50 protein-coding genes (1 of these 50 cut by a window edge) are annotated in these 48,932 nt (G+C 73.7%); 24 read left to right on the forward strand and 26 right to left on the reverse strand.

Features of this window, described 5'->3' with window-relative positions:
• The 3 genes from ABT299_RS11095 to ABT299_RS11105 form a co-directional block, all read right to left on the reverse strand.
• Positions 1-508, reverse strand: the start of a protein-coding gene (locus ABT299_RS11095) for a CU044_5270 family protein (RefSeq protein WP_500250553.1). It extends 674 nt beyond the left edge of the window; 508 of the gene's 1,182 nt are visible here — the first part of the coding sequence; its start codon is at positions 506-508; its stop codon lies beyond the left edge, outside the window.
• On the reverse strand, positions 501-1,112 hold the full coding sequence (locus ABT299_RS11100) for an RNA polymerase sigma factor (protein ID WP_500250554.1): 612 nt from the start codon (positions 1,110-1,112) through the stop codon (positions 501-503). The genes ABT299_RS11095 and ABT299_RS11100 overlap by 8 nt, the downstream gene beginning before the upstream one ends.
• Positions 1,113-1,214: 102 nt before the next feature.
• Positions 1,215-4,664 carry a S8 family serine peptidase gene (locus ABT299_RS11105; RefSeq protein WP_500250555.1) on the reverse strand — a complete coding sequence of 1,150 codons (3,450 nt, stop codon included), beginning with the start codon at positions 4,662-4,664 and terminating at the stop codon, positions 1,215-1,217.
• Between the two features lie 302 nt (positions 4,665-4,966).
• Between ABT299_RS11105 and dnaK the strand changes: the two genes are divergently transcribed.
• The 6 genes from dnaK to ABT299_RS11135 all read left to right on the forward strand — a co-directional run bounded on the left by dnaK (position 4,967) and on the right by ABT299_RS11135 (position 14,488).
• Positions 4,967-6,826 (forward strand): molecular chaperone DnaK, encoded by a 1,860-nt coding sequence (dnaK, locus tag ABT299_RS11110; RefSeq protein WP_500250556.1) that lies wholly within the window; start codon positions 4,967-4,969, stop codon positions 6,824-6,826.
• Complete coding sequence (gene grpE, locus ABT299_RS11115; RefSeq protein WP_500250557.1) at positions 6,823-7,443, forward strand: nucleotide exchange factor GrpE; 621 nt, start codon at positions 6,823-6,825, stop codon at positions 7,441-7,443. Before dnaK ends, grpE begins: the two co-directional genes overlap by 4 nt.
• 95 nt (positions 7,444-7,538) lie before the next feature.
• A complete protein-coding gene (gene dnaJ, locus ABT299_RS11120) occupies positions 7,539-8,708 on the forward strand; it encodes a molecular chaperone DnaJ (protein ID WP_190850731.1) in 1,170 nt (389 codons plus the stop codon).
• A gap of 4 nt (positions 8,709-8,712) precedes the next feature.
• Positions 8,713-9,159 (forward strand): heat shock protein transcriptional repressor HspR, encoded by a 447-nt coding sequence (locus ABT299_RS11125; protein ID WP_151546116.1) that lies wholly within the window; start codon positions 8,713-8,715, stop codon positions 9,157-9,159.
• Positions 9,160-9,180: 21 nt separating this feature from the next.
• Positions 9,181-11,778 (forward strand): ATP-dependent chaperone ClpB, encoded by a 2,598-nt coding sequence (clpB, locus tag ABT299_RS11130; RefSeq protein ID WP_190850733.1) that lies wholly within the window; start codon positions 9,181-9,183, stop codon positions 11,776-11,778.
• A gap of 73 nt (positions 11,779-11,851) precedes the next feature.
• Positions 11,852-14,488, forward strand: a complete 2,637-nt coding sequence (locus ABT299_RS11135) for a protein kinase domain-containing protein (RefSeq protein WP_500250558.1) — start codon at positions 11,852-11,854, stop codon at positions 14,486-14,488.
• 47 nt (positions 14,489-14,535) lie between these two features.
• On the opposite strand, the gene ABT299_RS11140 is transcribed toward ABT299_RS11135, so the two are convergent.
• From ABT299_RS11140 to ABT299_RS11170, 7 genes are all read right to left on the reverse strand, one after another.
• Complete coding sequence (locus ABT299_RS11140; RefSeq protein ID WP_387024519.1) at positions 14,536-14,907, reverse strand: hypothetical protein; 372 nt, start codon at positions 14,905-14,907, stop codon at positions 14,536-14,538.
• Positions 14,908-14,956: 49 nt separating this feature from the next.
• Positions 14,957-15,340: a roadblock/LC7 domain-containing protein gene (locus ABT299_RS11145; protein WP_387024521.1), complete on the reverse strand. Its 384-nt coding sequence runs from the start codon at positions 15,338-15,340 to the stop codon at positions 14,957-14,959.
• Positions 15,341-15,404: 64 nt separating this feature from the next.
• Complete coding sequence (locus ABT299_RS11150; protein ID WP_500250559.1) at positions 15,405-16,196, reverse strand: hypothetical protein; 792 nt, start codon at positions 16,194-16,196, stop codon at positions 15,405-15,407.
• A gap of 1 nt (position 16,197) precedes the next feature.
• Entirely contained in the window at positions 16,198-16,578 is a 381-nt protein-coding gene (locus ABT299_RS11155; RefSeq protein WP_190850743.1) for a hypothetical protein, read from the reverse strand.
• A gap of 215 nt (positions 16,579-16,793) precedes the next feature.
• Positions 16,794-18,041, reverse strand: a complete 1,248-nt coding sequence (locus tag ABT299_RS11160; protein WP_500250560.1) for an RNA polymerase sigma factor — start codon at positions 18,039-18,041, stop codon at positions 16,794-16,796.
• A complete protein-coding gene (locus tag ABT299_RS11165; RefSeq protein WP_190850746.1) occupies positions 18,020-18,373 on the reverse strand; it encodes a YciI family protein in 354 nt (117 codons plus the stop codon). Before ABT299_RS11165 ends, ABT299_RS11160 begins: the two co-directional genes overlap by 22 nt.
• Positions 18,374-18,384: 11 nt before the next feature.
• A complete protein-coding gene (locus tag ABT299_RS11170; protein ID WP_500250561.1) occupies positions 18,385-19,797 on the reverse strand; it encodes an MFS transporter in 1,413 nt (470 codons plus the stop codon).
• Between the two features lie 171 nt (positions 19,798-19,968).
• On the opposite strand from ABT299_RS11170, the gene ABT299_RS11175 reads away from it, so the two are divergent.
• On the forward strand, positions 19,969-20,814 hold the full coding sequence (locus ABT299_RS11175) for an amidohydrolase family protein (RefSeq protein ID WP_500250562.1): 846 nt from the start codon (positions 19,969-19,971) through the stop codon (positions 20,812-20,814).
• Between the two features lie 15 nt (positions 20,815-20,829).
• On the opposite strand, the gene ABT299_RS11180 is transcribed toward ABT299_RS11175, so the two are convergent.
• The 3 genes from ABT299_RS11180 to ABT299_RS11190 form a co-directional block, all read right to left on the reverse strand.
• Positions 20,830-21,192 carry a DoxX family protein gene (locus tag ABT299_RS11180; protein WP_500250563.1) on the reverse strand — a complete coding sequence of 121 codons (363 nt, stop codon included), beginning with the start codon at positions 21,190-21,192 and terminating at the stop codon, positions 20,830-20,832.
• Between the two features lie 100 nt (positions 21,193-21,292).
• Positions 21,293-21,754 carry a hypothetical protein gene (locus tag ABT299_RS11185; RefSeq protein ID WP_500250564.1) on the reverse strand — a complete coding sequence of 154 codons (462 nt, stop codon included), beginning with the start codon at positions 21,752-21,754 and terminating at the stop codon, positions 21,293-21,295.
• 2 nt (positions 21,755-21,756) lie between these two features.
• Positions 21,757-22,446, reverse strand: a complete 690-nt coding sequence (locus ABT299_RS11190) for a DJ-1/PfpI family protein (RefSeq protein ID WP_500250565.1) — start codon at positions 22,444-22,446, stop codon at positions 21,757-21,759.
• Between the two features lie 196 nt (positions 22,447-22,642).
• Here ABT299_RS11190 and ABT299_RS11195 point away from each other — a divergent pair, with 196 nt between their 5' ends.
• Entirely contained in the window at positions 22,643-23,581 is a 939-nt protein-coding gene (locus ABT299_RS11195; RefSeq protein ID WP_190850758.1) for a GlxA family transcriptional regulator, read from the forward strand.
• A gap of 415 nt (positions 23,582-23,996) precedes the next feature.
• On the forward strand, positions 23,997-25,334 hold the full coding sequence (locus ABT299_RS11200; protein ID WP_500250566.1) for an SEL1-like repeat protein: 1,338 nt from the start codon (positions 23,997-23,999) through the stop codon (positions 25,332-25,334).
• A 61-nt stretch (positions 25,335-25,395) separates the two neighbouring features.
• Here the strand turns inward: ABT299_RS11200 and ABT299_RS11205 are convergent, their stop codons facing one another.
• The 4 genes from ABT299_RS11205 to ABT299_RS11220 form a co-directional block, all read right to left on the reverse strand.
• Positions 25,396-26,217 carry a YncE family protein gene (locus tag ABT299_RS11205; RefSeq protein WP_387024542.1) on the reverse strand — a complete coding sequence of 274 codons (822 nt, stop codon included), beginning with the start codon at positions 26,215-26,217 and terminating at the stop codon, positions 25,396-25,398.
• Positions 26,218-26,316: 99 nt separating this feature from the next.
• Positions 26,317-27,186, reverse strand: coding sequence for a TIGR03619 family F420-dependent LLM class oxidoreductase (locus ABT299_RS11210; protein WP_500250567.1), 870 nt, complete (start codon positions 27,184-27,186; stop codon positions 26,317-26,319).
• Positions 27,183-27,713 carry a nuclear transport factor 2 family protein gene (locus ABT299_RS11215; protein ID WP_190850766.1) on the reverse strand — a complete coding sequence of 177 codons (531 nt, stop codon included), beginning with the start codon at positions 27,711-27,713 and terminating at the stop codon, positions 27,183-27,185. Before ABT299_RS11215 ends, ABT299_RS11210 begins: the two co-directional genes overlap by 4 nt.
• A gap of 77 nt (positions 27,714-27,790) precedes the next feature.
• Positions 27,791-28,231, reverse strand: a complete 441-nt coding sequence (locus ABT299_RS11220; RefSeq protein WP_500250568.1) for a VOC family protein — start codon at positions 28,229-28,231, stop codon at positions 27,791-27,793.
• Positions 28,232-28,492: 261 nt separating this feature from the next.
• On the opposite strand from ABT299_RS11220, the gene ABT299_RS11225 reads away from it, so the two are divergent.
• Positions 28,493-28,759 carry a hypothetical protein gene (locus ABT299_RS11225; protein ID WP_500250569.1) on the forward strand — a complete coding sequence of 89 codons (267 nt, stop codon included), beginning with the start codon at positions 28,493-28,495 and terminating at the stop codon, positions 28,757-28,759.
• Positions 28,760-28,771: 12 nt separating this feature from the next.
• On the opposite strand, the gene ABT299_RS11230 is transcribed toward ABT299_RS11225, so the two are convergent.
• Genes ABT299_RS11230 through ABT299_RS11240 form a run of 3 tightly spaced genes read right to left on the reverse strand, consistent with a single transcriptional unit; the run spans position 28,772 to position 30,030 of the window.
• Positions 28,772-28,969: a DUF397 domain-containing protein gene (locus ABT299_RS11230; protein WP_500250570.1), complete on the reverse strand. Its 198-nt coding sequence runs from the start codon at positions 28,967-28,969 to the stop codon at positions 28,772-28,774.
• 54 nt (positions 28,970-29,023) lie between these two features.
• Positions 29,024-29,221 carry a DUF397 domain-containing protein gene (locus ABT299_RS11235; protein WP_500250571.1) on the reverse strand — a complete coding sequence of 66 codons (198 nt, stop codon included), beginning with the start codon at positions 29,219-29,221 and terminating at the stop codon, positions 29,024-29,026.
• Positions 29,218-30,030, reverse strand: coding sequence for a helix-turn-helix domain-containing protein (locus tag ABT299_RS11240; protein WP_500250572.1), 813 nt, complete (start codon positions 30,028-30,030; stop codon positions 29,218-29,220). Before ABT299_RS11240 ends, ABT299_RS11235 begins: the two co-directional genes overlap by 4 nt.
• Before the next feature lie 119 nt (positions 30,031-30,149).
• Here ABT299_RS11240 and ABT299_RS11245 point away from each other — a divergent pair, with 119 nt between their 5' ends.
• Positions 30,150-30,551 carry an ATP-binding protein gene (locus tag ABT299_RS11245; RefSeq protein WP_190850780.1) on the forward strand — a complete coding sequence of 134 codons (402 nt, stop codon included), beginning with the start codon at positions 30,150-30,152 and terminating at the stop codon, positions 30,549-30,551.
• A complete protein-coding gene (locus ABT299_RS11250; protein WP_500250573.1) occupies positions 30,548-30,700 on the forward strand; it encodes a hypothetical protein in 153 nt (50 codons plus the stop codon). Before ABT299_RS11245 ends, ABT299_RS11250 begins: the two co-directional genes overlap by 4 nt.
• 191 nt (positions 30,701-30,891) lie before the next feature.
• Here ABT299_RS11250 and ABT299_RS11255 read toward each other — a convergent pair whose 3' ends face one another.
• A complete protein-coding gene (locus tag ABT299_RS11255; RefSeq protein WP_500250574.1) occupies positions 30,892-31,584 on the reverse strand; it encodes an SDR family oxidoreductase in 693 nt (230 codons plus the stop codon).
• A 48-nt stretch (positions 31,585-31,632) separates the two neighbouring features.
• Here ABT299_RS11255 and ABT299_RS11260 point away from each other — a divergent pair, with 48 nt between their 5' ends.
• Positions 31,633-32,070 (forward strand): MerR family transcriptional regulator, encoded by a 438-nt coding sequence (locus ABT299_RS11260; RefSeq protein WP_500250575.1) that lies wholly within the window; start codon positions 31,633-31,635, stop codon positions 32,068-32,070.
• On the opposite strand, the gene ABT299_RS11265 is transcribed toward ABT299_RS11260, so the two are convergent.
• Together ABT299_RS11265 and ABT299_RS11270 are read right to left on the reverse strand one after the other, a co-directional pair.
• Entirely contained in the window at positions 32,060-32,752 is a 693-nt protein-coding gene (locus ABT299_RS11265; RefSeq protein WP_500250576.1) for a hypothetical protein, read from the reverse strand. The genes ABT299_RS11260 and ABT299_RS11265 overlap by 11 nt on opposite strands.
• A gap of 19 nt (positions 32,753-32,771) precedes the next feature.
• The gene (locus tag ABT299_RS11270; protein ID WP_500250577.1) at positions 32,772-33,557 is read right to left on the reverse strand and encodes an SDR family NAD(P)-dependent oxidoreductase; all 786 of its coding nucleotides are present in this window, start codon (positions 33,555-33,557) and stop codon (positions 32,772-32,774) included.
• Positions 33,558-33,661: 104 nt separating this feature from the next.
• On the opposite strand from ABT299_RS11270, the gene ABT299_RS11275 reads away from it, so the two are divergent.
• The 9 genes from ABT299_RS11275 to ABT299_RS11315 all read left to right on the forward strand — a co-directional run bounded on the left by ABT299_RS11275 (position 33,662) and on the right by ABT299_RS11315 (position 45,309).
• A complete protein-coding gene (locus ABT299_RS11275) occupies positions 33,662-34,237 on the forward strand; it encodes a TetR/AcrR family transcriptional regulator (RefSeq protein WP_500250578.1) in 576 nt (191 codons plus the stop codon).
• Positions 34,238-34,295: 58 nt separating this feature from the next.
• Positions 34,296-35,288 (forward strand): SDR family oxidoreductase, encoded by a 993-nt coding sequence (locus ABT299_RS11280; protein ID WP_500250579.1) that lies wholly within the window; start codon positions 34,296-34,298, stop codon positions 35,286-35,288.
• Positions 35,289-35,395: 107 nt separating this feature from the next.
• Entirely contained in the window at positions 35,396-37,024 is a 1,629-nt protein-coding gene (locus ABT299_RS11285; protein WP_500250580.1) for an alkaline phosphatase D family protein, read from the forward strand.
• 302 nt (positions 37,025-37,326) lie between these two features.
• On the forward strand, positions 37,327-38,802 hold the full coding sequence (locus tag ABT299_RS11290; RefSeq protein WP_500250581.1) for a sigma-70 family RNA polymerase sigma factor: 1,476 nt from the start codon (positions 37,327-37,329) through the stop codon (positions 38,800-38,802).
• A gap of 242 nt (positions 38,803-39,044) precedes the next feature.
• Positions 39,045-40,505 carry an NYN domain-containing protein gene (locus ABT299_RS11295; RefSeq protein WP_500250582.1) on the forward strand — a complete coding sequence of 487 codons (1,461 nt, stop codon included), beginning with the start codon at positions 39,045-39,047 and terminating at the stop codon, positions 40,503-40,505.
• A 92-nt stretch (positions 40,506-40,597) separates the two neighbouring features.
• Entirely contained in the window at positions 40,598-41,239 is a 642-nt protein-coding gene (locus ABT299_RS11300; protein ID WP_347256479.1) for a tetratricopeptide repeat protein, read from the forward strand.
• 52 nt (positions 41,240-41,291) lie between these two features.
• The gene (locus ABT299_RS11305; RefSeq protein WP_433145539.1) at positions 41,292-42,149 is read left to right on the forward strand and encodes a PaaX family transcriptional regulator; all 858 of its coding nucleotides are present in this window, start codon (positions 41,292-41,294) and stop codon (positions 42,147-42,149) included.
• Positions 42,150-42,271: 122 nt separating this feature from the next.
• Entirely contained in the window at positions 42,272-43,645 is a 1,374-nt protein-coding gene (locus tag ABT299_RS11310; protein WP_500250583.1) for an alpha/beta fold hydrolase, read from the forward strand.
• A 71-nt stretch (positions 43,646-43,716) separates the two neighbouring features.
• Entirely contained in the window at positions 43,717-45,309 is a 1,593-nt protein-coding gene (locus ABT299_RS11315; RefSeq protein ID WP_500250584.1) for an MFS transporter, read from the forward strand.
• A 16-nt stretch (positions 45,310-45,325) separates the two neighbouring features.
• On the opposite strand, the gene ABT299_RS11320 is transcribed toward ABT299_RS11315, so the two are convergent.
• A complete protein-coding gene (locus tag ABT299_RS11320; RefSeq protein ID WP_500250585.1) occupies positions 45,326-45,844 on the reverse strand; it encodes a lipase family protein in 519 nt (172 codons plus the stop codon).
• A gap of 71 nt (positions 45,845-45,915) precedes the next feature.
• Here ABT299_RS11320 and pyrE point away from each other — a divergent pair, with 71 nt between their 5' ends.
• Positions 45,916-46,452 (forward strand): orotate phosphoribosyltransferase, encoded by a 537-nt coding sequence (gene pyrE / locus ABT299_RS11325; RefSeq protein ID WP_387024582.1) that lies wholly within the window; start codon positions 45,916-45,918, stop codon positions 46,450-46,452.
• Here the strand turns inward: pyrE and ABT299_RS11330 are convergent.
• Positions 46,449-46,871, reverse strand: coding sequence for a hypothetical protein (locus ABT299_RS11330; RefSeq protein ID WP_387024584.1), 423 nt, complete (start codon positions 46,869-46,871; stop codon positions 46,449-46,451). The two genes, pyrE and ABT299_RS11330, sit on opposite strands and share 4 nt — an antisense overlap.
• Positions 46,872-46,922: 51 nt before the next feature.
• Complete coding sequence (locus tag ABT299_RS11335) at positions 46,923-47,648, reverse strand: VTT domain-containing protein (protein WP_190850820.1); 726 nt, start codon at positions 47,646-47,648, stop codon at positions 46,923-46,925.
• Positions 47,649-47,836: 188 nt separating this feature from the next.
• On the opposite strand from ABT299_RS11335, the gene fbaA reads away from it, so the two are divergent.
• Positions 47,837-48,859 carry a class II fructose-bisphosphate aldolase gene (gene fbaA / locus ABT299_RS11340; protein ID WP_433145521.1) on the forward strand — a complete coding sequence of 341 codons (1,023 nt, stop codon included), beginning with the start codon at positions 47,837-47,839 and terminating at the stop codon, positions 48,857-48,859.
• Positions 48,860-48,932: the final 73 nt, after the last annotated feature.

The raw sequence follows: 48,932 nt of genomic DNA on the forward strand, positions 1-48,932 counted from the left end.
TCGACGGCGAACCGTCCGCGCGCCACACCGCCGCGTCCTGCTCGGTCAGCGGGCGAGCCGGGAGGTCGCGGTCGTAGTACATCGTGCCCATGCCGGGCTTCACACCGTCCCAGCCGAACATCTCCGAGGCCGCCGCGGAGATCGCGTACGGGGTGCCGGACTTCGACCGGACGATGTAGGACTGGCCAGACACCTGGTCGGTGTACCAGTACTTCCCGGTGGGCGCCTGCTCCGCCTTGGTGGCGGCGGCGAGCACCGCCTGCCTGCCCAGGTCCACGTTCGCAGGAGGCCGGGGTGCGCCGGGCGAACCGGACGTGCCGGCCGTCGCGATCCCCACCGCGGCGGCGGCGACGGCGGCGACGGCGCCGACGCCGATCCTGAACGGCCACCCGAGCCGGGACCTGCGCGGCGGCTTCTCCTCCCACAGCGCGCGCGCCTGCGCGATCTCCGTCATGGTCGGTGGCGCGGTGTCCCCGTACGCCTCCCGGACGGTCCGCAGTTCATCCATGGTCGTCCTCCCCATCGCGCATCGGGTTGGTCCCGCCGAGTGCTTCGCGCACCTTCTTCCGGGCCCGGCTGAGCCGGGAGCCGACCGTCCCGTACGGGACGTCCAGCGCCGCCGCGACCTCCTCGTGGCTGAGCTCGGCGAGCGCGACGAGCAGCAGCACGTCGCGCTCCCCGGCGGACAGCGCCGCGATCGCCCCGGCCAGCCGTCCGCGCAGGCCCTGCGCGCTGACGCGGGCGTCCACCGCGTCCGCGTGGCCCTCGCCGCCCGTGTCGCCGGGGCCGAGCCGTTCGCGGGCGCGCAGCGCGCGCACCTCGCTGCGCCGGTGCTTGGCGATCAGGTTCGTCGCGATGCCGTACAGCCAGGTGCGGACGGCCGCACGGGAGGGGTCGTAGCGGTCGCGGCGGCGGAACGCCTCCAGGAACGTCTGGGAGGCGACGTCGGCCGCGGCGTCCGGGCCGAGGCGCTTGGCCGCGTAGCCGTGGATCTCGGCGAAGTGCGCGTCGAAGACCTCCCCGAACCGTTCGGGGTCGTGCAGGGACGCCCGCGGCACGGGCGGGCCGGCGGTGGCCCGGGGCGGTGCCGCGGCGAGGGGTTCCCCTGTCATGTGCTGCCTTTCCGTCGCACGGATGGCGGTCACAGACGTATCACCCGGAACCCCTCGCCGCTTTCGCGCCGCGACGACTCCCGCCGGACGCCTACCGGACGGCTACCGGACGCGGTAGGCGCGGATGATGCGCTGGTCGACGCCGCTGCCGCCCGCGTCCTGCGCGGTGACCCGCAGCGACACGGCCTGCCCCTTGGCCGGGGCCGGGAGCGGGGCGCTGAACCGGCCGCCGCCGAGCGCCTTCACCGGGACGGCCCGCCAGGTCGCGCCGTCGTCCACCGACGTCCAGAACCGCAGCCCGGTGACCTTCGCCGCCGGCGCGCCCGCGACGCGCGCGACGGTGAGGACGGCGGGCTCTCCCGACGGCTGGTTGCGCAGGTCGAGGCCGAGGTCGTAGTCGACGAGCAGCAGCGGCAGGAGCGCGCCGTCACCGCGCGGCGCGGACGAGCGGAACGTCCAGGCCGTCGAGGTGCGGACCGACACCGGCAGCAGCTTCGACGCGTCGTTGGCGTAGGTCAGCCGGTACGCCGCCGGCTTGGACGGGACGTCGAAGTCGCCGGCCGGGCCGGCCGCGCCGCCGACCTTCTTGCCGCCGGAGTACAGCGCCAGGGCGCCGGTGACGCCGCCGCCGTCCAGACCGCAGTCGAACCCGTCCAGCCTGGTCTGGAGGTCGACCAGCTCGACGTGGACGTGGTCGCCGGTCCGGACGGACGGGTTCGGGGCGCAATCGCTGAGCGAGACGCCGGACCCGGAGTACGGGCCGGGACGGACCGGCTGGCGGCCCCACGTGCGCGAGATCCGCTGCCCGGGCCGCAGTTCCCGGAACGGGAGCTGGTCGACCCATTCCCCGTTGGCGATCGCTTCGGGGAACGCCTCGTCGGCCCACAGCATCCCCTTGCCCGTCGACACGTAGTCGGCGCGGGTCGTCCCGGACGGGACGGCGCCGGACGCGTCGAGTCCGGCCAGCAGGAGGCCCTCCGGCGACGTGCCGTAGCGGTGCTCGGTGACGCCCTTGCCGGTGTCGCCGTCGAACGCGGCGAACCGCTGGTCGATCCGGGCCATCCGCGCCTTCTCCGCCGCGCCGACGGCATGCGACGGGTCGGCCGGGACGCCGTTGCCGTACGGGTGGATGAGGTCGTAGACGGCGCCGGGCGCGGTCAGCCGGTGGCTGCTGTAGGCGCGGAACGTCCCGGTCCCGGCGCCGTGCATGGCCTGGGCGTAGACGGGGGCGGCGGCGGGGTCGTCGCTGTAGACGCCGACCGTCCACATCATCCGCTTCGTGCTCTGGACGGCGGACGCGCTGGCCATGACCGCCTTGGTCCGGACGCCCTCGACGCTCGCCGTGACGGGCTTGGCGGCGGGACCGTCCAGCGTGACCGTCAGGTCGCGGTCGACGCGGACCTCCGGCGTGCCCGCGAGCGCGGACCGCCAGGCGTTCCCCTTGGTGTCGTCGACGGTGCCGAGCACGCTGTAGCGGCCTTCGGGAACGCGGACCTTCGTGCCCTCCGGCGTCGGGTCGACCGACTCGGCGTACAGCGCGGCGTCGTCGAGGTCGACCACGGCGCTGTAGGCGGAGAAGTCGGCCGGTTCCGTGCCGGGCATCGGGATCGCCTTCACCGTCAGCGTGTGGGACGGCGGCTCGACGTAGAACGTCACGGGCGTGTGGACGACCGTCTTCCCGCTCCTCGCCGTCACCTCCGCCTCGTACATGCCGGGACGCGCGCCGAGCTTGGACGCGTCGACGGTCAGCGACGCCGAAGCGGTGCCGCCCGCCGGGACGCTCACCGCTGCGGCGGACAGGTGCACCGCCCCGGACGCGTCGCGGCCCTTCCGGTCGGTCGCCTTCACGCTCAGCGACAGGCGCGCGGCGGCGCCCTGCGACGCCCAACCGAGCTTCGCCGACAGCGCCTTGTGCGCGGGGAACGTCGAAGTGCCGAGGTCCACCACGGCCTGGGCGGGCAGGACGGCCTCGGTCACGGCTGCGCCCGCGTCGAGGTGCCCGCCGCCGCGCTCGTAGACGTCGCCGCCGGTCGCCGGTCCGGCCGTCCCGACGAGCGCGGCCTTGAGCTGCGCGGGCGTCCAATGCGGATGCCGGGCGGCGAGCAGCGCCGCCGCGCCCGCCACGTGCGGGGTCGCCATCGACGTGCCCGACGCCCGCGTGTACAGCGGGCCGAGCGGGGTGCCCATCGCGGTGCCCTTCGCGCGGGCCGCCGCGATGTCCACGCCCGGCGCGACGATCTCCGGCTTGGCGGCGTGCCCGCCCGCGCGGGGGCCGCGGCTGGAGAAGTCCGCGAGCCGGTCGGCGCCGTCGACCGCGCCGACGGTCAGCGCGGCGTCCGCCGACCCCGGCGCGCCGATCGACCCGATCGCGCCGTCGTTGCCGGCGGCGGCGACGAACAGCGTGCCGTACTTCGCGCTGAGCCCGCCGAGCGCCCGCGAGACCGGGTCGGTGCCGTCGGACGCGTCGCCGCCGAGGCTCATGTTGACGACCTTCGCGCGCGGCGCCGCCCACTCCATGCCCGCGATCAGGCTGGAGTCGGTGCCGAAGCCGTCGTCGCCGAGGACCTTGCCGACCAGCAGGCGCGCGCCGGGCGCGACGCCCCTGCGGGCGCCGCCGGCGGCCGCGCCCGTGCCGGCGATCGTCGCGGCGACGTGCGTGCCGTGCCCGAACCGGTCGGCGGTGCCGGGCGCGTCGGAGAAGTTCTCCGTCCCGGCGATCCGGCCCTTGAGGTCGGGGTGCGTCGCGTCCACGCCGGTGTCGAGGACGGCGACCGTCGCGCCCGCGCCCGTGTACCCGGCCTTCCACGCCTTGGGCGCGCCGATCCGCGTCAGGTTCCCGTCGAGTTTCGGGGCGGCCGCCGGCGCGGTCGCGGGAAGCGCCGTCGCGGGAAGCGCCGTCGCGGGAAGCGCCGTCGCCTTGATCCGGCCGTCCAGCCACACGTGCCGGAGGCCGTTCGCGGCCTTCGGCGACGGCACGGACATCGCAGCCAGAGACGAGCCGAGCCGTTGCGCGTCCTTCTTCGGCTGCCGGGCGGCGACGGCCCCGATGCTCGGCAGCGCGACGCCCTGACGGAGCGTCCCGCCGCCGAGCGCCGACAGGGCGCGCCCGCCGCCGTCCCGCTGGACGATCAGGGGCAGGTCGGCGCTGCGGGCGTCGTCGTAGCCGTCCTCGATCAGCGCCGTGACGTCGAACAGGGCGGGGTCGATCACCCTGCCGACCAGGCGCGCGACGTCCAGCGGCGTCACCACCACGTGCCCGTCCGGCCGGACGGCCGTGCGGAACAGGTGGGCGCCGCGTCCGGGGGCGGGGCTCACCGCGACCATCGGCGGGCGGCCGCGCGCCGTCCGGACCCGGACGACGTCGCCGGTCAGCAGCGTCACCTTCCAGGACCGGCCCGGCGCGAGCCCGCCCGAGGGCGCCCCGTCCGAGGGCGGTGCGCCGGGGGGCGAGGCGTGGGCGGCGGGCGAGGGCAGGACCGCCGCCGTCCCCGCCGCGAGCAGCGTGCCGAGCAGGAGGCCGAGCGGGGCCCGGCTCCGGCGTCCGTACATCATCGAGACTCCTCTGCGCAGGGCCGCCCGGGGGTGGGCGGCCCTCAGTGATCACCCGGAGGGCGTGATCGTCTTCGCGGGAGTAGTCCCGATGGATCCCGTTTTCTTACACCGGGCCGGGAACTGGAATAGGTGGCTCACACGTCCTGTTCTAGAGAGCGTCAGCAAAGTTGAGTCCGCCCGACTCAAGTCATTTGACAACGAGCCGGGGGCCGGGCACTCTTGCGGACAGACAGACATCGACCGGCCGCACCCCGGGGGCGACCGGGGCGCGATAACACCGGAAACGACGGAGGACGAGAGACATGGCACGTGCGGTCGGCATCGACCTCGGGACGACCAACTCGGTCGTCGCGATCCTGGAGGGCGGCGAGCCCACCGTCATCGCCAACGCGGAGGGGTCGCGGACCACGCCGTCCGTCGTCGCCTTCGCCAAGAACGGAGAGGTCCTGGTCGGCGAGGTCGCCAAGCGCCAGGCGGTGACCAACGTCGACCGGACGATCCGGTCGGTCAAGCGCGAGATGGGCACCGACTGGAAGACCAAGATCGACGACAAGGACTTCACCCCGCAGCAGATCAGCGCGTTCGTGCTGCAGAAGCTGAAGAGGGACGCCGAGTCCTACCTGGGCGAGACGGTCACCGACGCGGTCATCACCGTCCCCGCCTACTTCTCCGACCACCAGCGCCAGGCCACCAAGGAGGCCGGCCAGATCGCGGGCCTGAACGTCCTGCGCATCATCAACGAGCCGACCTCGGCCGCGCTGGCGTACCACCTGGAGAAGGAGAACGAGGCCACCATCCTGGTGTTCGACCTCGGCGGCGGCACGTTCGACGTGTCCCTGCTGGAGGTCGGCGACGGGGTCGTCGAGGTCAAGGCCACCAGCGGTGACAACCACCTCGGCGGCGACGACTGGGACAACAAGGTCGTCGACTGGCTGGTGGAGAAGTTCAAGAACGCCAACGGCGTCGACCTGTCCAAGGACAAGATGGCGCTGCAGCGGCTCCGCGAGGCCGCGGAGAAGGCGAAGATCGAGCTGTCCGGCTCGTCCGAGACGCAGATCAACCTGCCCTACATCACCGCCTCCTCCGAGGGCCCGCTGCACCTGGACGAGAAGCTCACCCGGGCCGAGTTCCAGCGGATGACCTCCGACCTGCTCGACCGGACCAAGGCGCCGTTCAACTCGGTGCTCAAGGACGCCGGCATCACGGTGGGCGACATCGACCAGGTCGTCCTGGTCGGCGGCTCCACCCGGATGCCCGCGGTGTCCGAGCTGGTCAAGGAGCTGACCGGCGGCAAGGAGCCGAACAAGGGCGTCAACCCGGACGAGGTCGTCGCGATCGGCGCCAGCCTCCAGGCCGGCGTGCTGAAGGGCGAGGTCAAGGACGTCCTGCTGCTGGACGTGACCCCGCTGAGCCTCGGCATCGAGACCAAGGGCGGCATCTTCACCAAGATCATCGAGCGGAACACCACGATCCCGACCAAGCGGTCGGAGACGTTCACCACCGCCGACGACAACCAGCCGTCCGTGGAGATCCAGGTCTACCAGGGCGAGCGCGAGATCGCCGCGTACAACAAGAAGCTCGGCACCTTCCAGCTGACCGGCCTGCCGCCGGCGCCGCGGGGCGTCCCGCAGATCGAGGTCACCTTCGACATCGACGCCAACGGCATCGTCAACGTCAGCGCGAAGGACCAGGGCACGGGTCGCGAGCAGTCGATGGTCATCACGGGCGGCAGCGCGCTGCCCAAGGACGACATCGAGAAGATGATGCGCGACGCCGAGAACTACGCCGAGGAGGACCGCAAGCGCAAGGAGGAGGCCGAGGTCCGCAACCAGGCCGACACCCTCGCGTACTCGACGGAGAAGTTCCTGCGGGAGAACGACGAGAAGGTCCCCGCGGAGCTGAAGACCGAGGTCAACGACGCGATCGCCGAGGTGAAGAAGGCCCTGGAGGGCACCGACGTCGACGCGATCAAGGGCAGCGCCGAGAAGCTCGCGCAGGTCTCCCAGAAGATGGGCGCGGCGATGTACGCGCAGAACCCCGAGGGCGCCCAGCCGGGCGCCGAGGACGCCGGCCCGACGGCCGACGCCCAGGGCGCGCAGGACGACGAGGTCGTCGACGCCGAGATCGTGGACGACGACAAGCCGAAGGGTGAGGCCTCGTGACTTCCTCCCCCCGCGAGGGCGAGGACCAGGAGGGCCCGGTGATCCGCGACAAGCGGCGCATCGACCCGAAGACGGGGAAGCTCCGGGAGCCGGCGGAGGAGCCGGCCCCGGAGGCCCCGGCCAACGGGGGCACCGGGGAATCCGATGAGGAGGTCTCCTCGCTGAAGACGCAGCTGAACGAGCGGCTGGCCGACCTCCAGCGGCTCAAGGCCGAGTACGACAACTACCGCAAGCGGGTCGAGCGGGACCGGGTCGCGGTCCGCGAGCAGGCCCTCGGGCAGGTGCTGTCCGAGCTGCTCCCGGTGCTGGACGACATCGGCCGCGCCCGGGACCACGACGAGCTCACCGGCGGGTTCAAGTCCGTCGCGGAGAGCCTGGAGGCGGTCACCGGCAAGCTCGGGCTCGAGAAGTTCGGCGAGAAGGCCGAGCCGTTCGACCCGACCGTGCACGAGGCGCTCATGCACTCGTACTCGGCGGACGTGACCGAGACGAGCGTCGTGGACGTCCTGCAGCCCGGCTACCGGATCGGGGAGCGGGTCCTGCGGCCCGCCCGGGTCGCGGTGGCCGAGCCCGACCCGAACGCCGGCGCCGACGAGGGCGCCGACGACGGCGAGTGATTTACCCGCCGGGCCCGTCCCGTCCTGGGACGGGGCGGGCCCGGCGGCGCACGTGAAGACAAGACGCAAGTGGCGATAGCAGAGAGCGGGGCGCCGTGAGCACCAAGGACTACCTGGAGAAGGACTACTACAAAGTCCTCGGTGTCTCGAAGTCGGCCTCGCAGGAGGAGATCAAGAAGTCCTACCGGAAGCTGGCGCGCAAGTACCACCCGGACGCCAACAAGGGGGACGCCGACGCCGAGGACCGCTTCAAGGAGGTCTCCGAGGCGTACGACGTCCTGTCGGACGACAAGCGCCGCAAGGAGTACGACGCGGTGCGGTCCATGCCGGGCGGTTTCCGCGGCCAGCAGGGCGGCGGGGGCTTCCCCTTCGACCTGGGGGACCTCTTCGGGCAGACCGGGGGCACGCAGACGGGCGGCGCGGGCGAGCGCATCGGCGACCTGTTCGGCGGCCTGTTCAACCGGGGCGGCGCCGGCACCCGGACGACGGGCGCGCGGCGGGCGCGGCGCGGCGCGGACGTCGAGACGGACGTGACGCTGTCGTTCGGCCGCGCGATGAACGGCGTGACCGTCCCGATCAAGCTGACCAGCGAGGCGGCGTGCCCGTCCTGCCGGGGCACCGGCGCGAAGGCCGGCACGGTGCCGCGGGTGTGCCCGAACTGCGAGGGCACCGGGCACGAGACCCGCAACCTCGGGAACTTCGGCTTCCAGGAGCCGTGCCGGGAGTGCCACGGCCGCGGGCTGGTCGTGGACGACCCGTGCCCGACCTGCCACGGCAGCGGCCGCAAGCAGTCGGACCGCACCATCCAGGCCCGCATCCCGGCGGGCGTCGCGGACGGGCAGCGGATCCGGCTGAAGGGCAAGGGCGCGCCGGGCGAGAACGGCGGCCCGCAGGGCGACCTGTACGTGAACATCAAGGTGCTGCCGCACAAGGTGTTCGGCCGCACCGGCGACAACCTGACGATGACCGTGCCGGTGACGTTCCCGGAGGCGGCGCTCGGCGCGGAGATCCGGGTGCCGACGTTCCAGGGGCAGCCGGTGACGCTGCGGCTGCCGGAGGGCACTCCGAACGGCCGGACGTTCCGGGTCCGCGGCCGCGGCGCGACGCGGCGCGACGGCACGAAGGGCGACCTGCTCGTCACCGTGGACGTGCAGGTGCCGCAGAAGCTCGACGATCAGGCCCGCGAGGCGCTGGAGCGGCTCCGCGACGCGGGCGCGGGCGAGGACCTGCGCGGCGAGCTGCTCCAGCAGGCGAGAACGGAGTGAGGTCATGGATCCGTTCGGCGACGACACCCCGGTCTATGTGATCTCGGTGGCGGCGCAGCTGTCCGGGCTCCACCCGCAGACGCTCCGCACCTACGACCGGATGGGGCTGGTGTGCCCGGGCCGCACGGCCGGCCGGGGCCGCCGGTACTCGATGCGCGACATCGTGATGCTGCGCGAGATCCAGCGGCTCTCCCAGGAGGAGGGCGTCAACCTCTCCGGCATCAAGCACATCCTGGAGCTGCAGCGCGACAACGTGCGGCTCCGCGAGGAGCTCGCCAAGGCGCACGCCGCCCTGGAGGAGCTCGCCAACGAACTCGAATCGACCCGGTCGGTCGCGGCGCGCCTGGCGCAGCAGCGGCGGCGCGGGGACCCGGGTGGCACTCCCGGCTCCGACCTGGTGCCGATCAGGCAGACCAGTGTCGTGGTGTGGCACGAGCGCAACCGGGAGTAACTCTCTCAGGAGTACGGGGACATGGACGTCAAGCTGACGCAGAAGAGCCAGGAGGCGGTGTCGGTCGCGGCCCGCAGGGCGGCGGCCGAGGGGCACCCCGAGGTGGAGCCGCAGCACCTGCTGGTGGCGCTGATCGGGCTGCCGGAGGGCACCGCGGTGCCGCTGCTGGAGGCGGTCGGCGCGGACTGGCAGGCGGTCCGGCGGCGGGCCGAGGAGCAGCTGGCGGCGATGCCGAAGGCGCAGGGCTCGACGGTCGCGACGCCGCGGCTGTCGGGGCAGCTGAGCCGGGCGATCAACACGGCGGGCGCGCGGGCGCAGCAGCTGGAGGACGAGTACGTCTCGACCGAGCACCTGCTGGTCGGGCTCGCGGCGGACGGCGGCCCGGCGGCGGGGCTGCTGAAGGAGTTCGGGGCGACGCCGCAGGCGCTGCTGGACGCGTTCGAGAAGGTGCGCGGGCACGCCCGCGTGACCAGCGAGAACCCGGAGGGCACCTACCAGTCGCTGGAGAAGTACGGCGTCGACCTGACGGCGGCGGCGCGCGACGGCCGGCTGGACCCGGTGATCGGGCGGGACTCGGAGATCCGCCGGGTCGTGCAGGTGCTGTCGCGGCGGACGAAGAACAACCCGGTGCTGATCGGCGAGCCGGGCGTCGGCAAGACCGCCGTCGTCGAGGGCCTCGCGCAGCGGATCGTGGCGGGCGACGTGCCGGAGTCGCTGCGCGGCAAGCGGCTGGTGTCGCTGGACCTCGGCGCGATGGTCGCGGGCGCGAAGTTCCGCGGCGAGTTCGAGGAGCGGCTGAAGGCCGTCCTGAACGAGATCAAGGAGTCGGAGGGGCAGGTCGTCACGTTCATCGACGAGCTGCACACCGTGGTCGGGGCGGGCGCCGCCGAGGGCGCGATGGACGCCGGCAACATGCTGAAGCCGATGCTGGCGCGCGGCGAGCTGCGGATGATCGGCGCGACGACGCTGGACGAGTACCGGGAGCGGATCGAGAAGGACCCGGCGCTGGAGCGCCGGTTCCAGCAGGTGTTCGTGGGCGAGCCGTCCGTGGCGGACTCGATCGCGATCCTGCGCGGGCTGAAGGGCCGCTACGAGGCGCACCACAAGGTGCAGATCAACGACTCGGCGCTGGTCGCGGCGGCGACGCTGTCGGACCGCTACATCACGTCCCGGTTCCTGCCGGACAAGGCCATCGACCTGGTGGACGAGGCCGCGTCGCGGCTGCGCATGGAGATCGACTCCCGGCCCGTCGAGATCGACGAGCTGCAGCGCGCCGTGGACCGGCTGAAGATGGAGCAGATGAACCTGGAGAAGGAGACCGACGAGGCGTCCCGGCAGCGCCTGGAGCGGCTCCGCGCCGACCTGGCGGACAAGCAGGAGCATCTGAGCGGCCTGAACGCCCGCTGGGAGCGGGAGAAGGGCGAGCTGAACCGGGTCGGCGAGATCAAGGAGCGGATCGACCAGCTGCGCGGCGAGGCGGAGCGGGCCGAGCGCGACGGCGACCTGGAGACGTCCTCGCGGCTGGTGTACGGGGAGATCCCGGAGCTGGAGAAGCAGCTGGAGGCGGCGTCGGAGGCGGCGGACAGCCGCGACACGATGGTCAAGGAGGAGGTCGGCCCGGACGACGTCGCGGACGTGGTCGCGTCCTGGACGGGCATCCCGGCGGGCCGGCTGCTGGAGGGCGAGACGGGCAAGCTGCTGCGGATGGAGGAGGAGCTGGGGCACCGGCTCATCGGCCAGTCCGCCGCGGTGAAGACGGTGTCGGACGCGGTGCGCCGTGCGCGCGCGGGGATCTCCGACCCGGACCGTCCGACGGGCTCGTTCCTGTTCCTCGGCCCGACCGGCGTCGGCAAGACGGAGCTGGCGAAGGCGCTCGCGGAGTTCCTGTTCGACGACGAGCGGGCGATGACCCGCATCGACATGAGCGAGTACTCCGAGAAGCACTCCGTCGCGCGGCTCGTCGGCGCGCCTCCCGGGTACGTCGGCTACGAGGAGGGCGGCCAGCTCACCGAGGCCGTCCGGCGCCGCCCGTACTCCGTCGTCCTGCTGGACGAGGTGGAGAAGGCGCACCCGGAGGTGTTCGACATCCTGCTCCAGGTGCTGGACGACGGGCGCCTCACCGACGGGCAGGGCCGCACGGTCGACTTCCGCAACACCATCCTGATCCTGACCTCCAACATCGGGTCGCAGTTCCTGGTGGACCCGGCGATGGAGAACGGGGTGAAGCGGGAGGCGGTGTGGGCCGCGGTCCGCGACTCCTTCAAGCCGGAGTTCCTGAACCGGCTGGACGACGTGATCCTGTTCGACGCGCTGTCCACGGAGGAGCTGACCCGGATCGTGGACCTGCAGGTCGACCGGCTCGCCGACCGCCTCGCGGACCGGCAGCTCACGCTGAAGGTGACGGAGGCGGCGCGCGAGTGGCTGGCGCTGACCGGCTACGACCCGCTGTACGGGGCGCGGCCGCTGCGCCGCCTGGTGCAGACCGCGATCGGCGACCAGCTCGCCCGCGAGCTGCTCGCCGGGGAGGTCCGCGACGGCGACGAGGTGGTCGTCGACCTCGACGAGGCCGCCGACCGGCTCACGGTCCAGCCTTCCCGGGGGCTGACCCTCACCAAGTAGGGATCTTGCGACGGCTCCGCTCGGGGGCACAATGGCGGCGGAAGTCGCCGTCCCCCGAGCGGAGCCGTCGCGCGTGGAATACAGGATTTCGGAGCAGGGCCAGGAGGCGTTGAGAGCGGCGGTGCACCGGGCGACCGGTGCGGGCCACGCCGAGGTGGGGCCGCCGCACCTGCTGGCGGCGCTGCTGGACGACGCCGAGGTCGGCGCGCTGCTCGCGTTCACCGGCTTCGGCGCGGTGGCGTTGCGGGAGGAGACGGAGGGGCTGCTCGCGCGGCTCCCGGCGGGTTCCGGGGAACCCGGCATCGCGCCGCGGATGTCGAGCGCGCTGGTCAGGGCGGTCTCGGCGGCGTCCGAGGAGGCCGGGGGCGCGGAGGTGTCGGCCGTCGATCTGCTCGCCGGGCTCGCCGCCGGGGACGATCCGGCGGGGCGGCTGCTGCGCGCGAAGTACGTGACCCGGCAGCGGCTGCGCAGCGAGCAGGCGGGTCGGGAGGTCGTCCGGTCGCCGTACGCGCGGGACCTGACGCTGCGGGCCCGGGAGGGGACGCTCGAACCGGTCGTCGGCCGCGCGGCGGAGTCGCGGCGGCTGGTCGAGATCCTCTCCCGGCGGGACGGCGGGAACGCGCTGCTGGTCGGCGAGCGCGGCGCGGGCAAGAGCGCCCTGGTCGCGGGCTTCGCGCACCGCGTCGAGGCGGGCGATGTCCCGGCCGCGCTGCGCGGCGTCCGCGTGGTCGCGCTCGACCTCGCGGCGATGCCGGACGACGAACTCGACCGGATCACGGCGGCGGCCCGGCGCGGCGGCGTCGTGCTCGTGCTGGACGATCTGCACGCGGCGGCCCGTCCCGGCTCCCCGGTGCTCGCGGCGCTCGGCCGCCTCACGGACCCGGACGCGCCGCGGGTGATCGCGACGGCGACGCCCGCCGGGGAGCGGGAGCGCCTCGCGGACCTGCCGGTGCTGCGCCGGCATTTCCAGCGGCTGCCGGTGGCGGAGGCGTCCGTCGAGGACACCGCGATGGTCCTGCGCGTGCTGCGCGCGCGGTTCGAGGAGCACCATGGGATCACGATCCGGGACGCGGCGCTGGTCGCGGCGGCGCGGCTGGCGGATCGGTTCGGCGGGCGCGTGCGGCCGGGCGCCGCCGTCGAGCTGCTGGACGAGGCGGCGACGCGGCTCCAGGTCGACGCGGACGACGCGCCGGAGGAGCTGCGGGAGCTGGAGCGCAGGGTCGCCCGGCTGGAGATCGAGCGGTTCGCGCTGCTCAAGGAGGACGACGCCGCGTCCCGGGAGCGGCTCGCGGAGCTGGACCGGAGGCTGTCGGACGTGCGGATCGAGGAGCGCGTGCTGCGGGACCGGTGGTACCGGGCGCGGGACGACCGCGACCGGACCGCGGACCTGCGGCGCCAGGTCGAGGACGTCCGCGCCGAGGCGGAGCGGGCGCAGCGCGACGGCGATCTGGAGACGGCGGCGCGGCTGCTGTACGGGGAGCTGCCCGAGCTGGAGCGGCGGCTCGCCGAGGACGCCGAGCGGGACGCGGCGGCCGGGACACCGGACCGTGCCGAGCTGCGCGAGGACGACGTCGCGCGGGTGGTCGCCGATGTTCCGGCCGCTCCGGCCGACCCGATCGGCCTCGTCGACCTAGACGCCACCGACGAGCCCGGCGACCTCGTCCAGCAGGCGGTGGACGAGTCGGCCTTCCAGGAGGCGGCCGGCGAGCCGGACGTGCCCGCCGGGAAGGGCACCGACGCGGCGTGGGCGCCGCGTCCTCGGCCCGCTTCCCCGTCCCGGACCGAACCGTCCGGACCGTCCGAGCCGTCCGAGCCGTCCGAGCCGGACGCGGAGACGGCGGGGTCGCCCCTCGGCCTCGCCGACCCCCGGGCCCTCGGCCGTTACCGGCTGCTGCGGCGGCTCGGGCAGGGCGGGCAGGGCGTGGTCTACCTCGCCGAGGACGCGGACGGGCGGCGCGTCGCGGTCAAGGTGCTGCACGCCGCCGCGCTGGACCATCCCCGCGCGCGGGAGCGGTTCTTCCGGGAGATCGAGGCCGCCCGGCGGGTCGCGTCGTTCTGCACGGCGCAGGTCCTGGACGCCGACTTCGCGGGCGAGCTGCCGTACGTGGTGAGCGAGTACGTGACCGGCCCGTCGCTGCGGCGGGCCGTCGCCGAGGAGGGCACGCGCTCGGGCGGCGCCCTGGACCGGCTGGCGATCGGCACGATCACGGCGCTCGCGGCGATAGCGGAGGCGGGCATCGTGCACCGCGACTTCAAGCCGGACAACGTGCTGCTCGGCCCGGACGGTCCCCGCGTCATCGACTTCGGCATCGCCCGGATCACCGACGCCGGCTCGTCCGTCACCGGGCAGGCGATCGGCACGCCCGCCTACATGGCGCCCGAGCAGATCGAGGGCGGACGCGTCGGACCGGCCGCCGACGTGTACGCGTGGGCCTGCACGATGGTGCAGGCGGCGACGGGGCGGCCGCCGCACGGGGCGGACTCGATCCCGCAGATCATGTACCGCAAGCTGCGCGGGGAGGCCGATCTCGGCGACTTCCCGGCGCGGGCGTCCGGGACCCTGCGCGCGCTGGTCGGCGAGGGGCTGCGGACCGCGCCGGGGGAGCGGCCGGCGGCACGGGACGTGCTGCTGCGGCTGATCGGCCACGACGCCCCGGCGCCGACCCGGCTGCTCGCCGAGGGCGCCGCCCGCGCCACCGGCGCCCCCTGAACCGGCGGACGGCCCGGGGGTCCGCCCCCGGGCCGTCCGTGCGCCGCTCAGATCTCGAGGTTCTCCTCGATGTCGCGGAGGCGGTGGCGGGCGAGGGCGAGGTTGGCGCGGCCCCGGTCGAGGGCCATGTAGAGGAACAGGCCCTTGCCCTTGCGGCCGGTCACGGGCCGGATCAGGTGGTACTGGGCGGAGAGGCTGATGAGGATGTCCTCGATCTCCTCCTTGATGCCGAGCTGCTCGATGGTGCGGAGCTTGGCCCGCACGACCTCGGTGTTCCCGGCCGCGGCGACGTTGAGGTCGAGGGCCTTGGAGCTGCCGAGGTGGCCGAGGGCCATCCCGCTGTTGAAGTCGACGACGGCCGCGCCGATGGCGCCGTCGATCGTCATCATTTCCTTGAGCGACAGGTCCAGGTTGGACATGGGTCTCTCCTTTTCGGTTCGTCGTGCCCTTTCGGTTCCTCGTGCGGGGTCAGGTGCGGCCGAGGTGCGCGGCGATGGCGCGGGCGGCGGGCCGGGCCTCCAGGTGGAGGCGGCCGACGTTGACGCCCGCCTCGGCGAGGACGGTGAGGGACGCGGTGGGCCCGGCGGCGTAGGTGACGACGTAGCCGTCGACGCCGCGGATGACGACCTCGTGGAAGGCGCCGCCGTGCGCGGTCTGGGCGATGCGGTGCGCGAGGGACAGCCCGGACGCGGTCACCGCCGCCATGCCGGACGGCTCGACGGACGGCGGGAGGTCCGCGGCGACGAGCAGCCCGTCGGCGGACGCGACGAGGCTCCCGGTGAGCCGCGGGACGCGGGCCCGCAGCGTGCGGAGTTCCGCCAGCACGTCCGGTTCGGTCGTCGGCGCGGTCACGGTCCCGGCTGGTACGGCCACCTTCGTCAGCCTTTCGATCAGTTTCCCGAAGCGGTCGCGCACGTCACCCGAGCTCCACCAGGGCGGCCCGGAGCCGTGCGAGCAGGTCGTGGTCGGCCGGCGCCCACCCGGCGGGCGGCTCGGCCGGCAACGGCGGACCCGGCGGGCCCGGCGGTGCGGGCGCGCCGGCCGCCGGGCCGTGCGCCGGGCCGTGCGCCGGGCCGTGCGCCGGGCCGTGCGCCGGGCCGTGCGGGCGGGTGCGCAGCAGCGCCGCCGCGGCGAGGCCGCGCACCGCGAGCAGGCAGGCGAAGGCCGTCCGCCCGAGGTCGCGGGCCAGTTCGCCGGGGGTGCGCCGCCCGTCGGCGTTGAGCAGGATCTCCGCCTGGAGCCCGGTGAGGATGACGCGCTGGCGCCGGACGCGCCGCACGGGCTCGACGGGCGCCGCGTCGACGTCGTCGTAGGGCCAGGCGGAGTGCAGGAGGGTGCGGCGCCGGCGCCGCTCGTGGACGAGCGTCGCCGCGGTGATCCGCCGCGCGGGCCCCTGCGCCGGGGGCGGCCCGTCGGTGAACACCGGCTCGGCCCCTGAGCCGAGCAGGAAGTAGGCGGCGTCGAACAGCGCGAGCAGCGCCGGCAGTTCGGGGTCGGGGCCGCCGAGGGCCCCGGTCAGGTCGCGCGGGCCGGGGGCGTGCCGGCTCTCGGCGCGGGTGACGGCTCCGCCGTCGAGGTGGAGGGCGCCGTCGTCGCCGACGCGGAGCAGGCCGGTGGCGCGTTCGCGTTCCAGCATGCCGAGCGTCCGGGCGACGCGGTCGCCGGGCTCCGCGGGGATTCCGGGTCCTCCGGGGTCGCCGTGCGCCATTTCAGCGTCCGGTCATTTCGTCGACGAGGCCCTGCAGCCGCAGCCGCGCGAGGGCGAGGTTGCCTTTGTCGCGGTCGACGAGCAAATGGACGAACAGATGGCCGTCGAGGTCGGCTCCGGTGAGGGCCAGCAGGTGGTATCCGCCGCTGCCGCAGACGATGATCTCCTCGACGTCGTCGCCGGCGGCGGTGGCGCTGAGCGCGGGCGAGCCGAGCACGGCGCGGACGACGTCGGTGGCGCCGGCGGCGTCCTCGTGCTGGTCGACGAGGTCCTCGCGGCCGGCGCTCGCGACGGCGAGGCCGCTCGCGCAGTCGATCAGGGTCACCCGCTGCGCCCCGGGGATCGTCATCATCCGTGCCAGGCAGTCGTCGATACCGGCCACTCATTCCCCCACCGAATGAGAGTTGCAGGAAAGCCACCATAACCCGGTGTTTGTCTCTTGCAACACGAAAGTGTTGATGTGCCACAGAAGGCATGAAACGGGGTATAAATACCAATCAGTATCAGAACCGGTCAGCGCCGTCCGGGATACGGAAGGTGCCCGGAGAGGTGGAATCGGCCGGAACTTTCGTGCCTGTTGTGGAATGACCGCAATCGTCAGTCCGCGTGCCGCTCGGCCTCCGCGAGGCGGGCCGCGAGGAACCGGCGGTCGGGCTCCGCACGGGCCAGCGCCAGCGCCTCCCGGTACGCGGCCGCCGCCTCCCCGGCGCGGCCGAGCCGCCGCAGCAGGTCCGCGCGCGTCGCCGGGAGCAGGTGGTAGCCGTCCAGCCCCTCGACCGTCTCGACCAGCGCCAGCCCCGCCGCCGGACCGTCCGCCATCGCCACCGCGACGGCCCGGTTCAGCCGGACGACCGGCCCCGCGCTCATCGCCTCCAGCCGCCCGTACAGCGCGGCGATCTGCGGCCAGTCCGTCTCCTCCGCCGTCGCGGCCGTCGCGTGGCACGCCGCGATCGCCGCCTGCACCTGGTACGGGCCCGGCTCCCCGCGGCGCAGCGCCCCGTCCAGCAGCCGGACGCCCTCCGCGATCCGCGCGGCGTCCCAGCGCGAACGGTCCTGCGCGTCCAGCGGCACCAGGTTCCCCTCGGCGTCCTGGCGGGCCGCGCGGCGCGAGTCCTGGAGGAGCAGGAGGGCGAGCAGGCCGTGCACCTCCGGCTCGTCCGGCATCAGGCCCGCCAGGACGCGGGCCAGCCGGACCGCCTCCGCGCACAGGTCCGCGCGGACCGGGTCCTCCCCCGCCGTCGCCGCGTACCCCTCGTTGAACAGCAGGTACACGACGCCGAGCACCGCCGCCGTCCGCTCCGGCAGCAGGTGCGCGGGCGGCACCCGGTACGGGATGCCCGCCTCCCGGATCTTGCGCTTCGCGCGGACGAGCCGCTGCGCCATCGCCGGCTCCGCGACCAGGAACGCCCGCGCGATCTCCGCCGTCGTCAGCCCGAGCAGGGTGCGCAGCGTCAGCGCGACGCGGCCCTGCATCGGCAGCGCCGGATGGCAGCACGTGAAGATCAGCCGGAGCCGGTCGTCGGGCACGCCGCCGGTGTCCGCCGGCTCGTCCGGACCGGTCATGGTGCTCAGCTCCCGCAGCTTCTCGCGTTCGGCGGCGCCGCGCCGCAGCCGGTTCACGGCGTGGTTGCGGGCGGCCGTGGTCAGCCAGGCGCCGGGGCGGCGCGGCACCCCGTCGCCGGGCCAGCGCTCCAGAGCGCGCGCGAACGCCTCCTGGGCGCACTCCTCGGCGAGGTCCCAGTCGCCCGTCATCCGGATGAGCGTCGCGACGACGCGGCCCCACTCCTCGCGGAACGCCGCCGCGACGGCCCCTTCGGCGTCCGTCAGTCCTCCCGCCACGGCCACAGCGGCCTCACCTCGATCGAGCCGCCGCGCGCCACCGGATGCGCCGCCGCGACCTCCAGCGCCTCCTCCAGGTCGGCGCAGTCGATGAGGTCGAAGCCGAGGATCTGCTCCTTGGTCTCGGCGAACGGCCCGTCCGACAGCAGCGTCTCGCCGCCGCGGACCCGCACGGTCGTCGCGGTGTCGGACGGGCGCAGCCGGTCGCCGAACCTGCGCACGCCCCGGCCGTCCATCTCCGCGACCCACGTCTCGGTGTCGGCGATCATCGCCGCGCGCTCCTCCGGCGACGGCTCGGGCCCGCCCTCGACACCGCAGATCAACAGCATGTACTGCATGGTCCCTCCTTCTACTTCACTCTGACTCGTTCCGGCTCCGGAACTGTGCGCCGGGCCGGGTTCGCGAGCAGCATGCCCGCGACGAGGGCGCCGGCCAGGGCGATCCCGGCCGACACGTCGAACGCCCCGCGGAACCCCGCGGTGAGGGCGGCGGGGCCGGTCCCGTCCGTCCAGGTCTGGACGGCGGTGGACGCGGCGGCGACGCCGAACGCGCCGCCGAGCTGGAACGACGCGGTGTTGATCCCGGATGCGAGGCCAGCGTCCCCGGCGGCGGACCCGGCGAGCGCGGCGACCGCCCCGGCCACCCCGCACGCGCCGAGCCCGGACCCGAGCAGCGCCAGGCCCGGCAGCAGCCCCGCCGCGTACCCCGTGCCGGCGGACACCCGGCCGAGCGCCAGGCAGCCCGCCGCCATGACGGCGAGCCCCGCCACCGCGACGGGACGCACCGCGCACCGTCCGAGCGCCGCCTGCGCCGCGTACGACCCGGCGACCGCCGCCACCGGCAGCACCGCCGTCGCGAACCCGAACGCCAGCGGCGAGTACCCGAGCACGCCCTGCGCGTACTGCGACACGGCGAACGACGTCCCGAACACGGCCGTGGCCGCCGCGAGCGTCACCGCGTTCCCGCCGGTCAGGGTCCGCGACCGGAACGTCCGCAGCGGCACGAGCGGCGCCGCCGACCGCGACTCGGCCCGCACGAACGCCGCGCCCGCGAGGACGGCGACCGCGAACGCGCCCGCCGTCCACGGGCCCGTCCAGCCCTCCTCCGGCGCGCGGACCACGCCGAACACCGCCGCCGTCACCGCGAGCGTCACCGACACGGCGCCCGCCGGGTCGTACGCGCGCGCCGCGCCCCGGCTCTCGGCCAGCAGCAGCGGCCCGAGGACGAGCAGCAGCGCCGCGACCGGCACGTTCAGGAAGAAGATCGCCCGCCAGCCGAGCACGTCCGTCAGGGGGCCGCCGGCCAGCAGCGCCGCCGTGCCGCCGAACCCGCCGACACCGCCCCACACGGCGATCGCGCGGTGCCGCTCGGGGCCCTCCCCGAACGTCGCGGTGACGATCGACAGCGCGCTCGGCGCCATCAGCGCCGCCGACAGCCCCTGGAGCACCCGCGCGCCGATCAGCGCCCCGCCGGTCCAGGCCAGCCCGCACGCCAGCGACGCGACGAGGAACAGCGCCGTCCCGGTGAGGAACGTCCGGCGGCGCCCGGCCAGGTCGGCGGCGCGCCCGCCGAGCAGCAGCAGGCCGCCGAACCCGAGCAGGTAGGCGCTCAGCACCCACTGCGCGCCGCTCGCCGCGAGCCCGAGGTCCCGCTGGATCGACGGCACGGCCAGCAGCACGATCTGCGAGTCGAGGATCACCATGAAGTTGGCCGCGCAGAGCAGTGCCAGTGCCTTCCACCTGCGCGGATCCGGTTCCGCCATCTCGATTCGCCCTCCCGTGCCGACGCCTTCGCACAGACGACAAACGGGAACGGCCGGAATCGACACCCGGCCCGGATCTTTTTCCGGCCCCCGAGGCCGCCGCCGGATTCCGGTGGCCGGGCTCGGCGGTAGCGTGGGCGATTGCCGAGCAAGCATATGTTTGGGGGGACGATGGAGTTCGTCGACGCGCACGTGCACTACTGGGACCTGAGCGCCCACGAGGACCGGTACCCGGGCCTTCAGCGGTTCTTCCCGGAGGTGTACGGCGACTACCTGCCGGACGACCACCGCGCGGACGCGGCGAAGGCGGGCGTTGACGTCACCGGGGTCGTGCACGTCTCCGCGACGTCCGCGCCGCGCGCCTACCTCGCCGAGACGAACTGGCTCGACGGCCTGCACCGCGCCGACCCGGCCCGTCCCGCCGCGATCATCGGCGGCCTCGACCCGCGCCGGTCACCGGACACCGTCGAGGAGGACCTCGACGCCCAGGCCGCCTCCCCCGCGTTCCGCGGCGTCCGGATGCTGAGCGGCGTGGACCCGGCGGCGGCCGCGACCGCCCGCGCGCTGCGCCTGCTCGCCGACCGCGGCCTGGTGTTCGACCAGATCATCCGTCCCGCCGAGGCCGCCGCGTACGTCCCGCTGTTGTCCGGCGCACCGGACCTCGCGGTCGTGGCCGAGCACGCCGGCTGGCCCGACCCGGACGAGCCCTTCGCCGACTGGCGCGCCGGGATGGCGCGGCTCGCGGCGCTCCCGAACGTCCACTGCAAGATCTCCGGTCTCGGCATGGCGCTCCGCACCACGGCGGTCGGCGACCTGCGCCCGTACGTCGAGAGCTGCCTCGACCTGTTCGGCGTCGACCGCTGCTTCTTCGCCAGCAACTTCCCGGTGGACGGCGTCGGCGGCACCTACGCCGACCTGCTCGCCGCCTACCGGGAGATCACCGCGAACCTGACCGGCCCCGAGCGCCGTGCCCTCTTCGCCGCCAACGCCCGCCGCCGCTACCGCCTCGGCGGCTGAGGCCCGCCGCACCGGTCAGAACCGTCCGCAGGCGACGAAGACGCCCATGGCCAGGTAGGTCACGTTCGCCAGGACGGCCACGCGCTCGTGGCGGCGAAGGTGGGTGACCATCGCGCCGACCATCAGCAGCACCCAGCAGACGGCGGTCACCGGCACCATGACGGGCGCGATGCCGACGATGGCGGGCACCACGATGCCGATCGCCGCCAGGATCTCGACGGCGCCGAGCGTCTTGACGAAGGCGGCGCTCCTGTCGCCGGTCCAGGCGCCGCCGGGGGCCGCGGCCAGTGTCTCCTTCGGCACGAGCACCTTCGTCGCGCCGCCGAACAGCATGACGGCGCACAGCAGGCCCGCGACGATCCACAGCGCGAGGTCCATGGGATTCTCCCTCCGGAGTCAATGTGTCGTGCACAAGACACCGGGCTCCGGGGCCGTGTCACGGGCGGCGGCCGTGAGACGCGTCACGGACGGGCGCCGGTCACGCGCCCGTCGTGGAACCGGGGCGGACGATCATCACGATGGTGACCGCGGCCCACAGCACGTTGAACACGCCGGTCGGCATCGCGATGCGGGCCGGGACGAGGAGTCCGAAGCCGGGGGTGCCCGCGGCGACGACGGCACGGTGCTGGGCGGGCAGGATCAGCAGGGCCAGGACGGCGGCGGCGACGGCGGTCAGCACGATCGAGACGATCAGCCAGGCGTCGCCGAGGACGCCGAGCGCGCTCGCGGTCGTGAAGCCGAAGGCGGGGACGGCGAGGCCGGCCACCGCGTAGACGCGGCAGATGCGGTTCAGCGTCCGGAGGGTCGCGAGGGCCGCGGAATCGTCCGGACCGGCCTGCGCGCGGCGCAGCGCCGGAGGGAACATGCTCGCGGCGACCGCGACCGGCCCGATCGCGATCACGGCGGCCAGGACGTGCAGGATCAGGAAGAACTTCGCCACGGTCAGCGCTCCCCGGCGGGCACGGGGCCGGCGGCGCGCCAGACCGTGCCGCGCCGCTCGTAGGCGAACAGGTCCTCGACGGCGTGCGCGATCCGCGGGCCGACCTCGCGTTCCAGCAGGTAGAGCCCGAGGTCGAGGCCGGAGGTGACGCCCCCGGCGGTGACGAGGTCCCCGTCGTCGACGACGCGGGCGCGCACGGCGCGGGCGCCGACGGCGCCGAGCATGTCCATGCCCATGTGGTGGGTGACGGCGTGGCGCCCCTCCAGCAGGCCGGCCATGGCGAGGACGAGCGACCCGCCGCAGACGGTCGCGACCGTCACGTCCGGGTCGTCCATCGCGGTCTTGAGCAGGGCGGGCAGCTCGGTGGTGAGGGTGCGTCCCAGCCGGGCGGGGACGGTGTCGTCCGGGTGCGGTTCGCCCGCCCCGGCGTCGCGGTCGGGGGTGTCGCCGGGGTCGTCGAGGCGGCCGGACGCCCCCGGGACCACGATGACGTCCGCGCGTGCGGAGTCGAGGGCGGCGGTGGCGCGGAGCGCCAGCCCGCCGGTGCCGCCGACGACGTCGCGCGGCCCCTCGGCGGAGACGAGTTCCACGCTCACCGCCCCGGACGCGGCGCCGCCGGCGTGCAGCACCTCGAAGGGGGCGACGGCATCGAGCGGATCGAAGCCGTCGAACAGGACGATCTGGGCATGCAAGAGAGGCTCCTTCGGAAGCGGGTGCCGGGATCACGGCCGACGCTAGAGGCCCTCCGCCCTCGTCCCCCAGTGGCATTAGTGCCAGCCTTCAACGGATTAATGCCAACGCTCAGATCACGCCTGTGAACTGGGCCGACAAGCAATCAGCACGCCGTCCGCCATGTCATTCCATCCGGCGAGGAGGTAAGTTCGCGCCATGCACACCGTCGCCGTCCTCGCGCTGGACCGGGTGATCCCGTTCGACCTGGCCACGCCGATCGAGGTGTTCACCCGCACCCGGCTCCCGGACGGCCGTCCCGGCTACCAGATCCGGGTGTGCGCCGAGCGGCCGGAGATCGACGCGGGCGCCTTCACCCTCCGCGCGCCCTGGGGGCTGGACGGGCTCCGGGGCGCGGACACCGTCATCGTCCCCGGCACCGCGACACCGCTGGACCCGCTGTCCCCGGCCGTGCGGGACGCGCTCCGGGCGGCGGCGGAAGGCGGCACGCGCATCGCGTCCATCTGCTCGGGGACGTTCCCCCTCGCGGCCACGGGGCTCCTCGACGGGCTGCGCGCGACCACGCACTGGCTCGCCGCGGACCGGCTCGCCGCCGCCCACCCGGAGATCGACGTCGACCCGGACGTCCTCTACGTCGACAACGGGCGGATCCTCACGTCCGCCGGCGCCGCCGCCGGCCTGGACCTGTGCCTGCACCTGATCCGCCGCGACTACGGCTCCGCGGTCGCCGCCGACGCGGCCCGCCTGTCGGTCATGCCCCTCGAACGCGAGGGCGGGCAGGCGCAGTTCATCGTGCACGACCACCTGCCCACGCCGCGCGGCTCCGCCCTCGAACCGCTGCTCGGCTGGCTCGAGGACAACCTGGCGCGCGACCTGTCGCTCGCCGACATCGCCGCCCGCGCCGGGACCAGCACCCGCACCCTGATCCGCCGGTTCCGCGAGCAGACCGGCACGACGCCGCTGCAGTGGCTGCACCGCGCCCGCGTCCGCCGGGCGCAGCACCTGCTGGAGACCACGGACCACCCGGTCGAGCGCATCGCCGCGCAGGTCGGGTTCGGCTCGCCCACCGCGTTCCGCGACCGCTTCAAGAAGACGACCGGCGTCAGCCCCCACTCCTACCGCCGCGCCTTCAGCTGACCGCCCGGCGCGCTCGGCCTTCTCCGGAACGGGACGCCGCACCCCCGGACCAATGACACGATCTTGGACATGGATCAGGACGAGACCCGGACCATCGAGGCGCGCGGCGAGGGCCTCGTCGCCGCGGCCCTCGCGGGCGACGCGAAGGCCGCCCGCGCGCACACCGACTTCTTCGTGTTCGGCCGCCGCGTCGACGAGGGGATCCCCTACTGGGAGCGGGCGGTGGAGGCGGGCGACGCCTTCTCCGCGTACACCCTCGCCCGCTACCGCAAGATCCGCGGCGACCGCGCGGAGGCCGAGCGGCTCCTACCGGCTCGCCGCCGACCGCCACTCCGGCTGCGCGTACGGCCTGGCCGTCCTGCTGAAGGAGAACGGCGACCCGGAGGCGGCCCGGTGGTTCCGGGAGGGCTGGGACATGGGCCGCCTCGACTGCAAGATCGAGCTGGGCGGGCTCCTCGCGGCCGAGGGGAAGCCGGCGGAGGCGGCCGCGTTCCTGATGAAGGACGCCGGGATCGGGGACATCGCGGTGTTCCGGTGGGTGCGGCTCTTCGAGGGCGTCCGCGAGACGTTCGACGGGATCGCCGCCGCCCTCGACACGGCGGAGGAGACCGGGGACGGCGACGCCGCCGCGGAGGCCCTGGCGCCGCTCGACGGCATGGACCGCGAGTTCAAGGACTACCCCGGGCTGACGGCCGAGGCCGAGGAGTACCTCCGCAGGGCCGGGACGCTCAGCCCGCGGGCGCTCGTGGAGCACGCGATCTTCCTTGAGCGGCAGTGCGCCGGCGACCGCTGGGCCGAGGCCCGCGACCTGCTCCTGCGCTCCCATGCGGCGGGGTACACCGGCGCGTCCTACGTCCTGGGCGTATTCCACGAGGAGCGCGGCGACCTCGCCGAGGCCGAGCATTGGTACGCCCTCGCCGCCGACGCGGGACACAAGGCCGGGGGGCTGAGGCTCACCAGGATGTACCTGCTGCAACGCCGCCTCGACGAGGCGGAGGCACGGCTCGGCGGCCTCGATCCCGAGGACGAGGCCGTCGCCGAGCGCCTCGCCCTCCTCGCCGAACTCCGCGACGAGGACGAGGTACCGCCCGACCAGGATCTGCGCCGGCTGCCCGACCTGCGCGAACGCGCCGAGGCCGGAGACGTCCAGGCGTCGTACGCGTACGGGAGGATGCTCTACGAGTGGTGCGACGCGGCGGAGCGCTCGACGGTCCGCTGGTACGAACCCGCGGCGCTGGCCGGCGACGCGGCGGCCGCCGCCGATCTCCGGGAGCTCTACCGGACCCTGGGCGATCCGGTCCGCCGCGACCACTGGACGCGGGTCGCGGCGGAGGCCGGTGACCGCGGCGCCTGCAACGCCATGGCCTGGCTGTCCGACTACCACCGCGACTACCAGGAGGCCGAGCGGTGGTACGTCCGCGCGGCCGACGGCGGCAGCGCGCTGTACGCGATGATGGCGGGCAAGGCCCTCGCCCAGGGCGGCAAGTACGAGGAGGCCGAGCCGTACCTGCGCAGGGCCTGGGAAGAGGGCCGGGACGAGGCGTTCGGCACCGAGACGGCGGGATACTACGGCCTCGTCCTGAACCGGACCGGACGCCACGATGAGGCCGCCGACCTGCTGAGCATCGCCGCCGCGAGCTGGTGGGAGGACGTCAGGTCGCGCTACGACACCGACGACCTCGACATGCTCTCCCGCATGCTGGACCCCGAGGAGGAGCTGAAGGCCGCCGAAGAGGCGCTCGCGGCCAGCTGACGAACGCGACACCCCCGCCGCCTTCCCTGGCCGACGGGAAGGCGGCGGGGCATGAAGGCGGTCAGGACGTGGTCTGGCGGTAGTTGTAGAGGTACGTCGCGAGCCGCCCGGAGACGGCGTCCAGGGCGTGCATCTGCGCGCCGTCCGAGGTCGGGAGGAACGCCAGGCCCTCGGTCTCCGAGCCGGAGGGCAGCGACGACGCGCGGTCGAAGACGTCGGTGACCTGGCCGGTGTCGGGGTCGATCCGGTAGATGGACTTGGCGTCGTTGTTCGAGGACGCGTAGAGGTCGCCCTGGTAGATCTTCGCGCCCTGGACGCTGCCGATCGTCGTGCTGAGCGGGACGGTCTTGACCAGGTGCAGGTCCGCAAGGCTGTAGACGTTCAGCGCAGGCGTCGGGTTGTAGGCGGACGAGTAGACGTAGCCGCGCGCCGCGTCCACGGCGACCCAGGGCGCACCGTCCGGCTGCACGCTGAGCGGCAGCGCGTACGCGGTGCCGGTGTACGTCAGCGTGGTGGCGTCATAGAGCGCGATGTAGGGGTGCCGGTAGTCGCTGCCGTCCTCGATCGGCGCGTAGATCTTGCCGTTGTAGTAGTCGATGTCGCCGATGTGGTTCGCGCCGAGCGCGGAGAGCTGCGCGGGGATGGCGAGAGGGTTGTTCGCCAGCACCGTCCGGCCGTCCAGGGTGACCCGGCTGAGCCCTAACTTCCACGAGAAGTACCAGGTGGTGCCGTCCGTCGCGATGCCCTGCGACCGCTGCAGAGCGTCGGTGAGGTAGTAGGTCTGCCGGGAGGTCTGCTGCCACGTCTCCGCCGCCGAAGCGGCCGGGGTGGCGGCGAGGGCCAGTCCGGCGAGGGCCAGGGTGCAGGCGATGCGCCGTCGCATGGGGGACTCCGCTCTCCGAGGGATGCGCCGGACAGATCATCGGACAGTTCCGCCGCCTCCGGGAGACCCCATGTCCAATAAGCTTCGGCGCCCGCCCGCTCACGCCTCGCGGTCGAGCCCGGCCGCCTCCGCGAACGCCTCCAGTTGCTCCAGGTAATGCGCGAGGGACTCGTGCCGCACCGTCAGGTTGATCTGCGTCGCGCCCGCCTCCTCCGCCGTGGCGATCACCTCGCGGGCCCGGCCGGGATCGTTGACGGCGTCGAGCCGCTCGCCCGGGGTGAAGACGACGTCGAAGCCCGCGGGCAGGTCGTGCCGGTCGAGCATCTCCCGCATCAGCTCCGGCGTCGGCCCGCGGAACGACTGCGGCGCGGGCGCCCAGCCGTCCCCGAGCGTGACCGCGCGGCGCAGGGCCCGCTCGCTGTGCCCGCCGATCCACAGCGGCACCCGCTCCTGCACGGCGTGCGGGTCGATCACCATGTCCCGGAACGCGTAGTACGGCCCCTCGTACGACACCGTCCGTCCGGACAGCGCCGCCCGAAGCGCCGCGAGAGCGTCGTCGGCGCGCGGCCCGCGGTCCTCGAAGGGGACGCCGAGCAGGTCGAACTCCTCCTTCAGGTTCCCGACCCCGAGCCCCAGGACCAGCCGCCCGCCGCTGAGGTGGTCGAGCGTCCCGTACCGCTTGGCGATCTCCAACGGATGGTAGAAGGGCAGCACCAGCACATACGGCAGGAACCGCAGCCGGGTGGTCAGCCCCGCCAGGAACGAGAACGTCGCCAGCGGATCGTAGAAGCGCTCCCCGCGCGGCAGCCCCGGCGGGACGGCCACGTGGTCCGGGCACGTCATGAACGCGTACCCCAGCCGGTCGGCGGCCTGCGCCACCCCGACGAGCTCGGCCGTCCCGGCCGCGGCCTCCCACGCCGGGCGCCGCCCCGCGAGCGCCACGATCGGCGAGCTGATCCCCGCCTTCACGCGCCCGCCTCCGTCCCGCGCAGGCTCCGCTGGAGCCGGATCAGGGGGTCGTCGCCGTCCCTGGTGCCCGACGGGCCCGCGGCCTCCTTCGGCATCAGCCGTCCCGCGTCGGACCTCGTCCACTCCCGGACGGCCCACCGCTCGGCGATCGCCCACCGGCCGTCCCGCCACGCCATGTGGTCGACGAACCGCACACCGCTGGTGAAGTTCGCCCGCGCGTCGCCGGACGGCTCGCCCCAGTGGACCGACGTCCCGTACGTCTCGCTTATCGCGGTGTCGCCGAGCAGCTCGACCAGGTGGTTCGCGACAATGTGCATCGTCCCGCCGCGCCGGGCGCGCAGCTTCGGCTCGACCCAGGCGAGGTACTCCTCCACGGACCCGTCGAAGCCGGTGTGATGGTCGACGGCGTCCGGATGGTAGGCCGACCGGACGAGCCCGAAGTCCAGCCGGTCGATCCCGCGGCAGTACCGCAGGACCACATCGTGGATCTCCTGCCGATCGGACCACTCGCTCCGCTGCGCACCCATAGCGCCCGAGTCTGCGCGCCCCGCCTCCCGCCCCACCCCACGGTCCCGCTCTCCGGGACGGGTCCTCGCAGGGGCGCTCAGCCTCCGAGGCCGGTCACGGCGCCGCGGGCGTCGAGGCGCAGGCCCGGCGCCCAGGCGATCTCCCAGCGGTTGCCCTCCGGGTCGGCGAAGTACGCCGAGCGGCCGCCCCAGGACCGGTCCACCGGTTCCGCCACCACCGTGGCTCCGGCCGCCACTGCCGCCGCGAACGCGGGATCCACCTGCTCACGTTCGTCCACATTGCAGATGAGCGTGATCCCCGACCACCCGGCAGGGGCCGGAGCACCGCCAGCCGCCTCGGCCGCCAGAAGATCCGCGGGATACAGCGTGAGCAGCACCCCGCCGAGCAGGAAGCCCGCCCAATTGTCGTCGCTGGCCGGGAGCTCCTCCCATCCCAGACCACGATAGAACCGGCGCAACTCGGCCATGCCCCGAGCGCCGAGCGTCACGGCGGACAAACGAGAGGGCACCTCAGACATGCCCAAGAGCATGCGCCCACCCCACACCCCAAGCAAGGAACCCGCGAGCCCCGCGTCTCGGTGTCGGCGGAGTGCAACGAATCCGCGTCATCGACCATGTTCTTCGCGCCCTTGGCCGCTCGCAGCCCCCTAAGGTACTGGCCCATGGTTGCAAGAGGAGGCCGCATCGGCGCGGCTGTGGTGATGGCGTTGCTCTCCGCCGGCTGTAGCGGCGAAAGCGACGACGGCCCCGCTCCAGCGGCCGTTCAGACGACCAGATCGGTGACCAGCGTGCGCGTGCCGAAGCCGACGGCGGAGCAGAAGGCGCCCTATCTGGCCATCGCCGCGCAACTCAACCCCGGTCTGGGCCACGACAAGGAACTGGCCATGGAACACGCCGACCGGATCTGCAAGGGCATCCTGGGCGGCCCCACCTACGGGTCATCGCTCATCGAGTTCGCGAGGGCAGAGCTCTCTTCCGGCTCCAGGGACATCTCCGTGGCGGAGACCGAGCGGGCGGTCAAGGCCATCAAGCTGTGGTGCCACTAACCCCGAAGGGGACTACGCCAGGTCGAGAGCACCGCTCCGGACGCGAGCGAGAAGAGCGGCGAAGGACGCGCGGTCCAGCGTGAGGTGCCCGCCGTCCGCGTCCTTGCTGTCGCGCACACCGACGCCCGCCTCCAGCGCGGCCGCCTCGACGCAGTTACTTCCCTCATGCGTTCCGTTGCTGCGCGTGGACTTCCGCCATTGACCGGTCATGTCAACGACTCCAATGCTCGCCGGATGACGTCCCACACTCAGGGCCGAGTCGGCTTACCGGAGGTTGAGGGCACCTGCCTTGGCTCGGACGAGGAGCGCGGTGAAGGACGCGTGGTCGACGGTGAGGTGCCCGCCGTCCGGATCCTTACTGTCCCGCACCCCGACCCCGCCCACCAGCACGGCCACCTCGACGCATTCGGTGCCTCCATGCGTCCCGCTGCTGCGCGTGGACTTTCGCCATTGACCGGTCATGTCAACGACTCCAATGCTTGCCGGATGACGTCTCTCGACTGAGCGCGGTTCAAAGCGTCCGCGCCGATGCGGTCGAGCCGCAGCGCGAGTTGCTCGACCTCTCTCGGGCCGCGTATCAGCTTTCCACCCAGTGGCGCCTCCGTGAAGCCGATCAGCTCGCGGCCGACGGTCATGATCTTCAGAGGCCCGATGAGTCCATGGTGGAAGCCCTGGCCGCGTGGCACGACTCGCAGGATGACGTGGTGCATCTCGGAAAGTTTCAAGAGATGCTCCAGCTGCCTGGACATCACTTCGGTCCCGCCGATGACCCGGTCTATCACGTCCTCATCAATCAGCATCGACAGGTGCGGTGGGTCAGCCGAGTGCAGGCGCTCCTGCCGCGCCATGCGCATGGCGACGGCGCCCTCCACGTCGTCGACGATCCCCTCCAGCGTGAACAAGGTCCGTGCGTACTCGGGCGTCTGAAGAAGGCCAGGGATGAACGACCGCTCGTACAGCCGAATCCTGGATGCTCTGCCGTCGAGTTGCAGGTGCTGCATCTGCCAGCGGGCGTCGTGGACGATCTCGGCGTGGAAGGCGATCCATTCCAGTAGGCCGCCCGTCCCGTACAGGGCGTCCAGGCCGCGGATCTGATCTTCGTCGGGCCGGAGCAGGCCGGACTCCCAGTGAGAGACAGTCTGCCGCGCGGCGCTCACCTCGCGGCCGACGGCGGCGCAGGACAGGCCGCGCTTCGTCCGGAGAACGTGCAGGTAGACGGCGAACAGGTCCCACAGCGAGGACGTCGGGTCGAGCTCTTCTCGGCGCGTCATCGCACTCCCTCCGGATTCGATCTTGTCTCTCGTTGACCAGATCCATGACCAACGTAGCCCGAGACATTCACCCTTGGAGTGGAACTCGGAAAGATTCACAGAACGGCGGTGATCGGGAAGTGGACGGCTTGGCGGACGCTTTCGAGTGCTGCCTCAAACCGATTCCGGAGGCGGCGCGGGAGGCGCGGCAGCTCGTCTCGGTGGCGTGGGCGCATTGGGAGCTGGGCGACGACTACATGGCACGGCTGGTCGTGTCCGAGCTGGTCACCAACGCGATCACGGCGTCCGAGCGGGCCGGCGGCGACCTCACGATAAAGGTTGTTTGCCGCCTTTCCGGGAGCTGTCCGGTTATTGAGGTGTGGGACGGAAGTGATGAACTTCCAGAGATGCGCCATCCGGCGCTCGGCGACCTCGGAGGACGGGGGCTGCCCTTGGTGGCCTGCCTTTCCGGGGGATGGACGGTGGAGAAAAGACCGGGAAAGGGAAAAATCGTGCGGGTCGAGCTGGGCGGGGCGGCATGACCTCGTCGCAGGACTACCTCGAATCGATGGCATTGATCATCGGGGGCGCCATGACGGTGTCGCTGGTGCTCGGGATCCTGCTCGGCGCGGCGTTCGCGCCGAGGCCGCCGGCGGATCCCGGCAAGGGCGGCGGGAAGCGGGGGAAATGATGAACGTTCCGCGCATGCAGACGTCGTCGCTGTCCGCGCCGAACGTGGATCTGCGGTTCCTGGAGTTGTTGACTCCACACGCGGGGTGGCGGGCCGGAGGCCGCCTGCTTCCAGTGGGTGCGCTGGGGCGCTTCGGGCTCACGGTGGCGCGCACGGCCGGCGGGTGTGGCTCGACGAGCCCGCCGGCCTGGTCAGACCGGTTGGCCGAGGGGGCGGATGGTGACGGTGTTGACGTCCACGCCGGGCGGCTGCGCGACGGCCCAGGCGATGGATTCGGCCACCTGCCCGGCGGTGAGCATGGGGCCGTCGGGGACGCCGCCCAGCGTGTCCCAGAAGGCGGTCTCGACGCTGCCCGGCGCGATCAGGGTGACGCCGACGCCGTCGCCGGTGACGGCGCGGCGGGTGTTCTCGGCGAGGCCGGTCAGGGCCCATTTCGTCGCACCGTAGAGGGACCCGGGGGCGTGGACGAGACCGGCGACGCTGCCGACGAGGACGATCCGCCCGCGCGTGGCCTTCAGCGCTCCGGCGGCGGCGCGGATGAGCAGGGCGGGTCCGAGGACGTTGGTCAGCACCATGTCCCGCCAGCGGGCGGGGTCGCCGTCGACGACGCTGTCGGACGCCGCGGTTCCGGCGTTGGCGACGGCCGCGTCCAGCCGCCCGAACCGGGCGACGGTGGCGTCCACCGCGGCGTGCACGGCCTCGGGGTCGGCGGCGTCGGCGGTGAGGGGCAGCAGGTCGGCGGGGGCGCCGCAGCTCTTCGCGAAGCGGTCGAGGCGGTCGCGGTCGCGGCCGGTGACGGCGACGCGGTGGCCGCGCTCCAGCAGCAGGCGGGCGGCGGCCGCGCCGATGCCGCCGGAGCCGCCGGTGATCAAGGTGACGGTCATGGGCCGGACGGTAGGTGCTAGAGCCGGCTCTAGGGCAAGCTCGTGGGCATGCCCCTCACCATCGGACAGGTCGCCGAGCGCACCGGTCTCAGCGTCCACACCCTGCGCTTCTACGAGAAGGAAGGGCTGTTCGCGATGCCCGTGCGGCGCGTCGGCGGGCAGCGCGTCTACGGCGAGGCGGAGCTGGAGTGGCTGTACCTGTGCACGCGGCTGCGGGCGTCCGGGATGCCGCTGCCGATGATCCGTGAGTACGCGGAGCTGGTGCGGGAGGGCACGGCGACCGTGGAGGCGCGGCTCTCGCTCCTGCGCGACCACCAGGACCGCGTCGCAGAGCGGATCGCGGAGCTGCACGGCTGCCTCGACCTCGTCTCGCGCAAGGTCGCGATGTACGAGGAGCATCTCGCGGCGGGCGGCGACGACCCGCTGTGGACGGGTTCGCACCTCGCCGGGGACGCGCGACCGGGCCGGCGGGAGTTCAGGCGTTGACCCAGTCGCCCGGGAAGGCGGCGCGGAACCGGTCGAGGGTGTCGGGGTCGCGGGCGCGGACGGAGAGCCAGGCGCCGCCGCCGTCGGACAGCAGCACGCCCGGAGCGGTGTAGAAGTTCTGACCGCTCTCCGACGGGAACGGGACGAGGGCGAAGCGGCGGGCCAGCTCGTCGTCCTCGCCCGGGGCGAGGTCGCGGGCGTCGCACAGCTCCTCGGGGCCCTGCGTCGACTCCGCCAGGACGATCTCCAGGACGGCGGGCGAGAACCGGTCCGTCCACGGCTCCCACAGCTCGGCGTACTTGTCGGCCAGGTCCTGCCGGACGTGGACGGGCGGGTCGTCGCGGCCGAGGTCGCCGAGCATGACGCCCCATAGCGCCGCGCCCTGGTTCTCCTCGCGGAAGACCAGGGCGCCGTGCTCGACGACCAGCTCGCCGGGGCTCAGCAGGGTGTCGAGGTTGCTGTGCAGGTCGGGCCGGCGTCCGAGCAGCGCGTACGCCTCGCGGACGGCGGCGGGCAGCCGGAGGCCGAGCCGGTCCTCGGCCTCCGCCAGCTCGGCCTCGGGCGTGCCGTCCTCCCTGCCGAGCGGCAGGCCCCAGCCTGCGGCGAACTCCCTGATGAAGGTCCAGGCGGCGGCCCTGTCGTGGAGTGCGGGCGGCAGGTCGCGGACGATGTCGAAGCCCACACTTCGACGTTATCCCTCCTCAGGCGGTTTTGACCGCGCCTCCGTCGATCAGGTGGTCGGTGCCCGTGGTGCTCCCGGCGACCGGGGACGCGAGGTAGGCGATGAGCGCGGCGACCTCGGCGGGCTCGACGAGCCGTCCGGTGACCATGCCGGTCGAGCCGGGCAGCCCCGCGAGCAGGTCCTCGTGGGACACCCCGAGAGCCCCGGCGAGGCCCGCGCCGTAGCCGTCCGGGCTCTCCCACAGGGCGGTGCGGGTGACGCCCGGCGACACCGTGTTGACGCGGACGCCGCGCGACCCGAACTCCTCGGCGAGCGCCTTGCCGAACGCGGTGAGCGCGGCCTTGGCGGTCGTGTACGGGGTGGGGCCGGCGTGCGGAAGGCGGGCGCCGTTGGACGACACGTTCACGATCGCCCCCGACCGCTCCAGCAGGCTCGGCAGCGCGGCACGGGTGGTTCGCACGGCCGTGAACAGGTTCAGCTCGTACGTGCCCTGCCAAGCGGCGTCGTCGAAGGAGAGGAAGCCGCCCACGCTGCCGTCGCCGTCACCGCCGCCGACGTTGTTCACGAGGATGTCGATGCCGCCGAGCTCGGCGATCGCGGTCTCGATCAGGCGGGCCGGGGCGTCGGGGGCGGACAGGTCGGCGGCGACGGTGATCGCGCCGGTCTCCTTCAACGCCGGGGTGATGGTGCGGGCGGCCGCGACGACGCGCACGCCCTCGGCGGTCAGCGCCTCGACGGCGGCGAGGCCGATGCCCTTGCTCGCGCCGGTGACCACGGCGGTCTTGCCGGCCAGTCGCAGGTCCATGGAAATCTCCTTAGTGCGTCACTGATGACGCAATGAAGCTATAACACGCAACACTGATGTTGCAAGTATCGAGCCAACCAGGACTCTGCTGTACTGTTTCCAGGGTGAGCAGACCACTGCGCGCGGACGCGGAGCGCACCGTGCGGACGATCCTGGAGGCCGCCGAGCGGGTCCTGTCCGCGGACCCGGCGGCGACGATGGAGCAGATCGCCGAGGCGGCCGGGGTCGCGCGGACGACCGTGCACCGGCGGTTCGCGACCCGCGACGCGCTGATCGACGCGCTCACCGCGTGGGCCGTCGGGCGCCTCGCGGACGCCGTCGACGCCGCGCCGAGCCGGAGCACGCCGCCGCTCGTCACGCTCCACCAGGTCACCGCGAACGTCCTGCAGGTCAAGATCGGCTGGGGCTTCGCGATGACCCGGGCCGGGCGGTCGTCCGATCCGGAGGTCGTCCGCGTGCAGGCGGAGATCGCCGCGAAGTGCGACGACCTCTTCCTGCGGGCCCGGGAGGACGGCCTCCTGCGGGACGACGTCGACCTGCTGTGGGCGCGGCGCGTGTACTACGCGCTGCTCTACGAGGCCAGCACGGCGCGCGAGACCGAGGATGTGGCGGCCCTCGCGTCGCTCGTGGTGGACACGCTGCTCCGGGGCATCGGCGCCGAGCCGGGCCGGGGCCGGTGATTTCGCCGGGAGCGTGCACCGCTTCCGTACGTAGCGTACGGACCGTACAGTTCGCGTCATGAGACTCCTGATGCTGGGCGGTACCGAGTTCGTCGGGCGCGCCATCACCGACGCGGCGCTGGCGCGCGGCTGGGACGTGACGGTCTTCCACCGGGGCCGCCACGAACCGCCGGACGGCGTGACGGCCCTGCACGGCGACCGCACCACGGAGGACGGCCTCGCGCCGCTCGCCACCGGGGAGTGGGACGCGGTCATCGACACCTGGTCGGCGGCGCCGTCCGTCGTCCGCGACGCGGCCCGGCTCCTGAAAGGGCGCGTCGGCCGGTACGTCTACATCTCCAGCAGGTCCGTCTACGCGTACCCGACGGGCCCCGGGATGGACGAGAGCGCAGCCGTCGTAGAGGGCTCCAAGGACGACGGTCAGGTCGCCTATGCGGAGGACAAGCGCGGCGGTGAACTCGCCGCGATCGACGCGTTCGGCGACAACGCCCTACTTGTGCGCGCGGGCCTGATACTCGGACCCCACGAGAACATCGGACGCCTGCCGTGGTGGCTCAACCGCGTCGCGCGCGCGGGACGCGTCCTGGCACCGGGCCCGCGCGACCTGCCGCTCCAGTACATCGACGTCCGCGACCTGGCCGCCTGGACCCTGGGCGCCATAGAGCAGCGCCTAGGCGGCCCCTACAACCTGGTGAGCCCGCCAGGCCACACCACGATGGGCGAACTCCTCACCGCATGCGCCCGCACGACGGGCTCCGACGCGGAGTTCGTGTGGACCTCCCCAGAGGCGATCCTCAAGGCCGGCATCGAACCGTGGACGCAGCTCCCCATCTGGCTGCCGCCAGGTGAAGACCACGACACGATGCACCAGGGCAACGTCGCCAAGGCGCTCGCCACGGGCCTGCAATGCCGTCCCATAGCGGAGACCGTCGAGGACACCTGGACCTGGCTGCGATCCGTGGGCGGGCAGGCGCCGCAGCGTCCGGACCGTCCCGTCGTAGGGCTCGCCCCGGAAACCGAAGCCGCGTTCCTCGACAGCGGCGAGCACTGACGGCGGCGGCCACTGAGGCAAGGGGCTGAGGCAAGGGGGCTGAGCGCAGGGGGCACTGGCCGCAACGGGTGGACGCGAAGCGCCGGGTTCCGCTAGAGAGACCTTCTATGACCGCTTTGGCACTCGGCCCCCACCTCCGCCACGTGAGCGCCCGCACCGCGACGATCTGGGTGGAGACCGACCGCCCGTGCGAGGTCCGCGTGGTCGCCGCAGACCACGGGGTCGACGCGGGCGCCCGCACGTTCACCGCGCACGGCCACCACTACGCGGTCGTGGAGGTCGACGGCCTCGAACCCGGCGCCCGCGTCCCCTACGAAGTGGTCATCGACGGCGAGACGGTCTGGCCGGAACCCGGCTCCGACGACCCGCCCAGCCAGATCCGGACCCTCGACCCGGAGGGGACGCTGCGCATCTCGTTCGGGTCGTGCCGCCGCTCCCCCGGCACCCCGGAGGAGTTCGGGCACGACGCGCTCGCCGCGTTCGCGCACCGCCTCAAGGACGGCGGCGACGGCGCGACCTGGCCCGACGTCCTGCTGATGGTCGGCGACCAGGTCTACGCCGACGAGCTGAGCGACGAGATGAAGGAGTTCATCCGGGGCCGGCGCGCGGCGGACGAGCCGCCCGTCGACGAGGCCGCCGACTTCGAGGACTACACCCACCTGTACAAGCTGGCCTGGCACGACGACCCGGCCGTCCGGTGGCTGCTGTCGACCGTCCCCACCTTCACGATCTTCGACGACCACGACATCCGGGACGACTGGAACACCTCGTACGCGTGGCGCGAGCAGATGTGGGCGCAGCCGTGGTGGCGGGCCCGGATCACCGGCGGGATCGGCTCCTACTGGATCTACCAGCACCTCGGGAACATGTCGCCGGAGGACCGGGCGTCCGACCCCGTCCTCGCGGCGGTGCGCGCCGCGTCCGAGGACGGCGGCGACGCGGGCGAGGTCCTCGACGAGTTCGCGGAGCGCGCCGACAAGCGGCCCGAGACGATGCGGTGGAGCTACGCGCACGACTGGGGCGGCACCCGGCTCGTCGTCGTCGACAGCCGCTGCTCCCGGCTGCTGACCTCCGACCGCCGCGGGATGCTCGACGACGAGGAGTTCCGCTGGCTCGACGAGCAGTGCCAGGGCGGCATGGACCACCTGCTCATCGCCAGCTCGCTGCCCTACCTGCTGCCGCGCACCATCCACCACGCCGAGTCGTGGAACGAGGCCGTCGCGGGCGGCGCGTGGGGGCCACGCGCCGCCGCCCTCGGGGAGAAGGTCCGGCAGGCCGCCGACCTGGAGCACTGGGCGGCGTTCGAGCGCTCCTTCCGAGAGGTGGCGCAGGACGTGATCGCCGTCGGTAAGGGAGAACGGGGTCCCGCCCCGGCCAGCATCTCCTTTCTCTCCGGTGACATCCACTACTCGTGCCTGTCCCGGGTGACCGCCCCGGACACCGCGTCGGAGATCACCCAGATCATCTGCTCGCCGCTGCGCAACCCGCTGAACGGCACCATCCGCCGGGCCAACCGCATCGCGGCCGCGCGCGGCGTCAGCGGGGCGTTCCGGGCGCTCGCCAAGCTCGCGAAGGTGCCCGCGCCGCCGCTGCGGTGGCGGATGACCGAAGGGCCCTGGTTCGACAACGCCATCGCCACGGTCGAGCTGACCGGCCGGCAATGCACCGTCCGCTGGGAGACGCCCCGCACCGAGACCGCCCTCACCGAGCTGGGCCGCGCCGCCATCGCCCGCTGACCCCGCCCGCTGACCCCGCCCGCCACCTGCCCGGCCCGTCCCCGCCCTGACCAGGCCATACCGACGGAGCGGGGCGCACCCGTTCAGCCCCCTCGCCGGAACGGGCGCACCCCGGGCGGACGGCCTGGGGAACCGTCCACGCCCCTCCAACGCGCGAGCACCCCCGCCATGACGCCATTCCCGGGAAATCGAACATGGCGCGCGACGACCTGGGCGACAATGTGTGGTCAAGGCGTCACAACGAGCTAGCATCGGGGTGGCGAAGAGCCCGCCAAGGACGGCGCGTCCGTGAGGGAGGCCACGTGGAGGAGCCCGCCACCACCGGGACCGGGGACGCGGCGCTCATCTCGCGGGTCCGCGACGGCGACGTCTCGGCGTACGCGACGCTGTACGAGCGGCACGTCGCGGCGGCGCGCGGCCTCGCCCGGCACCTGACCCGCGGGTCCGACCCGGCCGCCGCCGAGGACGCCGTGCAGGACGCGTTCGCCAAGGTCCTCGGCGTGCTGCGGCGCGGCGCCGGGCCCGACACCGGCTTCCGCCCGTACCTGCTCACCGCCGTGCGCCGCTCGGTGTACGACCGGCGGCGCGCCGACCGGCGGGTGCACCGCACCGACCGGATCGAGGAGTTCGACCAGGGCGTCCCCTTCGAGGACCCGGCCCTCGCCGAGCTGGAGCGCTCGATGATCGTCCAGGCGTACCGGTCGCTGCCCGACCGCTGGCAGGAGGTGCTCTGGCACACCGAGGTCGAGGGCGCCAGGCCGGCCGAGATCGCGCCGCTGCTCGGCCTCACCGCCAACAGTGCCGCGGCCCTCGCCTACCGCGCCCGCGAAGGGCTCCGGCAGGCCTACCTCCAGATGCACGTCGCGGACCTCGGGGAGGTGCGCCGCGACTGCCGCCCGGTGCTGGAGAAGCTCGGCTCGTTCGTGCGGGGCGCGCTCGCCGGGCGCGAGAGCCGCCGGATCCAGCGGCACCTGGACGGCTGCGTCCGCTGCAAGGCACTGCACGCCGAGCTCGCCGCGCTCAACACGGCGCTGCGCGAGGGGCTGGGTCCGCTGATCCTCGGCACCGCGTCCGGCGTGGCCCTGGCGTCCAAGGGCGGCATGTTCACCTGGCTGAGGCACCTGCCGAAGCGGCAGCAGCAGGCGCTCGCGGGCGGCGGCGCGATGGCGGTGGCGGCCGCGGTGGCCGCCGCGATGATGCTCGTGTCCGACAAGCAGCCGATCAGGCCCGCGCAGGACCCGCCGGCCACCGCGCAGGCCGCGCCGAAGCCGCCGGCCCCGCGGCCGCCCGCGCCGCGTCCCGCCCCGCCCCGGCCGGCCCCGCACCACCCGGCACCGCACCACCCGGCCCCGCACCGCCCGCTCGTGGTGGAGCCCGCCGCGCACCTGCCCGCTCCGCACCCGAGACCGCACGTCGCGGCGCCGCCGGCGAGCACTCCGCCGAAGCCGCGCCCGCACGTGCGCCCGCCGCTGCCGCGGCCCGTGCCCCGGCATCCGCGCGGCCTGTTCGTCCGCGTCACCGTCGGGACGGGCGGCCACGGCGCCCTGGTGGACGTGCGGGTCGCGGGCGCCGGGCACGTCAGGGCGGGCGGCGAGGTGCGCGTCGACGTCGGCGCGGGCCCGCCTGCGGGCATCCCGCGGCAGGTCATGGCGCCCGCCCTCGCGAGCGGCCGGTTCCACGGCCGATTCCACGGCCGGATCAAAGGCCGGTTCCAGAGCCGGTTTCAGGGCCGGTTCCATGACCGGTTGAAGACACGGTCGCGGGGACCCTACGGCTGAACCGGCGTCCTGCTCCTTCCCGTAAAGATCATGGGGAAGGGCGGGGCGGGACGGCAACGGCTGGTAGCGTCCGCCGCGGTTCCCAGTTTGCTGTTACTGGGGAGTCGCGAACCGGCGGTATGCCATGAAAGAGTGCGAATCGCCGTATTGGCCTACGGGGCTGACGGGCTTCACTACGCTATAGGCGCCCGAGGTCACTACGCCGGCCTGTGAGCTCCCGTGTAGAGGAAGGGCGGTGTCGCATGGATCGCTGCGCGCTGTTCGTAGACGCCGGCTACCTGCTGGCCGACGGCGCCATGGCGGTGCACGGCACCCGCCATCGCGAGACCGTCTCGTGGGACTTCGGCGGGCTCCTGCAGCTGCTGAGCAACCTCGCGCGCGAACGCACCGGCATGCCGCTGCTGCGCTGCTACTGGTACGAGGCCACCGTCGAGGGCCGCCGCGCCCCCGAGCACGACGCGCTCGCCGACCTGCCCGGCCTCAAGCTCCGCCTCGGCCGCATCCGCCCCGGCCGCCGCGAGGGCGTCGACGGCGAGATCCACCGCGACCTGATGACCCTCGCCCGCAACGGCGCCCTCGCCGACGCCGTCGTCGTCAGCGGCGACGAGGACCTCGCCCAGGTCGTCTCCGACGCCCAGGACTTCGGCATGCGCGTCACCGTCGTGCACGTCGCCGTCGACGGCAACTGGACGATCTCCCGGGTGCTGCGCCAGGAGTGCGACGACCTCATCGAGATCGGCGCCGGCCACCTGCGCCCCTACGTCAACCTGCTCAGCGGCGTCGACACCGGGTCCGGGTCCGGGTCCGGCTCCTCGGGCATCGCCGCGCTCGGCGCGGGCCCGCTGTCCAACGGGCACGGCTCCAACGGCCACGGCCCCGGCGGCGCCGGCGCGCCGCTCGGCCCGCTCCAGACCACCGCGCACAACGGGCCGCCGCCGTCGTCCCCGATCGGCGGGCAGCCGCCGCTGAGCCCCGCCGCGTCGGGCCTCGGCTCCTCGGGATCGTCCGGCTTCGGCTCGTCCGGCTCCTCCGGCCTCGGCTCCTCGGGGCCGCCCGGCCTCGGCTCCTCCGGGCCGCCCGGCCTCGGCGGCGGCGGGGGGACCGGCGTCCCCACCGGGCCGCTGCCCCTCCCGGGGAGCGGCGGCCTCGGCTCGTCGTCCTCGCTGGGCTCGTCGTCCTCGCTCAACTCCGGCGGGCTGCCGCTGCCGTCCTCGCCGCTCCAAGCCCCGTCCACGGCGGGCTCGTCCGCGCCCGCCCCGGCCCCGGCGTCCAGCCCGCCGCCGCTCGGCGGCCCGCAGTACACCTCGTCGTCGCCGGTGCCGTCCCCATCGCCGCCGCCCCCGCCGCAGACGCTGCCGCCCCAGTCGTCCGGGTCGTCGCCGCTGCCGTCGAGCCGGCCGCACGGCCCCTACACCGGACCCCAGCAGATCGCGCCCGTCCCCGCGCAGCAGAACACCCCGAGCCTCGCGGACGCCGTGAAGGCCGCGCACCAGGAGGGCCAGGACTTCGGCGAGTCCGTCGCACGGGACGCGCCCGCGCTGTGGCTGGAGGCCGTCCTCGCCCGCAAGCCGCGCATGCCCTCCGACCTGGAGGCACGCCTGCTGCAGGGCTCCTCGCTGCCCATCGACTTCCTGCTCCACGACGAGGTCCGGCACGCGCTGCGCCGCGGATTCTGGGACGCCCTCGAACGTTCCCGCAGGTGACGGCGGTACGCCCCGGACACATACGGGCGGGTAATGCACGATCATCAGTGATTCGCCCGCTTCGGCCGGCCGCCGGCGGGTAGCGTTGAAGCGTGACGCATGTGACGGAAGACGATCTCGACGACCTGGAGTTCGACACCCTGCGCACCGGCGATCACATCTCGGCGGCCGAGCGGCTGTCCGAGCTGGCCGAGACGGTGACGGGCGGGGTGTCGCGGGCCAACGTCCTGCTGCGTGCCGGGGAGCAGTGGCAGCACGCCGGCGACCACGGCAAGGCCGCCGAGCTGTACCGCAAGGCCATGGAGGACGGCGGCGAGGTGTACGGCGACCCGCGCGCCTACCTGGCCGACGCGCTGTTCGAGCTGGGCAGGGCCGACGAGGCGCGCACGCTCGTCGACGAGATCCGCGCCGACAAGCCGCGCGATCCCGAGGTGTACCGCACGGTCGCCGAGGTGCTGTACGCCCAGGGCGACGCGTCCGGCGCCCACGACTGGGCCACCAGCGGCGCCGACGTGGTGCTCGCCCTGCGCGACCGCGCCGTCGGCACTGGCGTCGGCGGTCCCGACGAGCCGCCGGTCTCCGGCGAGGAGTCGTTCACCCCGGGGCCCGACGACGTCGCGCTCGCCGAGGACAGCCTGGAGGCGCTGCTGCGGCTGCGCTACCGCGCGCGCATCGACCTCGGCCGCAGCGAGGACGACTACGACGCGCTCCTGGACGACCTCCTCAAGAACTGAGCGGGCCGCGAGCGGGGCGGGCGCGGAGGCCGGATCCCCTTACGCTGTGGGGATGCCCAACTCCGCCGCCGCCGAGGCGCGCACGCGCCCGCTGATGCTCACGTTCTTCGGGGCGCACGTGCTCGGGCGTCCCGTCGCGGTGTCGGCGGGCAGCGTCATCGAGGTGCTCGGCCGGGTGGGGCTCGGCGAGCACGCGGTCCGGACGTCGCTGAACCGGATGGTCAAGCGCGGGCTGCTGGAGCGGCACCGGCAGGGCCGCAAGATGTACTTCGCGCTGTCCGCGCACGCCGCCGAGGTCCTGGAGGACGGCCGGGAGCGGATCTGGCGCGCGGGGGTGGTGAACCGGAACTGGGACGGCCGGTGGACGCTGGTCGGGTTCTCGCTGCCGGAGGACTGGCGGCGCGAGCGGCACGACCTGCGGTCCCGGCTGATCTGGGCGGGGTTCGGGCCGCTGCAGAACGGGCTGTGGGTGGCGCCGGGCGCCGTCGACGTCGCGGCGGCGGTGGCCGGGCTCGGGCTGGAGGCCCACATCCGCGTCTTCGGCGGGAGCGTGCTGCCGCCGACCGAGGTGCGGGACGTGCTGGAGCAGGCGTTCGACGTGCCCGCGATGGCCGCCCGCTACCAGGCGTTCCTCGACCGCTGGGACACCGCGGGCGGCGGTGAGGGGGCGGGCGCCGCGGACTGCCCGGACGCGGCGGCCGGGCTGCCCGACGACCTCGCGCGGCAGCTCGTCCTGCACAGCGACTGGCTGGAGCTGGTGCGCCGCGACCCGCACCTGCCGGCGGAGCACCTGCCGGAGGGCTGGCCCGCGATGCGCGCGGAGGCGGTCTTCCGCGACCTCGCCGGGCGGTGGGAGCGGCCGGCCGCGGCGGAGGCGGCCCGGATCCTGGACACCCTCCCCCTCGGCTGAAACCGCTGATCATCGGCGTGCGACGGCGCATGCCCTGATATTCGTCACAATATTGACAGCCGTCAAGAATCAGCCGTACATTCGCGGCGACCTTCCGGCACGCTCCCGATCAGGAGCCGCTCATGTCCCTGCCCCGCCACGCCCGCCGCCTCGGAGGGCTCGCCGCCGCCGGCGCCCTCCTCGCCCTCGCCCCCGCCGTCCCCGCCGCGTCCGCGTCCGCACCGGCCACGGTCACGTCCACGACCGCCTACTCCGGGAAGCTCGCCGACGGAGCCGCCTGGACCGCCGAAGTCCCCGCCCGCTGGAACGGCACGCTGCTGCTGTTCAGCCACGGCTTCGGGCCCCTCGTCGCGCAGGACGCGCCGAGCCCCGGCGCCCGGACCGCCCTGCTGGCCGAGGGCTACGCGCTGGCCGGCTCGTCCTACGACCCCAACGGCTCGATGTGGGCGCTCGCCTCGGCCGAACGCGACCAGTTCGCCACGATCGACGCGTTCCGCGGCGCCGCCGGACGGCCCCGGCACGTCATCTCGGTCGGCCAGTCCATGGGCGGCCTGATCAACGCGCAGATCGCGCGGGACGGCGCCGGCCGGGTCGACGGCGCGCTCGGCCTCTGCGGCCTCGTCGCGGGCGGCGTCGACCTGGACAACTACCAGCTCGACGCCGAGTACGCGATCGCCGCGCTCCTCGGCCCCGGAAGCGGGACCCGGCTCGTCGGCTTCTCCGACGCCGCCGAGTCCGCGGCGCTCGGCGCGCGGCTCACCGACGCCGTCACCAAGGCGCAGGCCACACCGCAGGGACGCGCCCGGATCGCCCTCGCCTCCGCCTACCTCAACCTCGCCGACTGGGCCCCCGACCAGCGGCCGCCCGCCCGGAACGACTACGCGGGCCAGGAGAAGCAGCAGTACGCCTGGTTCGCGCAGGGCCTGCTGTCCTTCCTGACCACCGCGCGCTACCAGGTCGAACTGGCCGCCGGAGGCAATACCTCCTGGAACAAGGGCGTCGACTACGCCGCGCTGCTGCGGCGGTCCTCGCACGCCGCGCAGGTCCGCGCCCTGTACCGGACGGCCGGGCTGGACCTCGGGAGCGACCTCGCCCGCCTCACCGAGGGCGCCGGCGTCACCGCCGACACCGCCGCCGTCCAGGCCCTGCGCCGCACCTCCACCGCGGGCCAGGGCCTCGCCGTCCCGCTGCTGGACGTGCACACCACGTCCGACCAGCTCGTCCCCGTCGAGCAGGAGAACGCCTTCGCCGGACGGGTCCGGGCCGCCGGACGCTCCGCGCTGCTGCGCCAGGCGTACGTCACCCGGCAGAGCCACTGCAACTTCACCACCGCCGAGACCGTCGCGGCCGTCCACGCCGTCCAGCACCGGGTCACCACCGGGCGCTGGAGCGGCACCGGCGCCGCGCAACTCCAGCGCAGCGCCCTCGCCCTCGGCCTCGACGGCGCCGCCTTCACCGCCTACCGCCCCGGCACCCTCGTCGGCGCGCGCCGCTGACCCCCGCCGCCGACCCGAGCCGCCGGCCCCACGCCGGCGACCGACCCCACCCCGTCCCGTCAGGAGTCCACGTGTCCACCACCGCGGAGACCCCGTCCCGCTCCACGCCCGCGTCCGGCGCGTCCCTCGCGCGCGGCACGCTGATCGCCGGCTGCGTCGCGGTCTGCCTCGCGCAGATCGGCATCGCGATCCCGGCCACCCTCAACGGCCTGTTCCAGAAGGACCTGCACCCCGTCGGCTCCCAGCTCACCTGGATCTCCGACGCGTTCCTGCTGCCCGTCGCCGTCCTGGAACTGACGTTCGGCGTGCTCGGCGACCTGTTCGGCCGCAAGCGGCTGCTCATCGGCGGCGCCGCGCTCATGGCGGTCGGCGAGCTGGTCAGCACCACCAGCTCCGGCGTCCACCAGCTGTGGGTCGGCCAGGCGCTCGCCGGCCTCGGCGCCGCCGCGCTGTTCCCCACCTCGCTGGCCATGCTCGCCGCCGGGACCAGCGGCGGCACCCAGCGCGCGCGTGTCATCGCCCTGTGGGCCGCGTGCCTGTCCACCGGCGGCTTCCTCGCCCCGCTGCTCGGCGGCATCACCGCCACCTACGGGTCGTGGCGCTGGTCGTTCATCGTCGTCACCGTCCTCGCGGTGATCAGCGCGGCCGTCAGCACCCTGCTGGCCCGCGACTCCCGCGCCCCCGAGGGCCGCTCCCTCGACCCGGCCGGGCAGATCACCATCGGCCTCGGCCTGTTCGCGCTGCTCTTCGCGATCATCCAGGGCCCCGAGGACGGCTGGGGCTCCGCGCCCGTCGTCACCGGGTTCGTGCTGGCCGCCCTGTTCCTCGCCGCGTTCGTCGCCGCCGAGCTGCGCGTCCGCTCCCCGCTGCTGCGCCTCGACCTGTTCGCCAACCGGTCCTTCGCGGTCGCCTCGATCGTCGCCGTCGTCGGCATGTTCAGCTTCCTCGGCACCGCCTACTCGGTCAGCATCCGGCTCGGCCCCGCGCAGGACCAGAAGCCCATGCACACCGCCATGGCGTTCCTGCTGCTCAACGGCCTCGCGCTCGTGCTGCTGCCGGTCACCGAGCGGCTCCTGCACCGCGTCGCGCCCGGCCTGCTCACCGGCGGCGGGCTGATCCTCATCGCCGCCGGCGACTTCTGGACCGCCACCCTCCCCATCAGCGACCGCGCCATGACCTCGCTGATCCTGCCGCTCGGCCTGGTCGGCATCGGCTTCGCCGTCACGGTCTCCTCCATCACCGCGACCGCCGTCAACACCGTCCCCCACCACCTGGAGGGCATGGCCAGCGCGACCACCAACCTGCTGCGCGACTTCGGCTTCACCCTCGGCCCCGCCGTCATCGGCGCGGTCGCCCTCAGCCGCGCCGGCTCCGGATTCACCGACAAGCTCGACGCCTCGCCGCTGCCCGCCGGCCTGAAGCACGCCGCGATGGAGGTGCTGCACGAAGGCGGCCCGCTCGGCATCAACAGCGCGTCCGCCGCCGCGCCGCCGCTCAAGCCCGTCCACTCCATGGCCCTGGAGGCCGTGGGCCACGGCTACTCCATCGGCTTCGTCGTCTGCGGAGCCGCCGCCCTCGCGTCCGCGCTGCTCACCCTGCTGACGCTGCGCGGCGCCGACCGTCCCGCAGTCGAGGCCGACGCCCCCGAGGCCGACGCGCCCTGACGGCGCCCGCCGCGGCCTAGAGCGTGGTGATCAGCTCGCTGAGCGCCTGGGCCGCGGCGGCGGGAGGCTCGTGCTCGACGACGGCCCAGCCGCGCAGCCGGGCCTCCCTGACCGTCCCGTCCCGGTCCGGGAAGGCGGCCCGGTCGGCATGGGTGCGCAGGTAGCCGCAGGGCGCCTCGGGCCAGTCCGGCGGCCCCGGCAGCGAATCGTGGTCGTGCGCGGCGCCCGGCGGGCGCGGCAGATCGGCGTCCACGAACACGTACCCGCCCACCGGGCGGTGCGCCGCGCGCTGCGCCAGCGCGATCGCGGGCACCAGCGGCCCCGCCGCGCCGTGCGCCGCCAGGACCAGCGGCACCGACGGCCCCGCCGCCGAGACGATCAGCGAGACGCGGGCGACGTAGCGGGCCCCCTCGCCGTCCGGCACGTCCGGAGCGATCACGTCCATCCCGTACGAGCGCAGCATCTCCGGCATGTCGCCCCAGGACGCCGCGGCGGCGCCCGGCGCGTGCAGCAGCACCACGGAACCCGGCGTCATGAGCCCCCTTCCCGCCGCAACCGTACAGTGCGGCTGCGGCGGCCCGGCGCGGGATGAATAGGGTTCCTCCTGTGAGCGATCGTGATGAGCTGCTTCGAGAGATCAAGGACAAGGCCGTCGTGCACGGGGACTTCACGCTGTCCTCGGGCAAGAAGGCGTCCTGGTACGTCGACCTGCGCCGGGTCACCCTGGACGGCGCCGTCGCGCCCCTCGTCGGGCGGGTGATGCTGGACGAGACCGCCGACCTGGACTACGACGCCGTCGGCGGCCTCACCCTCGGCGCCGACCCGGTCGCCACCGCGATGCTGCACGCCGCCGCCGCGCGCGGCCGCCGCCTCGACGCGTTCGTCGTCCGCAAGGCCGGCAAGGCGCACGGCCTGCAGCGCCGCATCGAAGGCCCGGACGTCGCCGGACGCCGCGTCCTCGCCGTCGAGGACACCTCCACCACCGGCGGATCCGTCCTCACCGCCGTCGAGGCGCTCCGCGAGGCCGGCGCCGAGGTCGTCGCCGTCGCGACGATCCTGGAGCGCGGCGCCGCCGCCCGCATCGCCGAGGAGGGCCTGACCTACCGGCACCCCTACGCGGTCGACGACCTCGGCCTCTCCTAGGCCTTCGGGCGCACGTACCAGGTGGCGCGCACCCCCTGCGGCTTCGCCGCCTGGAGCTTGCCGTAGATGCTGACCTGGAGCGATCCGCCGTTCGTCGCGACGACGTCCAGGGTGTCCTCCTTGAACTGGAGGACCTCCCCGGTGTCGTGGACGCCCTGGGTCAGCACCCGCCCGGTGTCGGGGACGCGGACGATCACCGTGGTCGGCTGGCCGGTCACGCGGATCAGCAGTGGGACGCTCGCCGCGGGGGTGTGCACGGTGGGGGACGCGTCGGGGGAGGACGTGCTCTGGCCGCTCGGGGAGGCCGGGGCCGCCGAGGGGCTCTCCTTGTCCGGCGAGCCGGCCACCGCGTTCACCAGTGCGATGCCGCCCACCACAAGAAGCGCTAAGGCGAAGACCACGGCGATGGCCGCGATCACGATGCGTGCGAGACCTATAGGGTCCGACCGATGACGTCCCACATGGGGAGGTTAGCGATAACTGTCACTCCTGAGCGACGGACGTGACTCTTCACGGTCATTCTTATTCGGACCGTTGCCACCGCCACGCCCCTTCATGATCTCCCGGACGATCGGGATGACCGACAGGACGAGGATCACCGCGACCCCCGGCAGGATGTACTTCTCGACGTCCGGGACCTCGGAACCGAGGAAGTGGCCGAGCAGGAACAGCGCGTCCGTCCAGACCACGCCGCCGATCACGTTCCAGAGGAAGAACTTGCGGGCGTCCATGCCCAGCATCCCCGCCAGCGGGTTCAGGAACGTCCGGACGATCGGGATGAACCGGGCCAGCAGCACCGCGCGGGCCGGCCCGAACCGGTTGAAGTAGTACTCCGCCTTGTCGACCCACTCCCGCCGGAACAGCTTGGAGTCGGGCCGGTCGAACAGGCGGCGGCCGTAGCGGGCGCCGAGGAAGTGCCCGAGCTGGGCGCCCGCGATCGCCGCGACCGGGCCGCCCACCAGCAGCCAGGGCAGCGACAGCGACTGGAACTCCTGGCCGTTGACGGTCGAGACCGCCGTGAGGATCCCCGCCGTGAACAGCAGCGAGTCGCCCGGCAGGATGCAGCCGATCAGCAGTCCGGTCTCCGCGAAGATGATGGCGAGCACGCCGATCGTCGCGAACGTCCCGAACAGCCGCAGCCAGGCGGTCGGATGCAGCCACTCGGTGATGTCGAGGGGAATCGTCGTGAGATCCACACCGCGAGCGTACCTTTCCGCACCTCGCGATTAGGCGGAACGCGCACCCCGACGGGATACTGAGATCGGACGGCATGCCAGACCGGAGACCGTGTGACCCGGGCCGCTCACCTGGGTAGACGGTCGTTCGTGGTGCTACCGCCCGGCCGGATGCCCGGCGGCACCCTGCGTATGAAAGGACGCTGACAATGCCCATCGCAACGCCCGAGGTCTACGCGGAGATGCTCGACAAGGCCAAGCGCGACGGCTTCGCCTTCCCCGCCATCAACGTGACGTCGAGCCAGACGCTGAACGCGGCGCTGCGCGGCTTCGCGGAGGCGGAGAGCGACGGCATCGTGCAGGTCTCCACCGGGGGCGCCGAGTACCTGTCCGGGTCCACCGTCAAGGACATGGTCGTGGGCGCCAGCGCCCTCGCCGAGTACGCGCGCGTCGTCGCCGCCAAGTACCCGGTGAACATCGCGCTGCACACCGACCACTGCCCGAAGGACAAGCTGGATGGCTTCATGCGTCCGCTGATCAAGATCTCGCAGGAGCGGGTCGCGCGCGGCGAGGAGCCGCTGTTCCAGTCGCACATGTGGGACGGCTCCGCCGTCGAGCTGCACGAGAACCTCGACATCGCCGCCGGGCTCCTGGAGGAGTGCGCGAAGGCGCGCATCATCATGGAGATGGAGATCGGCGTCGTCGGCGGCGAGGAGGACGGCGTCGCCAACGAGATCAACGAGAAGCTGTACACCACCCCCGGCGACGCGATCGCGACCGCCGAGGCCGTCGGCGTCGGCGAGAAGGGCCGCTACATCCTGGCCGCGACGTTCGGCAACGTGCACGGCGTGTACAAGCCGGGCTCGGTGAAGCTGCGTCCCGAGGTGCTCAAGGAGATCCAGGACGCGGTCGGCGCCAAGTACGGCAAGGACAAGCCGTTCGACCTGGTGTTCCACGGCGGCTCCGGCTCCAGCCTCGACGAGATCCGCGAGGCGGTGTCGTACGGCGTCGTGAAGATGAACATCGACACCGACACCCAGTACGCGTTCACCCGCCCGGTCGCCGACCACATGCTCCGCAACTACGACGGCGTCCTGAAGGTGGACGGCGAGGTCGGCAACAAGAAGCAGTACGACCCGCGCTCGTGGGGCAAGGCCGCGGAGGCCGCCATGGCCGCCCGCATCGTCGAGGCCGCCGAGAACCTCCAGTCGGCGGGCAAGAAGCTGGCTTGACCCAGGGGGGCGACCCCCTGGAACCCCCGTCACGGTCGTGGGGGGGGGGGGGCGCCCCCGCGGGGGGGGCCGG

The sequence above is a fragment of the Spirillospora sp. NPDC000708 genome, from assembly GCF_040299565.1.
Taxonomy (GTDB): Bacteria; Actinomycetota; Actinomycetes; order Streptosporangiales; family Streptosporangiaceae; genus Spirillospora.

Coding starts and splice junctions, on each gene's coding strand:
- ABT299_RS11230 (WP_500250570.1), bottom strand. CDS start 28,969: ATGACCGGTCAATGGCGGAAGTCCACGCGCAGCAACGGAACGCATGAG.
- ABT299_RS11280 (WP_500250579.1), top strand. CDS start 34,296: ATGAGACTCCTGATGCTGGGCGGTACCGAGTTCGTCGGGCGCGCCATC.
- clpB (WP_190850733.1), top strand. CDS start 9,181: ATGGACGTCAAGCTGACGCAGAAGAGCCAGGAGGCGGTGTCGGTCGCG.
- ABT299_RS11175 (WP_500250562.1), top strand. CDS start 19,969: ATGGAGTTCGTCGACGCGCACGTGCACTACTGGGACCTGAGCGCCCAC.
- ABT299_RS11195 (WP_190850758.1), top strand. CDS start 22,643: ATGCACACCGTCGCCGTCCTCGCGCTGGACCGGGTGATCCCGTTCGAC.
- ABT299_RS11255 (WP_500250574.1), bottom strand. CDS start 31,584: ATGACCGTCACCTTGATCACCGGCGGCTCCGGCGGCATCGGCGCGGCC.
- ABT299_RS11215 (WP_190850766.1), bottom strand. CDS start 27,713: ATGGGTGCGCAGCGGAGCGAGTGGTCCGATCGGCAGGAGATCCACGAT.
- ABT299_RS11125 (WP_151546116.1), top strand. CDS start 8,713: ATGGATCCGTTCGGCGACGACACCCCGGTCTATGTGATCTCGGTGGCG.
- ABT299_RS11320 (WP_500250585.1), bottom strand. CDS start 45,844: ATGACGCCGGGTTCCGTGGTGCTGCTGCACGCGCCGGGCGCCGCCGCG.
- ABT299_RS11295 (WP_500250582.1), top strand. CDS start 39,045: ATGGATCGCTGCGCGCTGTTCGTAGACGCCGGCTACCTGCTGGCCGAC.
- ABT299_RS11105 (WP_500250555.1), bottom strand. CDS start 4,664: ATGATGTACGGACGCCGGAGCCGGGCCCCGCTCGGCCTCCTGCTCGGC.
- fbaA (WP_433145521.1), top strand. CDS start 47,837: ATGCCCATCGCAACGCCCGAGGTCTACGCGGAGATGCTCGACAAGGCC.
- ABT299_RS11150 (WP_500250559.1), bottom strand. CDS start 16,196: ATGGCGCACGGCGACCCCGGAGGACCCGGAATCCCCGCGGAGCCCGGC.
- ABT299_RS11305 (WP_433145539.1), top strand. CDS start 41,292: ATGCCCAACTCCGCCGCCGCCGAGGCGCGCACGCGCCCGCTGATGCTC.
- dnaK (WP_500250556.1), top strand. CDS start 4,967: ATGGCACGTGCGGTCGGCATCGACCTCGGGACGACCAACTCGGTCGTC.
- ABT299_RS11310 (WP_500250583.1), top strand. CDS start 42,272: ATGTCCCTGCCCCGCCACGCCCGCCGCCTCGGAGGGCTCGCCGCCGCC.
- ABT299_RS11235 (WP_500250571.1), bottom strand. CDS start 29,221: ATGACCGGTCAATGGCGAAAGTCCACGCGCAGCAGCGGGACGCATGGA.
- ABT299_RS11100 (WP_500250554.1), bottom strand. CDS start 1,112: ATGACAGGGGAACCCCTCGCCGCGGCACCGCCCCGGGCCACCGCCGGC.
- ABT299_RS11140 (WP_387024519.1), bottom strand. CDS start 14,907: ATGTCCAACCTGGACCTGTCGCTCAAGGAAATGATGACGATCGACGGC.
- ABT299_RS11200 (WP_500250566.1), top strand. CDS start 23,997: ATGGGCCGCCTCGACTGCAAGATCGAGCTGGGCGGGCTCCTCGCGGCC.
- ABT299_RS11260 (WP_500250575.1), top strand. CDS start 31,633: ATGCCCCTCACCATCGGACAGGTCGCCGAGCGCACCGGTCTCAGCGTC.
- ABT299_RS11220 (WP_500250568.1), bottom strand. CDS start 28,231: ATGTCTGAGGTGCCCTCTCGTTTGTCCGCCGTGACGCTCGGCGCTCGG.
- ABT299_RS11205 (WP_387024542.1), bottom strand. CDS start 26,217: ATGCGACGGCGCATCGCCTGCACCCTGGCCCTCGCCGGACTGGCCCTC.
- ABT299_RS11165 (WP_190850746.1), bottom strand. CDS start 18,373: ATGCAGTACATGCTGTTGATCTGCGGTGTCGAGGGCGGGCCCGAGCCG.
- ABT299_RS11240 (WP_500250572.1), bottom strand. CDS start 30,030: ATGACGCGCCGAGAAGAGCTCGACCCGACGTCCTCGCTGTGGGACCTG.
- ABT299_RS11285 (WP_500250580.1), top strand. CDS start 35,396: ATGACCGCTTTGGCACTCGGCCCCCACCTCCGCCACGTGAGCGCCCGC.
- ABT299_RS11250 (WP_500250573.1), top strand. CDS start 30,548: ATGACCTCGTCGCAGGACTACCTCGAATCGATGGCATTGATCATCGGG.
- ABT299_RS11180 (WP_500250563.1), bottom strand. CDS start 21,192: ATGGACCTCGCGCTGTGGATCGTCGCGGGCCTGCTGTGCGCCGTCATG.
- ABT299_RS11270 (WP_500250577.1), bottom strand. CDS start 33,557: ATGGACCTGCGACTGGCCGGCAAGACCGCCGTGGTCACCGGCGCGAGC.
- ABT299_RS11170 (WP_500250561.1), bottom strand. CDS start 19,797: ATGGCGGAACCGGATCCGCGCAGGTGGAAGGCACTGGCACTGCTCTGC.